This window comes from Romboutsia sp. 1001713B170131_170501_G6, assembly GCF_015668195.1.
In the GTDB taxonomy this organism is placed as follows: Bacteria; Bacillota; Clostridia; order Peptostreptococcales; family Peptostreptococcaceae; genus Romboutsia_C.
Map to the genome: position 1 here is coordinate 30,862 of NZ_JADPFC010000007.1, position 51,434 is coordinate 82,295.

43 protein-coding genes and 1 tRNA gene are annotated in these 51,434 nt (G+C 28.1%); 10 read left to right on the forward strand and 34 right to left on the reverse strand.

The features are described from left to right. From I4U89_RS12845 to I4U89_RS12870, 6 genes are all read right to left on the reverse strand, one after another. Window positions 1-951 (reverse strand): glutamate decarboxylase (locus tag I4U89_RS12845; protein WP_195940742.1); only part of this gene is annotated, 951 nt, incomplete at its 3' end. Window positions 952-1,055: 104 nt separating this feature from the next. Continuing rightward, on the reverse strand, window positions 1,056-2,477 hold the full coding sequence (gadC, locus tag I4U89_RS12850) for a glutamate:gamma-aminobutyrate antiporter (protein WP_195940743.1): 1,422 nt from the start codon (window positions 2,475-2,477) through the stop codon (window positions 1,056-1,058). A 228-nt stretch (window positions 2,478-2,705) separates the two neighbouring features. Then, window positions 2,706-5,912, reverse strand: coding sequence for a carbamoyl-phosphate synthase large subunit (gene carB, locus I4U89_RS12855; RefSeq protein WP_195940744.1), 3,207 nt, complete (start codon window positions 5,910-5,912; stop codon window positions 2,706-2,708). 34 nt (window positions 5,913-5,946) lie between these two features. Further along, window positions 5,947-6,993 (reverse strand): glutamine-hydrolyzing carbamoyl-phosphate synthase small subunit, encoded by a 1,047-nt coding sequence (gene carA, locus I4U89_RS12860; RefSeq protein WP_195940745.1) that lies wholly within the window; start codon window positions 6,991-6,993, stop codon window positions 5,947-5,949. Window positions 6,994-7,003: 10 nt separating this feature from the next. Next, the gene (pyrF, locus tag I4U89_RS12865; RefSeq protein WP_195940746.1) at window positions 7,004-7,720 is read right to left on the reverse strand and encodes an orotidine-5'-phosphate decarboxylase; all 717 of its coding nucleotides are present in this window, start codon (window positions 7,718-7,720) and stop codon (window positions 7,004-7,006) included. A 606-nt stretch (window positions 7,721-8,326) separates the two neighbouring features. Further along, the gene (locus I4U89_RS12870; protein ID WP_195940747.1) at window positions 8,327-9,172 is read right to left on the reverse strand and encodes a nitroreductase family protein; all 846 of its coding nucleotides are present in this window, start codon (window positions 9,170-9,172) and stop codon (window positions 8,327-8,329) included. 429 nt (window positions 9,173-9,601) lie between these two features. On the opposite strand from I4U89_RS12870, the gene I4U89_RS12875 reads away from it, so the two are divergent. Beyond that, the gene (locus I4U89_RS12875) at window positions 9,602-10,831 is read left to right on the forward strand and encodes an aminopeptidase (RefSeq protein ID WP_195940748.1); all 1,230 of its coding nucleotides are present in this window, start codon (window positions 9,602-9,604) and stop codon (window positions 10,829-10,831) included. Between the two features lie 77 nt (window positions 10,832-10,908). Here I4U89_RS12875 and I4U89_RS12880 read toward each other — a convergent pair whose 3' ends face one another. From I4U89_RS12880 to I4U89_RS12915, 8 genes are all read right to left on the reverse strand, one after another. Beyond that, window positions 10,909-11,130, reverse strand: coding sequence for a hypothetical protein (locus I4U89_RS12880; protein ID WP_195940749.1), 222 nt, complete (start codon window positions 11,128-11,130; stop codon window positions 10,909-10,911). 275 nt (window positions 11,131-11,405) lie between these two features. Further along, the gene (locus I4U89_RS12885; RefSeq protein WP_195940750.1) at window positions 11,406-12,365 is read right to left on the reverse strand and encodes a carbohydrate kinase family protein; all 960 of its coding nucleotides are present in this window, start codon (window positions 12,363-12,365) and stop codon (window positions 11,406-11,408) included. A 153-nt stretch (window positions 12,366-12,518) separates the two neighbouring features. Beyond that, window positions 12,519-14,909, reverse strand: coding sequence for a homocysteine S-methyltransferase family protein (locus I4U89_RS12890; RefSeq protein WP_195940751.1), 2,391 nt, complete (start codon window positions 14,907-14,909; stop codon window positions 12,519-12,521). Continuing rightward, the gene (locus I4U89_RS12895) at window positions 14,881-15,606 is read right to left on the reverse strand and encodes a vitamin B12 dependent-methionine synthase activation domain-containing protein (RefSeq protein WP_195940752.1); all 726 of its coding nucleotides are present in this window, start codon (window positions 15,604-15,606) and stop codon (window positions 14,881-14,883) included. The genes I4U89_RS12890 and I4U89_RS12895 overlap by 29 nt, the downstream gene beginning before the upstream one ends. A gap of 3 nt (window positions 15,607-15,609) precedes the next feature. Continuing rightward, window positions 15,610-16,065, reverse strand: a complete 456-nt coding sequence (locus I4U89_RS12900) for an S-ribosylhomocysteine lyase (protein WP_092921587.1) — start codon at window positions 16,063-16,065, stop codon at window positions 15,610-15,612. A gap of 126 nt (window positions 16,066-16,191) precedes the next feature. Continuing rightward, window positions 16,192-17,307 carry a sensor histidine kinase gene (locus I4U89_RS12905; RefSeq protein WP_195940753.1) on the reverse strand — a complete coding sequence of 372 codons (1,116 nt, stop codon included), beginning with the start codon at window positions 17,305-17,307 and terminating at the stop codon, window positions 16,192-16,194. After that, window positions 17,297-17,986, reverse strand: a complete 690-nt coding sequence (locus I4U89_RS12910; protein ID WP_195940754.1) for a response regulator transcription factor — start codon at window positions 17,984-17,986, stop codon at window positions 17,297-17,299. The genes I4U89_RS12905 and I4U89_RS12910 overlap by 11 nt, the downstream gene beginning before the upstream one ends. Before the next feature lie 107 nt (window positions 17,987-18,093). After that, entirely contained in the window at window positions 18,094-18,774 is a 681-nt protein-coding gene (locus I4U89_RS12915; protein ID WP_195940755.1) for a M15 family metallopeptidase, read from the reverse strand. Between the two features lie 151 nt (window positions 18,775-18,925). On the opposite strand from I4U89_RS12915, the gene I4U89_RS12920 reads away from it, so the two are divergent. Next, window positions 18,926-19,651, forward strand: a complete 726-nt coding sequence (locus I4U89_RS12920) for a tRNA 2-thiocytidine biosynthesis TtcA family protein (RefSeq protein WP_330615567.1) — start codon at window positions 18,926-18,928, stop codon at window positions 19,649-19,651. A 274-nt stretch (window positions 19,652-19,925) separates the two neighbouring features. Here the strand turns inward: I4U89_RS12920 and I4U89_RS12925 are convergent, their stop codons facing one another. Beyond that, entirely contained in the window at window positions 19,926-20,810 is an 885-nt protein-coding gene (locus tag I4U89_RS12925) for a C39 family peptidase (RefSeq protein WP_195940756.1), read from the reverse strand. A gap of 1,095 nt (window positions 20,811-21,905) precedes the next feature. Here I4U89_RS12925 and I4U89_RS12930 point away from each other — a divergent pair. Further along, window positions 21,906-22,052: a hypothetical protein gene (locus I4U89_RS12930; protein ID WP_207744189.1), complete on the forward strand. Its 147-nt coding sequence runs from the start codon at window positions 21,906-21,908 to the stop codon at window positions 22,050-22,052. Between the two features lie 223 nt (window positions 22,053-22,275). On the opposite strand, the gene I4U89_RS12935 is transcribed toward I4U89_RS12930, so the two are convergent. The 6 genes from I4U89_RS12935 to I4U89_RS12960 all read right to left on the reverse strand — a co-directional run bounded on the left by I4U89_RS12935 (window position 22,276) and on the right by I4U89_RS12960 (window position 28,930). Beyond that, complete coding sequence (locus I4U89_RS12935) at window positions 22,276-22,893, reverse strand: DUF488 domain-containing protein (protein ID WP_195940757.1); 618 nt, start codon at window positions 22,891-22,893, stop codon at window positions 22,276-22,278. 204 nt (window positions 22,894-23,097) lie between these two features. Continuing rightward, on the reverse strand, window positions 23,098-25,638 hold the full coding sequence (gene mprF / locus I4U89_RS12940) for a bifunctional lysylphosphatidylglycerol flippase/synthetase MprF (protein ID WP_330615570.1): 2,541 nt from the start codon (window positions 25,636-25,638) through the stop codon (window positions 23,098-23,100). Window positions 25,639-25,935: 297 nt separating this feature from the next. Continuing rightward, the gene (locus tag I4U89_RS12945) at window positions 25,936-26,373 is read right to left on the reverse strand and encodes a YaiI/YqxD family protein (protein WP_195940758.1); all 438 of its coding nucleotides are present in this window, start codon (window positions 26,371-26,373) and stop codon (window positions 25,936-25,938) included. A gap of 155 nt (window positions 26,374-26,528) precedes the next feature. Further along, window positions 26,529-27,197, reverse strand: a complete 669-nt coding sequence (locus I4U89_RS12950) for an ABC transporter ATP-binding protein (protein WP_195940759.1) — start codon at window positions 27,195-27,197, stop codon at window positions 26,529-26,531. Between the two features lies 1 nt (window position 27,198). Then, on the reverse strand, window positions 27,199-27,954 hold the full coding sequence (locus I4U89_RS12955) for an ABC transporter permease (protein WP_195940760.1): 756 nt from the start codon (window positions 27,952-27,954) through the stop codon (window positions 27,199-27,201). Next, on the reverse strand, window positions 27,929-28,930 hold the full coding sequence (locus tag I4U89_RS12960) for an ABC transporter substrate-binding protein (RefSeq protein ID WP_195940761.1): 1,002 nt from the start codon (window positions 28,928-28,930) through the stop codon (window positions 27,929-27,931). Before I4U89_RS12960 ends, I4U89_RS12955 begins: the two co-directional genes overlap by 26 nt. A 309-nt stretch (window positions 28,931-29,239) precedes the next feature. On the opposite strand from I4U89_RS12960, the gene rbr reads away from it, so the two are divergent. After that, complete coding sequence (rbr, locus tag I4U89_RS12965; RefSeq protein ID WP_195940762.1) at window positions 29,240-29,821, forward strand: rubrerythrin; 582 nt, start codon at window positions 29,240-29,242, stop codon at window positions 29,819-29,821. 166 nt (window positions 29,822-29,987) lie between these two features. Here rbr and I4U89_RS12970 read toward each other — a convergent pair whose 3' ends face one another. Next, the gene (locus I4U89_RS12970) at window positions 29,988-30,329 is read right to left on the reverse strand and encodes a zinc ribbon domain-containing protein YjdM (RefSeq protein ID WP_195581689.1); all 342 of its coding nucleotides are present in this window, start codon (window positions 30,327-30,329) and stop codon (window positions 29,988-29,990) included. A gap of 379 nt (window positions 30,330-30,708) precedes the next feature. On the opposite strand from I4U89_RS12970, the gene I4U89_RS12975 reads away from it, so the two are divergent. After that, window positions 30,709-31,800 carry a PQQ-dependent sugar dehydrogenase gene (locus tag I4U89_RS12975; RefSeq protein WP_330615571.1) on the forward strand — a complete coding sequence of 364 codons (1,092 nt, stop codon included), beginning with the start codon at window positions 30,709-30,711 and terminating at the stop codon, window positions 31,798-31,800. A 221-nt stretch (window positions 31,801-32,021) separates the two neighbouring features. On the opposite strand, the gene I4U89_RS12980 is transcribed toward I4U89_RS12975, so the two are convergent. Beyond that, on the reverse strand, window positions 32,022-32,540 hold the full coding sequence (locus tag I4U89_RS12980; protein WP_330615568.1) for a YmaF family protein: 519 nt from the start codon (window positions 32,538-32,540) through the stop codon (window positions 32,022-32,024). Between the two features lie 437 nt (window positions 32,541-32,977). Here I4U89_RS12980 and I4U89_RS12985 point away from each other — a divergent pair, with 437 nt between their 5' ends. Further along, on the forward strand, window positions 32,978-33,682 hold the full coding sequence (locus I4U89_RS12985; protein WP_195940764.1) for a DUF421 domain-containing protein: 705 nt from the start codon (window positions 32,978-32,980) through the stop codon (window positions 33,680-33,682). Window positions 33,683-34,069: 387 nt separating this feature from the next. Here I4U89_RS12985 and I4U89_RS12990 read toward each other — a convergent pair whose 3' ends face one another. The 4 genes from I4U89_RS12990 to I4U89_RS13005 form a co-directional block, all read right to left on the reverse strand. Beyond that, a complete protein-coding gene (locus I4U89_RS12990; protein ID WP_195940765.1) occupies window positions 34,070-34,438 on the reverse strand; it encodes a phage holin family protein in 369 nt (122 codons plus the stop codon). Between the two features lie 771 nt (window positions 34,439-35,209). Continuing rightward, window positions 35,210-37,132, reverse strand: coding sequence for a bilirubin reductase, long form (bilR, locus tag I4U89_RS12995; protein WP_195940766.1), 1,923 nt, complete (start codon window positions 37,130-37,132; stop codon window positions 35,210-35,212). Between the two features lie 17 nt (window positions 37,133-37,149). Continuing rightward, complete coding sequence (locus I4U89_RS13000) at window positions 37,150-37,911, reverse strand: alpha/beta hydrolase (protein WP_195940767.1); 762 nt, start codon at window positions 37,909-37,911, stop codon at window positions 37,150-37,152. A gap of 26 nt (window positions 37,912-37,937) precedes the next feature. Next, entirely contained in the window at window positions 37,938-39,302 is a 1,365-nt protein-coding gene (locus I4U89_RS13005) for an MFS transporter (RefSeq protein WP_195940768.1), read from the reverse strand. Window positions 39,303-39,478: 176 nt separating this feature from the next. Here I4U89_RS13005 and I4U89_RS13010 point away from each other — a divergent pair, with 176 nt between their 5' ends. Then, window positions 39,479-40,312 (forward strand): helix-turn-helix transcriptional regulator, encoded by an 834-nt coding sequence (locus tag I4U89_RS13010; protein WP_195940769.1) that lies wholly within the window; start codon window positions 39,479-39,481, stop codon window positions 40,310-40,312. A 332-nt stretch (window positions 40,313-40,644) separates the two neighbouring features. Here I4U89_RS13010 and I4U89_RS13015 read toward each other — a convergent pair whose 3' ends face one another. From I4U89_RS13015 to I4U89_RS13025, 3 genes are all read right to left on the reverse strand, one after another. Next, window positions 40,645-41,793, reverse strand: a complete 1,149-nt coding sequence (locus I4U89_RS13015; RefSeq protein WP_195940770.1) for a toxic anion resistance protein — start codon at window positions 41,791-41,793, stop codon at window positions 40,645-40,647. 27 nt (window positions 41,794-41,820) lie between these two features. Then, a complete protein-coding gene (locus I4U89_RS13020) occupies window positions 41,821-42,963 on the reverse strand; it encodes a 5-bromo-4-chloroindolyl phosphate hydrolysis family protein (protein ID WP_195940771.1) in 1,143 nt (380 codons plus the stop codon). A gap of 388 nt (window positions 42,964-43,351) precedes the next feature. Beyond that, window positions 43,352-44,128, reverse strand: coding sequence for a sporulation protein (locus I4U89_RS13025; RefSeq protein ID WP_195940772.1), 777 nt, complete (start codon window positions 44,126-44,128; stop codon window positions 43,352-43,354). 489 nt (window positions 44,129-44,617) lie between these two features. Here I4U89_RS13025 and I4U89_RS13030 point away from each other — a divergent pair, with 489 nt between their 5' ends. After that, a complete protein-coding gene (locus I4U89_RS13030) occupies window positions 44,618-45,997 on the forward strand; it encodes a GntP family permease (RefSeq protein ID WP_195940773.1) in 1,380 nt (459 codons plus the stop codon). A 192-nt stretch (window positions 45,998-46,189) separates the two neighbouring features. Here the strand turns inward: I4U89_RS13030 and rlmH are convergent, their stop codons facing one another. The 3 genes from rlmH to I4U89_RS13045 all read right to left on the reverse strand — a co-directional run bounded on the left by rlmH (window position 46,190) and on the right by I4U89_RS13045 (window position 49,070). Next, on the reverse strand, window positions 46,190-46,669 hold the full coding sequence (gene rlmH, locus I4U89_RS13035; RefSeq protein WP_195940774.1) for a 23S rRNA (pseudouridine(1915)-N(3))-methyltransferase RlmH: 480 nt from the start codon (window positions 46,667-46,669) through the stop codon (window positions 46,190-46,192). Window positions 46,670-46,715: 46 nt separating this feature from the next. Then, complete coding sequence (locus tag I4U89_RS13040) at window positions 46,716-47,510, reverse strand: MBL fold metallo-hydrolase (RefSeq protein WP_195940775.1); 795 nt, start codon at window positions 47,508-47,510, stop codon at window positions 46,716-46,718. A gap of 87 nt (window positions 47,511-47,597) precedes the next feature. After that, window positions 47,598-49,070, reverse strand: coding sequence for a M1 family metallopeptidase (locus tag I4U89_RS13045; RefSeq protein ID WP_195940776.1), 1,473 nt, complete (start codon window positions 49,068-49,070; stop codon window positions 47,598-47,600). Window positions 49,071-49,220: 150 nt separating this feature from the next. Here I4U89_RS13045 and I4U89_RS13050 point away from each other — a divergent pair, with 150 nt between their 5' ends. Both I4U89_RS13050 and I4U89_RS13055 read left to right on the forward strand, forming a co-directional pair. Then, a complete protein-coding gene (locus tag I4U89_RS13050) occupies window positions 49,221-50,273 on the forward strand; it encodes a DnaD domain protein (RefSeq protein WP_195940777.1) in 1,053 nt (350 codons plus the stop codon). A gap of 8 nt (window positions 50,274-50,281) precedes the next feature. Beyond that, window positions 50,282-51,274, forward strand: a complete 993-nt coding sequence (locus I4U89_RS13055; protein WP_166506162.1) for an ATP-binding protein — start codon at window positions 50,282-50,284, stop codon at window positions 51,272-51,274. 83 nt (window positions 51,275-51,357) lie between these two features. On the opposite strand, the gene I4U89_RS13060 is transcribed toward I4U89_RS13055, so the two are convergent. After that, a tRNA-Thr gene (locus tag I4U89_RS13060) sits at window positions 51,358-51,432 on the reverse strand. Window positions 51,433-51,434: the final 2 nt, after the last annotated feature.

Below are 51,434 nucleotides of genomic sequence, written 5' to 3' on the forward strand. Positions count from 1 at the left end.
TCTTGAGAAGTTTATAGCCATAGTTGGCATTGATCCACCTAGATAACTTACTTCAAATATTAATTCTTTTGGTAAGTACTCTTCATCTTTCCATATTACCCATCCTATACCTGGGTATACTAATCCGTATTTATGTCCTGATGTACTTATTGAAACTACATTTTTTAATCTAAAGTCCCATTCAAGTTCTGGATTTATAAATGGAGTAAACATACCACCTGATGCAGCATCTACGTGTATAGGTAATGATACTTTAGCTGTTTTATTATACTCTTCTACTACTGCATCTAATGCTTTTATATCATCAAATTTACCTGTATATGTTATTCCTAATAAAGCTGCTATACCTATTGTATAATCATCTACATAATCTAACACCTTATCAATGTCTAAACTCATATGTTCTTCATCCATTGGTACTGTACGCATTTCTATATCCCAATATACACAGAATTTTTCCCAACAAACTTGATATCCTGAAGATACTACTAAATTTGGTTTTTTAGCATTTACATCTATCCCTGCTTTTTCTGCTCTATTTCTCCATCTGAATTTCATAGCCATACCACCAAGCATACATGCTTCAGATGATCCTACTGTTGATGTTCCTATATAGTTCATCTCTTTTGGTGCATTCCATAGGTTAGCTATCATATCAACACATCTATTTTCCATCTCTGTTGTTTGTGGATATTCAGATTTATCTATAGCATTTTTTTCTAATGTTTCTGCCATAAGTTTTGTTGCTTCTGGCTCCATATAAGTTTGACAGAATGTAGCTAAGTTAAGTCTTGCATTACCTTCATTCATTAACTCATCTTTTATTAATCTATAGGCTATGTTTGGAGCAATAGAATCTTTCCCTATTACATCTTTTGGAATATTAGAGCCAGACTCTATTGTCCCAAACACTGGTGTGCTGTACGTATCTTCTTTTTTACTACATAACATTTTAAAAATCCTCCTAGAACTTCATGCTTTGATTTAAATTTTTAATGATTTTTTCTAGTGTCTATTTTGCGACTTTTATACACTTTCTTTAGAGTTAATACTATTTAATTAGCCTTTCTCTTTTTATCAGTTATTGCATAAATTACAAAAGGTATTAAAACAGTTATTACAAAACTAACACTTAATATTGTTAAATACTCTGTGACACTCTTACCACTTAATTGGCTAGGTGGAACAAATGATATTACTAGAGCAAATATAGATGTTATAAATCCACATGCTGCTACTATTAATTTAAATGTTTTTCCTCCTGGAACTTGGTAAGAACGTTTTAAATCTTTATGTTTAAGTACTAAAGTAAAGTATCCTATGAAGAATAGTAAGTATCCTACTAGATATATTACAACTGTTAGTGATATTGCTGTAAGGAAAGATACGTTATTTCCTCCTCCACCAAAAGTAAGAACAGCTGCCCATATTGTAACTACTATTCCTTGAATTAATACTAAACGTACTGGAACATCATGTTCATTTGTTTTTGTTAATGATTTAGGTAAAATTCCTTTTTGTGCTGCTGAGTACATTCCTCTTGAAGGTCCTACAACCCAAGCACTAACTTCTCCCATTACTCCTAAAGCTAATAATAAAGCTATTAATTTTACAAGCCATGTAGCATTAGAACTAAAATGAAGTATTAAAACCTTAAATGTTTCAACAACACCTGAACTTAAGCTTAATTGAGACTTAGGTATTACAGATGCTACTGTTAAACCACCTATAGTATTTAGTATTATAGCTAGTACTACTAATATTATCATTGCTAATGGATAATTCTTCTTAGCATTATCTAATTCATTTACATGAGATGCTGATGCTTCAACCCCCATATACGCTAATATAAATGAAACGAATACAACTAATGTATTTACTTTTGTAAAATCTGGTACGAAATATTTCATTCCAATTTTTACATCTACTGGGTTACCTTGTACTATGTACGCTATTGATAAACCAAATAAAATTATAGCGGGTATAACTATACCAAATATAAATCCTGCTTTAGCTATCTTAGCTGTATTTTTTGTCCCACCTAATTGAGAGGCTGTTAATCCCCAGAATATAACTAAAACTCCTATAAATTTTATAGCTGGAACATTGTTTAACGCATTCCAGTTAAATATGTATGAAACACATCCTAAAATAAAATAAATCATAGTTACAAATCCAACTGTGATTTGGAACCATTGGAAGAATATAGCTGCAAAGCCGTATCTTTCACCTAGAGTATTACCTACCCAAGCAAATATTCCCCCTTCTTGCCAACCTTCTACGGTAGCCATTTCTGCTGCACATAAAGCAACTGGTAAAAACCATAAAATTCCTCCTAATAAAAGGAAAAATACTAGATTAAATCCTGATGTTGCGAATGTTGGATATTCATAAACAGTCATTACCATTGATGCTGTCATTGCAAAGAATGCAAACAATGTAAGTGTTCCCTTTTTACCTACTTGTGCATCTTTCATTTGAATCATCTCCTAGGTATTAATTTTTTTAACATATACTAAATTATCTTAGGCCTAAAGTAACTTATCGTTGTTATATGACATAAATACCCACATTTCAACATACATAACCATTTGGTTTGAAATTTATTTAGTTTTCTTATTTTATAATTTTCTAACTTTTTCCATGTGTTAAATTTAATAAACACCACTTCAGAATTATCTCTAAAGTGGTGTTTATTGATTATATTATTCAGCTATATTGTATACTTCTAAACCTTCATTCATTATATGCTTCTTTTTCACTTCAACTAAAGCCTTTAATGTATCAAGTGATGTCATTACTTCCGTAGAGAACTCTGTTGCAGTTCTTCTTATTTTAAATCCATCTCTTGTCGAGTCATTCCCTTTAGTAGGGGTATTTATTACTATATCTACTTGCTTGTTTCTTATAACATCAAGTATGTTTGGTCTAGCTTCTTCTACTCTCTTAACTACATCAGCATTTATTCCATTTTCTTGTAATGTCTTAGCTGTTCCTTCTGTAGCTACGAATGTATATCCTAATTCATTCATATCTTTTGCTATTTCTATAAACTCTTCTTTGTCATGATTATTTATAGTTGCAAGCACTACACCTTTTTTATCAGACATAGTCTTTCCTGCTCCTAAGAATCCTTTGTATAAAGCTTCTTCTAACGTTTCACCTACACCTAGTACTTCTCCTGTAGATTTCATCTCAGGTCCAAGACTTACGTCAACGCTAGCAAGTTTTGACATTGAGAATACTGGCACCTTTACAGATATTAACTTAGGCTCTTTATATACACCTGTTCCATATCCTAAATCTACTAATTTTTCTCCTAACATACATCTAGTAGCCAAGTCTACTATAGGTACATTACTTACCTTACTTATATATGGTACAGTTCTACTTGCTCTTGGGTTAACTTCTATTACATATAATTCATTTTTGAATTCTATAAACTGTATGTTTACCATTCCAAGTACGTTTAGTTCTAAGGCAATTTTTTTCGTGTAGTCTAATATTTTAACTTTTATTTCATCACTTATATTTTGGCTTGGATACATTGTTATACTATCTCCAGAATGAACCCCAGCTCTTTCTAAGTGTTCCATTATTCCTGGTATTAGTATATTTTCTCCATCACATATAGCATCTACTTCTATTTCTCTACCTGTTAAATACTTATCTATAAGTACTGGATTTTTCTTATCTCTCTTGAAGGCATCTTCTAAGTATCTAGATAACTTAGTTTCATCATAAGTTATTTCCATACCCTGACCACCAAGTACATAAGACGGTCTAACTAATACTGGGTATTCTAATCTTTTTGCTTCCTCTATTCCTTCTTCAACTGACCATATAGCTTTTCCTTTTGGTCTGTTTATATTTAATTTTTCTAGTAGTTCTTCAAACTTTTCTCTATCTTCTGCTGCATCTATGTCTGTAAAGTCAGTTCCTAATATTTTTATATTTTTTTCATGTAAGAATTTAGCTAATTTTATAGCTGTTTGACCACCAAATTGAAGTATTACTCCATCTGGATTTTCTTTTTCTATTATGTTTAATACTTCTTCTTCTGTTAATGGTTCGAAGTATAATTTATCTGATGTATCAAAGTCTGTACTTACTGTTTCTGGGTTATTGTTTACTATTATAGTTTCTATTCCCATTTTTCTTAATGATTTTACACAGTGTACTGAACAGTAATCAAACTCTATACCTTGACCTATTCTTATTGGTCCAGAACCTAATACTACAACCTTTTTCTTTTCACTTACCTCTACTTCATCAAATTGTTCGTAAGTTGAGTAGTAGTATGGAGATAATGCATCAAATTCTCCTCCGCAAGTATCAACCATCTTATATGCTGGTTGTATGTTGTATAGCTTTCTTAACTCACATAATCTCTCTGGACTTATCTTCATTAGGTCAGCTATACCTTTATCTGAGAATCCTTTTTTCTTTAGTTCTAATAGGTAATCTTTATTTAAGTCTTCTATTTTCATGCCTCTTAACTTTTCTTCTTGCTCTACTATCCACTTAAACTTGTGTATAAACCACTTATCTACACCTGTTATTTGCTCTATCATATCAACTTTATAGCCTCTTCTTATCATTTCAGCTAAATCAAATAGTCTTTCGTCATCTGGTACTACTACACTCTTCTTTAATTCTTCTAAGCTCTTTTCTTCTGAAGGAGCATGAACTAACGAATATTTTCCTATTTCAAGAGATCTTATACCTTTTAACATTGCAGATTCAAAATTACTTCCTATACTCATTATTTCTCCAGTTGCCATCATCTTTGTTCCTAGCTTTCTGTTAGCTTGCTTAAACTTATCAAATGGCCACTTTGGTATTTTAACTACTACATAATCAAGAGTTGGCTCGAAACATGCGTATGTTTTCTTTGTAACTGCATTTTCTATTTCGTCTAGAGTATATCCTAAAGCTATTTTCGCAGCAACCTTAGCTATTGGGTATCCTGTCGCCTTAGATGCTAATGCTGAAGATCTACTAACTCTTGGATTTATTTCTATTATCGCATATTCTAGACTATGTGGATTAAGTGCTATCTGTACATTACATCCACCTTTAACTTCTATTGCATTTATTATATCTATAGATGCTTTTCTAAGCATTTGGTATTCTCTATCACTTAAAGTTTGACTCGGAGCTACAACTATACTATCTCCTGTATGAACCCCAACAGGGTCTATGTTTTCCATGTTACATACAGTTATACAGTTTCCGTTCCCATCTCTTATTACTTCATATTCTATTTCTTTCCAACCTTTTATACTTTTTTCAAGTAATACTTGATTAACTGGACTTAATTGTAAGCCTTGAGTAAGTATTTCTGTAAGTTCTTCAACATTTTCAGCTATACCTCCTCCAGTTCCACCTAGTGTGTATGCAGGTCTAACAACTACTGGATATCCTATTTTTCCTGCAAACTCTAATCCACTTTCTAAGTCAGTTACTATATCACTAACTACAACTGGTTGGTCGATTTGCTTCATTACTTCTCTGAAAGTATCTCTATCTTCACCTTTTTTAATAGATTCAACAGATGTACCTATTATTTCAACATTATATTTTTCAAGTATTCCAGCTTCATGTAATTCAACAGCTAGGTTAAGAGCAGTTTGACCACCCATCCCAGCCAATAAGCTGTCTGGTCTTTCTTTTTCTATTATTTTTTCTATAAATTCTATTGTTAATGGTTCTATATATATTTTATCTGCTACTTCTTTGTCCGTCATTATAGTAGCTGGGTTACTGTTTATTAATACAACCTCTATTCCTTCTTCTTTTAATGCTTGACAAGCTTGTGTTCCAGAGTAATCAAACTCTGCCGCTTGCCCTATGATTATAGGTCCTGAACCTAATACTAATGTCTTTTTTATTCTATCTATTTTAGGCATAATTTTTTCTCCTTATCTAATTAAATTTAACAATCTATACTAATGCTAAGAATTTATCAAATATATAATCGTTGTCTTTTGGCCCTGGACAAGCCTCTGGGTGATACTGAACACTGTATATAGGTAATTTTGTATGTCTCATTCCTTCTACAGTATTATCATTTAAGTTTATGTGCGTTACTTCCATATCTTGTGGTAATTCACATACGTAGTAACCGTGATTTTGAGATGTTATAAATACTTTATTTTCCTCTAAATCTTTAACTGGATGATTTCCACCTCTATGTCCAAATTTTAGCTTCCCTGTCTTTCCACCTAAAGTTAATGCTAGTAATTGGTGTCCTAAGCATATTCCTGCTATTGGCTTTTTACCAACTAATTCTTTTATATTTTCTATAACATCTTCTAAATCTTCTGGATCTCCAGGTCCATTAGATAAGAATATTAAATCTGGATTTATTCCTAATACTTCCTCTGGCTTTGTTGTTGCAGGAAATACTGTTATGTCACATCCACGATTAGCAAATGATCTTAGTATATTTTCCTTAACTCCAAAGTCCATTACAGCAACCTTTGTTCCTTTTCCAGCTATATGCTCTACTTCTTTTCTTGTTACTGTTTTTACTGCTTGAGTATTTGAAAATGCATCTAATTTAGCTTGAACTTGCTCTAATGATGTACCTTCTAAAGTTATTATGCCTTTCATAGTTCCATTGTTTCTTAATATCTTTGTAAGAGCTCTTGTGTCTATTCCTTCAAGTCCTATAACTTTATTTTGCTTTAGATATGTGTCTAAATCCATTTCGCATCTAAAGTTATTTGGCATATCACTTTTTTCTCTTACTATAAATCCCTTTACATGAACTCCCTTAGATTCTACGTCTTCTAAGTTTATTCCATAGTTTCCTATAAGAGGATATGTCATTGTTACTATCTGTCCATAGTACGAAGGATCTGTTAACACTTCTCCGTATCCTGTCATAGAAGTATTGAATACTACTTCTCCTACACTGTCATTTAAATATCCAAAGGCCTTACCTTCAAATATAGTTCCATCTTGTAATATTAATTTCCCCTTCATTTTAACCCTCCTAAGCATTTTCTATTTCATTTACTATATTTTTAGCTGACTGAGCTGGATTTTCAGCTTTAGTTATAGGTCTTCCAACTACTAAGTAGTGTGCTCCTTTGTTGATTGCATCAGCCGGAGTTACTACTCTCTTTTGATCTCCTTTGTCCGCACCTGATGGTCTTACACCTGGGCATACTGTTATAAAATCTTTTCCACAAGCTTCAACTATCTTATCTACTTCTTGTGCTGAACAAACTATTCCATCAATTCCTGCTTCCTTAGCTAATTTAGCTCTTTTTATAGCTAATTCTTCTGTAGTCATATTGCATCCTATATCTTGTAAATCTTTATTGCTTAGTGATGTTAATACTGTAACACCTACTATTATAGGTTTTTCTATATTCAACTTCTCAGCCTCTTCCTTAGCAGCTAATGCACATTGTCTCATACCTTCCATATCAGAAACATGTATTGTCATTAACCAAACATTATCTCTAACTGCTGCTCTTACTGCACTTTGCATAGTATTTGGTATATCATGGAACTTAAGGTCTAAGAATATTTTTTTACCTTTTTCTTTTAAGTAATCTACTGTTTTACCTCTTGTTGATACATATTGCTCTAACCCTACTTTAAATATATCCACTTCATTTTCTAATGTATCTATTAATTCTTTAGCTTTATCAAATTCGTTAGTGTCTATCGCCACTATTAGTTTGTCTTTTCCATTTATCATAATTTTACTCCCCTTTTTAATAAAGCCTTAATAAAAAATTCGCTTCGCTCATGTCGCCAACGACTTCGTCCATTGCTCAAAATGTCTTTTTTACGCTCTGCAAGCTGATTGATGTTACTTAACTTCAATAATTATCCACATTCTTTAAAGTATCATAGTTTCCTTAAGCGTAAAAAAATCCTTATACCACAGGGTATAAGGATTCTATCTATACATAACAATACATTTATAAGCTATGAGATATCTTTCCCAGCCTCTCTGGACTAGTTTAAAAGACTTTATTATTTTTATTATTAAAATTCACTTCGTTCATATCGCCAACGATATGATTTCGTATTCACTCAATCACATCCGTTGCTAAAAAAACCTCTAGCCAATCCAGCTAGAGGTTATATATACAAAATTAATTATTATAGTTAACCTTTTTAGCCTCTCTGGACTAGTTTCAAGGAATTTCTATTTTATTTTAATTACATACTACACTTCATATCCTCTCGGGATATTTTAAAGCTTCATCTTGTATACAATTATTACATCTTTTCCTTTTAATGTCAACTCTTCTTTTATTTTTCTCTTTTTGTAAATCGATATAATATATAATATTTTCTATTCTTCTATTATAGCACTAATATAATACTCTTTCCCCAATCTTTTTTTAGCCTTTGTTTTTTCATATCTTACTTTTATATCATATTTTTTACAAGCTATATCAAAATTTCTAAGACAAATTCCCATGCTTACTTTGCTCATTCTCTCTATAGACTTTTTTTGTTTTTCTTCATATATATCAATAGATGTTTTTGCGTTATAAAATCTCCAAGGTTGTACATTTTTTATAGATGCCGACATTCTTGCAGCACTTAATATTTTAGTCCACTTTCTATCCATCTTTTTTGATATTTCTTTTATTCTTTTTCTTCTTGGCTCTGCATTTATGTTTCTAAAAATATGCTCTCCTTCTTTTGGGTATCCAAAAGCTATTACAATATATGGCTGTTCTTCACATTCATCTATACTTTCTTCTAGGTCTATATCTTCTTCTTCCTTAACTTGTTCTTTTGAATATATTTCTATACTCTCTGTATCAATATCTATAATCTCCTTTACATCTGTTTGAGATAAATTACACTCGATCCAACAAGTACCTAAACCTAGAGTTGTTAATTGTAACACTACATTTTCTATTGCAAAACCAATATTTTGTAAATAATCTTCCCCTTTATTCGATGTTACTAATATATAGTGAGGCGCCTTTATATTACAGTCCTTTTTCATTAAAAACTGTATCAAGTGACCTCTATCTATTAAATGTGCTTTTATATCCAATTCTTCATTTAAATAATCAATATTCTTACATATTTCTTTAATTTCTTTCATTAATTCTGGTTTTACAGCTCTATTTGAATATTCTTTTATAGTTCTTCTATAAAATATAGCATCATATAAGTCCATTTATTTCCTCCTAAAATATTTCCAATAGCTATATAAATCAAAATGATATATTATACATCTTTTATTAATAGTTATATTTTTCTGGTCATTTCTACAAATTCATATATTATATTATAAATTTTTTTATTCTTTTTGTACATTTAAATACATATTATTTATAATTTATAGTTAAATATTTTTTATATATTTACTTATATTTTTTTGGGTATAAAATATAGTATTATAGTTTATTTAGTGCTTATTTTTGTCGATAATTTATTTTATAAGAAAACTGTTTCCAATTTTCTGTTTTTGTAAATATATTATAAATATTTTTTTATAGTAAAATTATGTAATTCCCTTATTTTTTTAGTATTATTAAGTTAGCAGTGAATAAACTATAATTATCTTAGTAAGATAATTTCATTAAAATTTTAGGAGGTTCAAATTATGGAATTTGAAAGAAATTTAGATAAGTATGCTGAGTTAGCTGTTAAAGTTGGAGTTAATATACAAACTGACCAAACTTTACTTGTTAGATCGCCTATCGAATGTGCTCCTTTTGTTAGAAAAGTTGTTGAGCATGCTTATAAGGCTGGTGCTAAAAATGTACATATAGAGTGGTCTGATGAAGAATGTACTTTAATAAAATACTTAAATGCGCCAGAAGAAGCATTTAACGAATTCCCTAAGTGGACTTCAGAACAATATGTTGATATAGCAAAAGAAGGTGGAGCTTTCTTAACTATATATGCTCAAAACCCTGATTTATTAAAAAATGTAGATCCTCAAAGAGTTGCTAACTTCCAAAAGGCATCTGCACAAGCTTTAAAAGAATGGAGATCTTACACTCTATCTGACAAATGTAAGTGGAGTATAGTTTCTGTACCAACTGAATCTTGGGCAGCTAAGATATTCCCTGATGTTTCTAAAGAAGAAGCTGTTGAAAAATTATGGGAAGCAATATTTAAGTGTTCAAGAGTTTCTGGTCAAGACCCAATAGAAGCTTGGAATAATCACAATAATGACTTAAAAACAAGAATGAATTTCTTAAATGATAAAAACTTCAAAACATTAAAATTCAAGTCAGCAAAAACTGATTTAACTATGGAATTACCTGAAGGACATATTTGGTTAAGTGGTGCATCTCAAGACCCTAATGGAATTAACTTCAACCCAAATATACCAACAGAAGAGGTTTTCTCTATGCCTCACAAATTTAAAGTTAATGGTGTAGTTCATAGTACAAAACCACTTGTTTATGGCGGAAATGTTATAGATAAATTCTCTTTAACATTTAAGGACGGAAAAATAATAGATTTTACAGCTGAAAAGGGTGCTGAAACATTAGGAAAATTAATAGATACAGATGAAGGTTCTCATTACTTAGGAGAGGTTGCATTAGTTCCTTTTAAATCTCCTATATCAGACACTAATATAGTATTCTTCAATACTTTATACGATGAAAATGCATCTTGTCACTTTGCTTTAGGATCTGCATACAAGACTTGTATAAAAGATGGGGATTCTATAAAAGAAGAAGAAATGGACGAATATGGTGTTAATACAAGTTTAACTCATGTTGACTTCATGATAGGTTCAGCTGATATGGATATCGTTGGTATAACTAACGATGGTGAAGAAATTCAAGTATTCAAAGATGGAAACTGGGCTTTCTAATATTTATATATTAAACTTTTAATATACAAATAAAAGAGATATAGGTAATTTTATCTATATCTCTTTTTATCTATATATTATTTAATTAATGTTAGTATTACCTGTTGTATAGGCGCACTACCTATGTACATATTCCATTCTTTAAATTTATATTTATAATCATCAATAATAATAGTTCCATAATATAATATCTTGCATGTATGACCTTTATCATTAAAATGTTTCACTGTAGCTTCCATTAAATCATTTTTATTGAAGTAACGCTCGTCTAGTTCTAGAATCATTTTCTTTTTCATCATAGTTTAGCACCCAACCCCAATTTTATATAGAAATTTTTTGAAACTAAATAATACAATTATAATTTTAGTAATAAAACTTACTTTATTTAATATTATAGCATATTTTCTTTTGTATAACTATTTTATAAAAAGTAAAAAAGAGTATCTAGAATTATGAAATAATTCTAGATACTCTTTTTTGTTGTCGACGATAAATATTTTATATCAATTAATCTTACATTTTGCAGATTAACTTATAACTTAATTATACATAATTTTTTTAATATAGTAAATTTCTATTTACTATATTTTACTTCTGTCCATTCTATATTATTAATATATTTTTCAACTAACTCGTGGCTCATATCTGGATGAATAGTTTCTTCTGTTGCTATAGTTATAGATGACATAGCTATTGCATATTTTACAGTATCAACTATATTAATATTATTCATATAACCATTTGCTATACCTGCTACAAAAGAATCTCCTGCACCAGTAACGTTGATTACTTTTACATCATTAGCCTTAATTTTACCTTCTTCTTGCCCATTATTGTAGTATATACCATCTTCATCTAATGTTATAAATACATTTTGGATGCCTAAATCTGTAAAATATTTCCCAGCTTTTCTTAAATCTTCATCATTGTGTATTTTAAATCCACACATTATTTCAGCTTCATATCTATTTGGCTTTATAGTATGGAACCCTTTTATTAAGTGTTTAACTGTTTTAGCCTTTGCTGCTGAAACTGGATCTAATATAAGTTTTGTATCTTTACTAAAGTTTTGTATTATATATTCTACTATATCAGGTCTATCTGAGTCTAGTATCATATACTCAGCATTTCTTATTATTTCCGCTTTTGAGTCTATAAATTCTGTAGTAAACATATCTATTATGTTCATATCAACTACAGCAGAAACCATCTCACCTTGTTCATCTAAGATAGCCATATATGTAGGAGTGTGCCCTCCTTCTATTATTAGAGACTCGCTCATATCATAGTTCATCTTTTTAGAATGATCTAACATTCTTTTTCCTGTTTCATCATCTCCTAATATAGAGATAAATCTTGTGTTTACACCTACTCTAGCCATACATTCAGCTATATTTCTACAAACTCCTCCGAAAGAAGTCTTAACTTTACCTGGATTAGAATCATTGCATCTATAATTATTATTTGTAAACCCGCAGATATCAAAAACTGATACTCCGAAAACTAACGCATAAGGTTGCCTATTGTCTATCATTTTTGTTTAAACCTCCCTAAGAATCACCTTCCTATTTTATCACATTCTTATGAGTTTTTTCTATAAATTTTAAGTTTTAATGTCAATTATGCAAATTTTTACACTTTTTTTGTCGTATTTAATAAAATAGGAGGCTAGAATACCCCCTATATTTTATCTTAAATTTATCTTTGCTATTTCTATAGATGATTTCGCATCTTTAGAATAATAGTCTGCCCCAATCTCTTTTGCGTACTCATTAGTAAGTACTGCACCACCAACAAATACTTTCGCATCTAGTCCTTCTTTTCTTATAGCTTCTATTGTTTCTTTCATACTTTTAACTGTAGTTGTCATTAAAGCACTTAATCCTATAAGTTTTATATTTCTATTTTTAGCCTCTTTAACAATTACATCAATATCAACATCTTTCCCTAAATCTAGGACATCATACCCATAATTTTCAAGCATTATCTTTACAATATTTTTACCTATATCGTGTATATCTCCTTTTACAGTTGCTACTATAATTTTTCCTTTTTGCTCTATACTTCCATTTTTATTTTGTAAACTTTCTTTTATAATATTTAGTGCTACCTTCACAGTTTCTGCTGATTGTATTAACTGTGGTAAGAAAATTTCACCATTTTCATATTTTTTACCTATTTTATCTAGTGTAGGTATTAGTATTTCTTCTATTACTTCATTTTCTGATTGACTTTTTAAAATATTTGATATTACTTCTTTTATCTCTTCTTTAAGCCCTCTTTCTATTATTTGTTCTACTGATAATTCTTCTTTGTTATTTTGTCTTGTATTTATATCTTTATTATTTACAACATTTGCATATTTACTTATGTAATTTATACAATTTTTATCTATATTTTTTATTACTTTAAAAGAATTTATAACTTCCATCATGCTATATTCATTTGGGTTTATAATTGGTAAATCTAATCCATTCGCTAATGCCATAGTTAAGTAAGTACTATTTAAAGCTTTCCTATTTGGTACGCCAAAAGATACATTTGATACTCCTAATATAGTTTTAACTCCTAATTCTTCTTTTATCATTTTTATACATTCTATAGTTGCCATAGCCTCTGATTGTTGTGCTGAAACTGTAAGTGATAAGCAATCTATAAATATATCTTCTTTATTTATTCCATAAGATGTCGCTTTGTCTACTATTTTTTTAGCAATATTAAATCTTCCTTTTGCTGTTTTTGGTATTCCATTTTCGTCTAAAGTAAGTCCAACCACACATGCTCCGTATTTTTTTACTATTGGAAGTATTTTACTTAGGGATTCTTCTTTTCCATTCACAGAATTTACTATAGTTTTTCCGTTATAATATCTAAGACCTTGTTCTAAAGCATCTATATTTGACGAATCCACTTGCAGAGGAGTGTCTGTAACAGATTGAATTTCTTTTATAACCATAGGCATAAATTTTTCTTCTTCTATATTAGGTATTCCTACATTTACATTTAATATTTCAGCTCCACCATTTATCTGTTCTAAGCCTAAGTTTATAATATAATCAAAGTTTCTATTTTTGATTGCATCTTGAAGACTTTTTCTTCCTGTTGGGTTTAATCTTTCTCCCATGACAGTCGGTGCTTTTATTTCTACAACCTTTGATGGTGAGCATATAAAGCATTTATTTACTTTATCTACATTTACCTTTTTTAATTCATCTAAATTATTAGATATTTCTTTTATAAAAGATGGATCTGTTCCACAACATCCTCCTACTATTGAGGCACCTACTTTTATAAAATTTTTAACACCTTTATAAAATTCCTCTGCATCTACATCATATGTAGCTTGTCCATCCACTATATTTGGTAGCCCTGCATTAGCTTGAACCACTACTGGTACCTTTGCCATCTTAGCTATTCTCTCTACTATTGGTAAAAGCTGCTTTGGCCCTAAAGAACAATTTACACCTACAGCATCTACTCCTAATCCTTCTATAGTTAAAACCATACTTTCTGGAAGGCATCCAGTAAAACTCCTACCATTCTCATCAAAAGTCATAGTACAAAATACAGGTAAGTTAGTATTTTCCTTAGCTGCTAATACTGCTGCCTTAGCCTCATATAAATCCATCATAGTTTCTATTATTATTAAATCTGCACCAGACTTTTCACCTTGTACTGCCTGTCTTTTAAATATTTCATATGCCCTATCAAAACTTAGTGTCCCCATAGGCTCTAACATTTCTCCTATAGGTCCTATATCTAGTGCTACAAATTTATTATTAATATTTTGTGATTCATTAATAGCTTTTTTAGCGATTTTTACTGCATTATCTACTATTTTTTCTACAGTATACCCTAGTTTTTCTAGTTTTAGCTCATTAGCACCAAAAGTATTCGTAGTTATTACGTTAGCCCCTGAATCTAAATATAATTTATGTATTTCTAAAAGTTTCTCTGGATTTTCAAATCCAAAGATTTCTGGATTTTCCCCTATTTTTAACCCTTTTTGTTGAAGCATTGTTCCCATAGCTCCATCAAATATTAATATATTATCTTTTATAAAATCTCTTACATTCATCTCTGTTATCCCCTTTTTTATATTTACAATTTTTATTATTTTGGCATTTTGAACATGATTTAAAGCTTTGAGTTGCTTTATCTTCTGATATTCCTATTATTGCTATAACAGATTTTCTTGGAATCATTATTCCACTTTCAGTTATAGTCAAGCCGATTTCTTTTTGACAGTTTAATAGATTTATTATTTCTCTATTTTTTTCTATTGGTAAGTCCCCATATCCTGGGCTATATCTTGATGTTATGAATTTATTAGTATTAATTAATTTTTCTTGGATTTCCAATTGTAGTCTATCGCACAGTTCTTCTATAGCTGTGGTAGCACAAGCATCTAATATTATGCTTTTACTTAATTCATTATAAGAGCGCTTTTTTATTTCTTTTTCTATTTCTATTCCTAGTGTTGTAGCCATTATTATACATTCACTACAACTATCTAATAAATTATACAAATCTCTACTTTTTAATGTTAAATTACTTCCCTTTATATATACCTTATCTCCATATGGTCTGTTATCTTCTCTTAATATAGGATAAACCCTCAAAATATATCGAGGGTTTATCGTTGATTTAGTTATTTTTATGCATTCATCAATTATATTATGAAGATTTTCATTTATTTCTTGACCTTTGTACTCTAGATATCTTAATACTTCATTTTTATCTATATCTATAGATTGTGAAAAGTCAATTCTCATTTATTACTCTCCGTATATATTTAGTGAGAATCCTTTTTCTAAAGCTTCTCTAGCATATTCTTGTGCTCCAAATAGAGATAAATCTTTGTAATTTCCACACTCTACAGCAGTAGCTGCTGGTATTTCTTTAGCATCTAAGACCATTTTTAATGCTTTTTCTAATCCTTCTTTTATAACTGCTGGTTCTACATCTCCCCATACTATTAAGTAGAATCCTGTTCTACATCCCATTGGAGATAAGTCTATTATGTTATCTATTGTTTCTCTTAAATAAGTAGCTAATAAATGCTCTAAACCATGCATAGCAGCTGTTCCAAATGTTTCTGCGTTTGGTTGTAAGAATCTTATATCAAACTTACTTACCATATCTCCTTTTTCTCCATTTAATAAACAACACTTTCTAACATAAGGCGCTTTTACTTTTGTATGATCTAATTTAAAACTTTCTACTTTTTGCATATTAATTCCCTCCGATACTTAAATTTTTTATATGATAATATTATACTTCATAATAAGGGTATATTATCAAGTTTTACATGATATTTTTATTTATTAACTTAATTTTTTATTAAATTTCTAAGTATTTTATATTAATTTAAACCTTACTTCAAAAATAGTTCTGCTACTATTACTTTCAACTTTGATGTTTCCCCCATGTAACTCTACTATATTTTTAGCTATAGCTAGTCCTAGTCCTGATCCACCCTCATTTCTATTTCTAGATTTCTCTACTCTATAAAATCGTTCGAATATATGAGGTAAGTCTGAAGAAGGTATTTGTTCTCCATAATTTATAATTTGGACTATAGCCATATTGTCTTGCTTTCTTGTTACTACATCTATATATCCACCGTCTTTACCATATTTTATACCATTGCTTATTAAATTTTCAAATACCCTTACTAACTTGTTAGCATCTGCATTTATTATTAGTTTATCTTCAGAAAAATCTGTTCTTCCTTTTATATCATTTTGCTTAAATTCATATTTAAACTGTTCCGTTATTTGTCCTAATAATTCTACTAAATTTATATTGATTTTATCTAAGCTTATAGTATTATTTTGCATCTTTGTAAGTTCAAACAAATCATTTATAAGAATGCTCAAGCTTTTAGATTTTTCGTATGCAATCGTCGTATAGTATCTAAGTTCAACTTCATCTTTGTATCTATCATCTTCTATTAAACCTAAATATCCTATTATAGATGTTAAAGGTGTCCTTAAGTCATGTGAGACATTTGTTATTAAATCTGTCTTAGTTTGTTGTGCTCTTCTCTCTTCTATTGTTATATTTCTCAACTGTGAAACTATACTATTAATATTACTTCCTAATTGTCCAACTTCATCTTTTGACACGACTTGTATAGTTTGATTTAAATCTCCATTGGCCATAATATTAGTTGTATTTATAATTTCACTTATACTATCAATCTTTTTTTTCATAAATATAATATATATAGGTATTGTTATTAGGAGAATTAGTATTATATAAATTAAATCTCCTATATAATTATTTTTTGCATATAAAAATTCGTTTACTACATTTATAATTACTTGTGGAATTTTTGCATAACTATTTATATACATATCTACTAATGTAAAATAAGTAACACCTACTATGCTACCACCTATAACTAAACTAATTATAAAATATATTATAGGCTTAAAAGCATATTCAAATAAAATTTTTTTATTTTTCAACCTTATATCCTACCCCCCACACAGTGTGTATTATTTTATCATCTATATGATTTTCTATTTTTTCCCTTATCCTACTTATATGAACCATCACAGTGTTATTAGATTGGTAATATTGTTCTTTCCATACCTTTTCAAAGATTTCTTCTGTACTAAAAACACGCCCTTTATTACTAGCTAATAGATATAAAATATCAAATTCTCTAGATGTTAAAGATATTTCACTTTCTCCAACAGTAACCTTATGTTTACTTTTATCTATATTTAAATTTTCTATTGTTATTATATCCTTATTGTTTTTTGATTTATTATTAAAATAATATGCTCTTCTAAGCAATGACTTCACTCTAACTGTGAGCTCTAATGGATTAAAGGGTTTTGTCATATAGTCATCTGCCCCTGTCATTATACCTTGAATTTTATCCATATCTTCAGATTTAGCACTTAGCATTAATATAGGAATATCTAATTTTTCTCTTATCTTTCTACAAACTTCTATTCCATCTATACCAGGCATCATTATATCTAGTATCATTAATTGTATATCTTCTCTGTCTAATATATTTAAAGCTTCTATTCCATTTTCAGCTTTTATTACATCATATCCTTCATTTAATAGATATATTTCAAGAAGGTCTCTAATTTCCTTTTCATCATCTACAACAAGTACTTTATTTTTCAAATTTCATCATTCCCATCCATATAATATGTTTTTGTGTAATATTTTTACGTTATTAGTTAATGTTTCACATAAAACAATTATAATATACTTTTATTGATTTAATTTAATTAATTTTTACTAGCTATATACTCTTCTAATGTAGAATCATTTTCATATATTTTTTTAGCTATATCTTTTCCTACGTATCTTATATGCCATGGTTCATATGACTTACCTGTTATATCTTCTTTTCCTAATGGGTATCTTATTATAAATCCAAATTCATGGGCATTTTCTGCTAACCATATAGCTTCCTTCGTACTACCTACAAACCATCTATCTTTATTAGTTACATCTATGCATAATCCAGTTTGATGTTCACTATGACCTGGCTTAGCCACATATTCATTAGCCTTTTTTAATCCATCTGAAATAACCTTTTTAGTGTATATTTCTTTTTGTGTTTCATAAGATCTATACGCTGATGTGCCTAAAAAATCTATTCCTTCTTCTTTTGCTTCTTTAAATAATTTCTCTACTGCTTTTGAAGCTACCTCTTCCATTTGTTTTTCTTCATCTGTTGCATTATCAATAAAAGGAATATTTGGCACATCACTTTTATGTGGTTTATAATTTTCATCTAACTTATTATCATTGTTTACTAATAGCGTGTTTGTTATAATATTTGAGTTACTTTTATTTAGTATTTTTTCTTGTATTGATGTTTTTCCTGGCATTAATATTTTTACTAAAATAATTGTAACTGCTACTATTATTATAATAGGTACTATAACCCTAAATTTTTTCATAATCTATCTTCTCCTTTTAACCTTAACTACTACATTTTGAATGTAATTGTAGTGAATTTTTATAGGTTTATTTTAAAAGATAGATTTTAAATAACTTATAAGTAATTCTTAAGAAATCTTAAGTTTATTAATTTTGATGGAGGACACAAATATGACTATGCAAAAACTTCTTAGTAAAGCTCGTCAAGCTATACAAGATTTTGATATGATACAAGACAACGATAAAATAGCAGTAGGACTTTCTGGAGGAAAAGATAGTTTAACATTACTTCACATACTGAAAAACTATCAAAGATTCTCACCTCAAAAGTTTGAATTGATTGCAATAACGCTAAATCCTGGTGGTGTAGACAATTCACCATTATACAAACTTTGTGAAGATCTAGATGTAGAATTTCACGAAGTTCAAACTAATATAAAAGAAATTGTATTTGATATAAGAAAAGAGAAAAATCCATGTTCATTATGTGCTAATTTAAGACGTGGTGCATTAAATGGTACTGCTAAAGAATTAGGATGTACTAAAGTTGCACTTGGACATCATAAAGATGATGCAATAGAGACATTTTTAATGTCTATGCTATATGAAGGTAGAGTTAACTGTTTTTCTCCAAAGACGGTTATGGATAAACAAGAGTTAACAATTATAAGACCTATGATTTATATAGAAGAGTATATGACAAAAAAGGCTACAAGAGAATATAACTATCCAGTTATAAAGAATCCTTGCCCTGCCGATGGTCATACTAATAGACAAAACATAAAAGAACTTGTCCAAAGATTAAATAAAGATATGCCAGGTTCAAAAAAGAATATATTTGGAGCTTTAAACAACCCTGAAAAATTATTTATATGGGATAAAGAAAAAATAAAATAGATATAAAAGCTTAAAAATATTATATATCTTAGATATCAATCTATGAATTAATGTAATATTATTTAATTCATAGAAAATATGTCAAAATGACGTAAATTTCATTTTGGCGTATTTTTTATTTATAATAATTGTAACACTACCTTATTGAAATTTTTATAATAACTGAATTGTATAATTGAATCAGACAAATATATAAATAAAAAATGAGTTGTTTTGAAAATTATTAAATCAACTTCAAAACAACTCATTTATATTTTATAAATTTTTATTAGTCTTAAGCCACACTAAACTTCCATAAATTCTTAGTTTCCTTCATGAAAATATCTATATCCCAAGTTTTATTACTTCTTTCTTTGCTATCAGGGTCATTCACTATTATATTACCATCTTTATCTATGCCAGTTAAGACTATATAATGTCCTTTGGTTGTAAATGTTCCGGGACCCATAGCTGCTATTATTGGCTCTCCTTTTTTAAGAGTAGATATAATTACTTCTTTACTTAAAGGTATTTCTTTACCCTTTAGTCCAAATTTACTTGCTCCATCAGTCATTAGACTCCACTTAGAACCTACGCCTTCTACATAGTATCCGTTGTTATAAGCAAAATCTGAAACTACCTTTGGATTTATACTTGTATTTCCTGTAAGACCTACCGCAACCATTGCTAAAGAAGTTGGTCCACATCCATCAATTGCAATAAATTCTGAACCATATTTATCGTATCCCCATCTTTCATCCCATTGAAGGAAAAGTGGTATTTCACCTTTTTTGTAATCATCTTTTACAGATATTTTTTTATTCGTTTTTGATTCATTATAAATATAATCTGAAACAAAGTCTATAGCTTCAGGCTTTTTAGCTGCTAAATCTAATAACTCCTTAGGATACAAATCTATATTATTTAATATCTTTTTTGCTTTTGGGTATTCATTTGATTCTTCTACTAAACTAATTATAGTTGAATCTTTCGAGTTTAAAATTTCTTTAGATATTAATTCATTCTCTTTATTAGATATTAATTCATCCCTTGTATTTCCAGAGATTATATGTGTCCCTAATATAGCTACTAAACTTATACCTAATATAGACGCTAAGCCTATAATATAATATTTAACATTCTTCTTCAGCACTCTTTTTTTATTAATTTTGCAAGTCATTATGTCATTCTCCTCTTGATGAATACTAAAACACCTAGAAGCTACTTTATTTGGATTTATTATATACTTCATAGTTTACAAGTGTTTTATTTTTATTTAATCTTAAGTTATTCAGCTATTTCTCAATTGTAGTAAACCTTTTGAACATCATCATCTCCTAATATGTCAACTAGCTTATTCATGTTCTTTAATTGAGTTTTACAAGCTAATTCTGTAATAATTTAAAATATTAACTTAACAGTAGATGATATAAACTCATATCATTTAACTTAAGGTTCATCTCTTATTCTATATAACTAAATTACAACATATATCATAACCTACATTATCATATTCCACAAGACTGTAAGAAAGCTTACTATTTAGATTTAAAATATACTCGTTAACTGACTCGAATCAACAAAATGAGTGCCAAAAATGTATTTTGGCCATACTAACATAAAGCAGGTAACAGATCTAGAGGTAAATTATTACTTGGATGTGAAAATCTGAAGGAAATAAATAATATCGCGTATAAATAAAGTTCTATTCCTAAAAATCATAATTTACAAAACACCAAATAAGGTTATGAAAAAACCAACTAATTTTGAAAGAGCTTACTTCCATTTGCTTAGTGATTCATAGATAATTTGCCTGATTTAAATTGACAATTCAGGATATAAAAAATTCTTTATCAGTTAATCTTATAATTTAAGAAAATATAATTTTTATAACAAAAAAGACTGTTTCCGTTACAGTCTTTTTAAAGGGCTATTAAAATTTTTATCAAATACTATTTAAGGGGGGTTAGTATTTTTATAGTTATAATTCTATATTTAGGAGGAGCATTAAGTATAACTCCTCCTTTTATGTCAAGTTCTTAAATGTCAATTTTTTATGTCCGTTCCTAATGCATATATCATCTTATGTCATTTCTTGTTGCCTATGTATACAATGTACTATATTTTTGTATAGCTGTCCATAATACAAAATATTTTTTATATAAAATTTGCCTTTTATAACAAATTTAGCTTTTTATATAAATATTATATAAATTTATATTTTAAAAATCCTTGTAATAAATAAGTTCATAGAAATGCATTTAATATAACCGCTATGAACTTTGATCCTGAAGAAATTGGGTCTGGGATTCAGAAACATATACCAGAATTTGAGCTTAGCTATAATGTAGACCCTATACGTCAATCTATTGCAGAATCTTGGCCTAATTCTATAGATTCATCTTGTGCAGTAGAAGAATAGGGATTTAAGTTCGAATATGATTTAAGTAAGATGACATCAGATATGATTAGTAAATTATCATCAAAATAGCATATAATACATTTATATAAAATATATGTAATTATTTATATTCTATAGATTTTATCAATAGGAATTTAAGGTGTTTAAAGATTATTCCTATTGATAAAATCAATTTTTTACTCTTTAAAAAACAATTCTATATACATTATTATGATTTTATTGTTTATTTAGATATACCTTCGGTTCTATATCCAATTTCTTTATTTGCTAGCCTATATGCGTCATTTATCATGTCCTCTTTAGACATACTATTACCAATTAAACTATCTATAGTTATCTGGTTTCTGTCACTAAAATATTTATCTAAAAGTTGATTTTCTATATATTCTTGTTCAGCCAGACCACCTTCATGTAGTATATACTTAACATTTATTCCATTTTCATTTAATCTTCTTCCAACTAATATACTCCTATGACATCTGATTGGATCTTGCATTGCTCCTAAAAGAGCAATTTTATATCCTTTTTTACACCCATCTTTTATTCTCTCTATTCCTTTTTTAAATATGTCTTCTTTGCTCACTTTCTCAAAATCAGCAAATCCTTCTCTATTATAAGATTCTTTTGATTCTCTTCTAGCTCCAAATTCTTTTCCCATGTATATGTATATAAATCCTTTTTCTCTTAAAGTTTTACAAAAATCTTCTCTATTATATTGAACATTATACCTAGAGTATGGAGTTTCTCTAATATCTACAACGCAATTTATATTGTATTGATTTAACATATCTATAAGCTTTTCAATGGGATAATTAGAATGACCTATCGCAAATACTTCCATGACCTCACCACCTTTTTAATGTATTTATACTTATATTTATATCCAAAATGAGTTTATATAAATTCCATTATTTTAAATTAAATATTTAAATAATTAGTGTTTTTTATTATTATGTCTTATAAACAAAAATGATAGTCTATTGATGATTGATTTGCTCTCATAGACTATCATTTTATTACTATATTTGCTTCTATTTTTTTAAATTTATTCTACCTTCTCTATAGGTTTCGAAACTAACAATATAACTTGAATCATTGTAGTTATTAATGATGTTTTTCTTTTATAAGCCATATATCTTCCATCCCAAGAATCACAATATTTTTCCTTAAATTTCTTTAGTCCTTGGAATGAGTAGAATTTATGCCCGTGTGAGTATACCTTAGCAGCTATCTTTTCACCTAAAAATGCATACTTTGATGTACCTACATTTGATAATGGAGCCATACCCATATTAAATCTTGAGTATCCATTTTCTTTTCCCCACTCAAATAGGTTAACAAACATAAAGTCCATTATTCCATTACAAGTTTCATGTGAAAAACGCATTAAGTCTATTGATAAAGTTTTGTGATCATCATACATTGGCATAAAGTTAGCAAATCCCTTTATTTCACCATCTTTATTTTTAACTACAGATATTGGATTTTTACTTAAATACTCTATATCGAAAAATCCTATTGAGAATCCTTTTTCTTGTCTTCCACATAACCATTCATCAGATACAGCTTTTATACTATCCATAAATTCATCACTGAAAGGAGGCTTTACCACTTCAAATGTGTACTCTTCTTTGCTAACCCTTGATATAGCATTTCTTACACTCTTCATTTTTCTTCCTTCTAATGTGAATTTATTTAAATTTACAGCTGCTTCTTCTCCTAATTTAAAGAACTCATATCCTGTTTCATGAAGGTATGGAATTAATTTATCATCTATAGCACAGAATGTTGGTATATATCCATATTTATCAGCTAACTCATAGAATTCCTGAATAGTGTCAAATATATTTTCATTATTCCCTACTGGATTTCCTAATATAAATATCTTGTTAGCATAAGTTTGATATTGTATTAAAACATCCTTATCTTTATTTATATAAACATACTTATCATTTAGATATATAAAATGTATTATAGATGTTCCACCAAATTTATTTAGTATATTTTCTACATCATCTTTACATTCTTCTAAGCTCATCTTAGGGAATTCATTTTTACCATTCTTATAATATATAATACATAAGAATAATATTGCTATTATAAATCCTGCTATACTTAAGAACATTACATTTGATGAAGCATTTGAAAATTGTATTTGATACTGAGTAAAAGGTATCTTTCCTACTTTACCATGAACACTTGCATAGAAAGTATATAAATATAATATTAAGAAAGATAGCAATATTATTACGTCTTGTATAAATATTCCCCAACGCATTACAAAGCTTTCTCTATAAAATTGCTTTTTACCAAGCCAAATTATAAGGCCTACTACTATTAAATACAATCCTCTACTATAATCTGTTCCTTGTGCAAAAGTTACTCCAATACATAAAGCAACTATTATTAAAGTTAGTTTATAAATATTTTTTGATTTATAAATCAATAATCTAGACATAGCTATAAGTAAAAATCCTAATACTATAGCAAATCTATCTGGTATATATATTATTGATAGATGTGAAACTCTACTTATTAAATTTATTTTGTTTACAACTTCAGGAATAGCTTCTGATATTAACAAGAAACTTCCTGTTAGTAGTACAATAAGCACTATACCTATATGAGCGATTTTAGATAGTATAGTCATTACTATATCTCTTATGTCATCATCTATAGTCTCCCACATTACATTTCCATATAATATTAGTCCTATAATTAATGGAACTATATAATACGAAATTCTATATAAGAATATGGCTAATAAAACTTTCTCTGATGGAACATTTAAAGCTTGTAATCCTAATATCATTGTTAAGTCAAAAGAACCAAGTCCTCCTGGTGATAAACTTACAATGGCCACTATAATTGCTAGTACAAATACCGGGAATAATTTCATAAATGATATATTTGCATCTAATACTAACATGATAGAGTATATTAAGACTATAGTTGTCAACCATTCTAATGCTGATATTCCCATTATAATTACCGCATCTTTAATATCTTTTCTATCTTCATCATTTCCCTTAGTAAACTTATATATGAAGTATATTGATATTGCCGGGAAATATACACTTATTATTAAAGTTAATATGCTTGTCCAATCATTTAACTTTAATGACTCAAAATTAGTGATGGCATATATGAAACTCACCATAGAGAAACCAGTTAAGTTTAAAGCTACTATTTTTGATATCTCTTTTACAAGCAACTTTTTGTCCTTAACATAATTACCATAAAAATTGCTCTTTAATGCTATAGCTGTGCTTCCTCCAAAACCAGCTATACTAGCAATCGAACTAGCTATCCATGAAAATTTATATAACTTCCTGTTATCTAAGTTTATATTCACCCTTCTTTTTAGTACAAAATCGTAAAGGCTCAAAGGAAGATATGAAATGATTCCTAAAAGTATTATTGTTATTGAGTTTGTAAATGTTAACTTATCTGCATATAGCTTAAACGTATTCATATCGAATGAAGAAACTACATTAATAAACTCTTTCATAACTACAACAAATATTACTAATGCTATTACATATTTTAATATATTTTTAAATTTAACTTTATTTATAATTATAATCTCCTCCTTTTATATTTATAATAATAAGGCTATTTTACCATACTTTGACACAACTTATCCTTACATTCTACTATATCTTATATAACAGATTTGTAAGAATTTGATTTTATTGTAATAAGTTTTGACTGGTAGTATATATTATTCTACAAAAATAAATAGATATTTAAAATCTATCTCTTTTTATTTTTTTGATAAAGTTCTTAGTACTATTGCTCTATATTATTAATAATGTTAAATGTTAATACTATTTGCTAATAATATAATTTTTAATGATAAATGCTTTATAGTTAACAATCTTTATAATAATTCCTTGCATAATTCTTGTAAATACTTTTCAAATCTTATATTATCTTCTTTTTTCCTTTTGGATGGACCTTTTACTCGAGCACCGGAGCTTCTTAATTTTTTTGATACGTGTCTTGTAAATAGTAATTGGTCTATATTTTCATTTGTATATACTCTTCCATTTTGATTTATTGGGTACCCTCCCTTTGAAAGTGCCATCGCAGCTAAACCATAATCTTGAGTTACTATTATATCTCCCTTATTTACTTTATTGACCAAAGAAAAATCTACTGAATCTCTTCCTTTCGATAAAATTATAGTTTCTACATTATATTTATCAAAGTTATGTGATGTATCACACATTATTAATACTTCTATATTAAACTTTTTAGCTACTTTTATTGTTATATCTACAACTGGGCATCCATCACCATCTATTAATATTTTCATAACTGTCCTCTTCTCTTTTATATCTAATACTACCCTATAGTATTTTACTCCATAACATTTATTATTTACAAAAAAATATGAACTAATTTTTAAATTAGTTCATATTTAAGCTAAAATATTTGTATGTACATCATAAATACTAAAAAAATTATTAATTATATTAAATTTATTATCTGTTTTTTATCTTCTATCTGCTTTGAGTTAAATATTGCTTTTATACTTACTGGATTCCCTCCTAATATATATATTTGCCCCATAAAATATATAGCTTCATCTATATCATGTGTTACAAATAAAACTGTTCTAGTTTCTTCTTTAAAAACATTTTCGAAAGCTTTCATAATGTCATTTTTATTTTTTATATCTATAGATTTAAAAGGTTCATCCATTATTATAAGCTTTGATGGCTTTGCAAATGCTCTAGCAATATTTACCCTTTGTCTGATTCCACCGCTTAAACTTTGAGGATAATAGTTTTCAAAATCTTGTACCCCCACCAAGTTTAAATATTTTTTGCAAATACCGTCTAACTCCTCTTTTCTATAGTCATTTTTTAGTATTAACTTCAGATTCTCCTTTACTGTTAACCACTCTACAAGCCTATCCTCTTGAAATATGTAACTTATACTATTTATATTTACACCTTCTATTTTTCCGCTATCTTTTTCTTCTATATTACTAATTATTTTTAGTAATGTAGTTTTTCCACATCCTGATTTCCCTACTATAGTATTTACTTTATTTTCCTTAAATGTGATATTAAAATCTTTAAATATAATTTTATCATCATATTTCTTATATAAATTTTTAACCTTTATATCCATATTACACTCTCCATTTAAAGGACTTCTTAGTTATAAACTTATTTAGTATATCTAAAACAAATGAAATTATTGCTATTATTATTATCCATGCAAATATAGCTTCTGTATTAAAGTTCATTTTTTCATATTGAATTACTGTTCCTATTCCGTACTTTGGTTGCCCGTGAACCTCTCCTGCTATAACCACTTTAAAAGCCAAAGAGAATGTAGACACTAATAAATTAGTAACTTGAAACTTTATTAATGGAAAGTAGATATATCTAAGTTTATCTATTTTTTTTACTTTATAAATGTCTGTCATTTCTATTATATTTTTATCAACTCCTAAAATAGAACTTAATACACCTTCATATAATATGGGGAAAACTATAAATATTCCAACTATAAAAGGTGCTTTGTCCTTATCAAACCATATAAGAGATAGTACTACTAAAACCATAGTTGGAATAGATGTAGATAAAGCATTTACAGGCTTTAATATGTTTTTAAATAAACTGCTTCCTGAAGAAACTATACCTAAAAATATTGCACTTATCAAAGCTAATAAAAAACTTACTATTGTCCTGTAAGCAGAGCTAAGCACATTTATAAAAAAATCTTCACTTTTAAATATGCTTATTATATTAGCTAGAACTACTTCTACAGTAGGTAAATATATCGGATTATCTATAAATATCGCTAATACTTCCCAAATTATAATTAGTAATATACAAGATGCAAGTATCTGTAATTTATCTTTCCATAAAAATTCCTTCATCTGGTATATTGCCTCCTAGCGACTTTGGATTTGAGTCGAATAGCTTTTTATAATAGTTTTTGTATATATCTTTGCTCTCTTCTATAGGTACAAATTTAAGATTTGCTCTTTCAATAGATTTTTCAATTATAGGCTTCTCTGTTGAAACTTCTATTTCTTCACAGTATGTTGCAAGTTCTGATGGATTATCATTTGCCCATTCTATCCCTTCTTTAACATTATCTAAAAATATGTTTGTAAAATCTTTATTTTCTTCTAAAAAACTCTTCTTAACTATAATAGTTGCTTGAGGATATCCATGTTCTGAATCTGCTATTTCTTTATATTCATCATTTAATCCTTTAAATATTTTTACATTTTCTTTTTTAGCCATAAGGGCACTAAGAGCTGGTTCTGGCACTATGGCTGTATTTTTTTTACCAGACACTATCATGGGTACTAATTCACTTGGTGAATTTACATAGCTAAAATTAACATCACCTTCAGTATTTAATCCCTTTTCAGATATTATATATTGTGCTGTTATATCCGGCGTTAGACCTTTTCCTATGTTCATAATAGTTTTTCCTTTTAAGTCTTCGTAATTATTTATATCTTCTGTTGAAACTATGTAAGATGAACCAAACCCTGTTGTTCCTGCTATTTGGTAATTCTTTGTTTTGTTATAGACTATAGATGCCATATTCGATGGTACTATAGCTATATCTGGTTCTTCTTTCATAACTGTTGTTGAAAGAGTTTCTGCCGTCTTTTCTATTGTATATTCAATTTCATAATTTACCTTTATTTCTGGTTTCTCTTTTATTAATTTAGCTATTGCTATTGTTGGTAGTCCATCTGGAGTTACTACTTTAACAACTTTCTTAGATATTTCTTCTTTACCTCCTTCTGATTTTTCTTGATCAATAGATGAACACCCTGACAATACCCCCATTGCTATTATTCCTGTTGATAAAATACTTATAAACTTTCTCATATCTAATCCCCCTTTTTATAAATTCTCTATAATACTTATTTATTCAAATAAATTATGTAAATTTTATTTAGTATTTAAAATTTTCTGTCTTTATATATTTTCTATCTTTATAATTAATTTACCTTTTATCATATTCTTTAGTTTATTAATTATTTACTAAGTAGTTTAGCAACTGTTAATTATTGTTTTTATTATTCTCAAAATTACGAAAATATAAGATTTCTAATTATTTTGTTTAGATTAATTTTAAAGTGGTATTTATATTAGAGTAGTTAAGATTTAATATATACTTAGGGAGATGAATTAAAGATGAAATCTTTAAAAGGAACTAAAACAGCACAAAATTTAATGAACGCATTTGCAGGAGAGTCAATGGCTAAGAACAAATATCAATTCTATGCTAAAATAGCTAGAAAAGAAGGATTTGCTCAAATAGGAGATATATTTGATGAAACTGCTCAAAATGAAGAAATGCATGGTAAAATATTCTTTAGATACTTATTAAATGATTTCACTGGAGAAGATGTTCAAGTAACAGGTTCTTACGGAATGGGTATGTCTAGTACTTTAGAAAACTTAAAAACAGCAGCAGCAGGAGAAAATGAAGAAGATACTCTTTACTTAAAATTCGCTGCAGATGCTAGAGAAGAAGGATTTGAAGAAATAGCTGCTTCTTTCACTCATATTCACACAATAGAAGCTCATCATAGAGATAGATTCTTAAGATTAGCTAAAAATATAGAAGAAAATAAAGTTTTCGAGAAACCAGAAGTTAAAGAATGGATATGTACAGTATGTGGATATGTTCACTCAGGAACAGAAGCTCCTCAAGTTTGTCCTGCTTGTAAACATCCACAAGGATATTATGAAATAAAAGCAGATAACTTCTAAATCTAAGTATATAAAAAAGGTTAAACACACATTTTCTATCAATAATGTGTATTTAACCTTTTTTATATTTCATAAATATTCACTTTCTATACTACTTTATATCGTTTATTCTAACACAAAAAAGCTAGGTAAAATACCTAGCTTTTTTGTGTTTAAAATCTATATACTATGCTTTTTTAACAACGCTAGACTTTAATTTCATAGCTCCAAAACCGTCTATTTTACACTCTATATCGTGTCCATCAGCTGCATCTGGAACTAAACGTATGCTCTTTACTTTTGTTCCTATTTTTATAGAAGATGAACTTCCCTTAACTTTAAGGTCTTTAACTACTGTTACAGCATCTCCATCCTTTAATACATTTCCATTTACGTCTTTTATTACAACTTCTTCTTCAACTGATTCTGCTGGATTCCATTCGTATGCACACTCTGGGCACACTAAAAGACTTCCATCTTCATATACATATTCTGAATTACATTTTGGGCAATTTGGTAAAGTTTCCATAATATTATTTCCTCCGTTCAATATAGTTAATATTTTTTCTCATAGGCTATATAATATCATAGTCTTCTCATATTGACAAATCTTCATACTAAATAGGTTCAAGGTTAGCATTTATCCTTGATAATGCAATTATTTATTAGACACTTAATACCGTCTATTTTAATATTTTCTTATAAACATTAAATGATTAATACTTTAAATCTCAAACTAATATAATTAAACATAGAATTGCTTAACTAATAAAAATATATTAATAATATGACTTAGCTTTACTAATTATCCTATTATATTTTTATTTATTAAAATTGTAATTTTTCTACCCTTGAAATAACAATTTGATAGTTAGGTAAATAATTTGGAGGATAGCAGTATGAAAAATATGATTTTTAATGTTTTATATAATACAATATTTCGTAATCATAATAAAGACAATATAAAAACAAAGTCAATAACATCAAGGCAAATTCCTTATGAAATTGAAGTTATCGCTGAAAATTTATATGTCCCTTGGGCTATAGATATAAGCAATGAAGGTAACATATATTTTACAGAAAGATCTGGCGCTATTAGAATTATTGAAGATGGGAAACTTAATTCGAAGCCACTCATCACATTTAGTTCTCCCTTTGTAAGTCAAGGAGAAGGAGGATTAATGGGTATTGCTCTAGACCCAAACTTTTCAAATAACCATTATATTTATGTTATGCATTCATATTTAGAAGCTAATCAAATCTATAATCGTGTTGTAAGATTAGTAGTAAACAATAATATAGCCTCTATTGACAAGGTTATTCTAGATAAAATCCCTGGAGGAAGTATTCATAATGGAGGAAGAATAAAAATAGGCCCAGATCAGAAATTATATATAACAACAGGAGATGCAGGCAATCCTGCATTGGCACAAGACCCTACAAGTACTGCTGGAAAAATACTTCGAATAGAGTTAAATGGAAGTATTCCTAAGGATAATCCAATTATTAACTCGCCTATTTTTAGCTTAGGTCATAGAAATCCTCAAGGCTTAGCATGGAATTCAAAAAATGTGTTGTATTCATCAGAGCATGGACAATCAGCGCACGACGAGATAAATATAATAAACCCAGGTGGCAATTATGGGTGGCCTATCGTTCAAGGAAATGAAGAATCTTCAGAAGTTATAACACAAAAACCTCTGATACATAGTGGAGAAGATACATGGGCACCCTCTGGTATTACATTCATAAATCAAGGACCATGGGAAGGAAAATTGCTCGTTGCTACTTTGCGTGGACAACAGCTGCTTGGTATCTCAATGAATGGAAAAGGAACAGTAGTTAAGAATGTAGAATCATGGTTGAAAAATGAGTATGGACGTTTGCGTGAAGTTGTCCAAGGAAAAGATGGTTCAATTTACCTTACAACAAGTAATAAAGATGGTAGAGGTAATCCTGATGTAAATGATGATAAAATTATCCGTCTCACTCCAAAATAAAGAACTAGTTTCTAAGTATACTGACTTATGGCATAATCAAATGATTTTCTAAATAATTAAAGTAATTAAAATATAAGAGCTTACTTTTAATTTATAAAAAATATAGAATAAATATAAAAAGGTCTATAAAATTTATTTTATAGACCTTTTTATATTTAATTTTCATTTTCTATATAATTATATTTTTAATCGCAATAAATTTTTATCTATTTCGGTAGAATTTATACTAAAGGTGCTTGAATTTGAGTAGTGAAAAGGAACCTATGAAAATGGTCATCAACAACAGTAGTTCTTCCAGATACCAAATGAATATGCTTATTAGTTCCTGGTATTGGAATTGCTGGCCCAGTTGTAACACATATTTGATGAAAATGATCAAAGAAGTCTGTATTGTCATTCTTAATTCTATGAACATGGTTTGTTCCACCATTTATTGGTATAGCCTCTCCTGTAACACCTGCAACTCTATGGTTATGTCTATCATCGCCTTCTTCAGCTAATTTAACACTTTCTGAGTATTCATGAACATGTGTCTGCATTTCATCTTCATTATGACAGTTGCAGCAGTTACAATTATGACAGTTCATATGTCTACATTCATCTTCATTATGACAGTTACAGCGATTATCTCTATGACAATTCATTCGTCTACCTTCATCTTCATTGTGACATCTCATACATTTAAAGCAGTTACCTCTATTACAATTATCTCTTCTACATCTATGATTTTGAAAACTCATTCTTTATCTCTCCTATTGTCTTATATTAAAAGATTCTTATAATAAATCTCTTAATATAAGATATAAATATTTGTCAATTTTGTTCCTATTTCTTGTAAAATTTACATAATCTACGTTTTTACGCACCATTATAATTTTTTATTTTTTAGTTAACAATTTCCCCTTCTCTCTTTATACTTCTTACTTTTTGATTAGATTTCATCAATATGTATTAATAGTTAATGCTTTAATAGTTAGATTATTATTAATCATAATGTTTAAGTCAAAACAAAAATTCTATTTAAAAATATTATCATCTTATATATTAAAGCATCATCATTCAACTTTATTTTTTAGAAGAATGATTTGCGAATTACTCTATCTATTCTAATTTTTTCATAAGTTATTGGTTAAAATAACATAAATATTAAATCTTTTAGCTAAAGGAGATATTTTATATGGACTTTTTTAGTGGTCAAGAAACACTTAGCACCATTGACTGGATACTTCGAGCTATTATTGCTTTTTTCTTTTTGATAGCTGTTGCAAAACTATTAGGGCAACGTTCTATTTCTCAATTAAGACTACTTGATTTTGCTATTACTTTAGTAATTGGTAATATTATTGCCCATCCATTATCTGATGAAAAACTTGGATTAGAGGGTTCCATCATTACAACACTTGTATTAGTTGTCCTATATATTGCTGGAATATTCGTCGTTCTTAGATTTCCATTTATCGGAAGAATTATTAATAGTTCGCCAATTACAATTGTTAAAAATGGTGAAATCCTTTATAGTGGATTAAAAAAAGCAAGAATATCAATTGATATATTATTAGAAGAGTTACGTGAAAAAAAAGTAGAAGATGTGAAAAAGGTAGCATTAGCAATTTGGGAGCCTAATGGTAAAATCTCTGTTTTTTTACGCCCAGAATACGAACCAATTACGCCTTCACATTTGTCTATGGAAATGGAGCCTTTTAATCTTCCAAAAACAATTATTAAAGAAGGTAAAATTAACTTCAATCAGCTAGAAGGACTTCATAAAGATGAAGGCTGGCTTGTATCTAAATTAGAAGATTTATATCAAGTTGAGGTGAAAAATGTTTTACTTGCTACACTCGATAATAAAGGTAACTTAAAAGTTTTTTTATATAAGTAATCTATTGAGGCATAAACATATCCATCTATATACAGATTAGTTTAAGCCTCTTTTATTATAAAAACTTCATTTATTTATGCTAACTGTACGGGTCTTATTTTTAGTATAAATGTACTTAATATCTTATAATCATTGTTTCAAAAATCTCCATGATTGTCCCTCAACCCAATTATACTAAGTAAAAGTTAATATATTAATTTTGAATCTTATTCTTAACTATCTAAATAAATTTTTTTTACTTAATAACTTAATAAAATCCTATATTGTTTTATATTTGTTATATATAAAAAACCGTATCATTTTTTGTGATACGGTTATCTATAATAATTTAAATGATATTATTTGCTTAAATTACTACTTTGATAAAATTTTTAGATGTATTTTAAGTTACATAGCTCTAGCAGGGAATATTGCATCTAAAATTCCAATAACTATAGCTGCCAATATTGCTCCGATAATAGTTACACCCATATCAGGAACTAAAAATTGTGCTAAATATATTATTATTGCTGCAATTATAAATCCTTTTATTCCTTTTCCAAAAGGAGATGCGTCAACTCCCATAAGCATTTCTGCTAAATAATCTAATCCAGATATTACAACTGCGGCTATTAAAAATGACCATATTCCATTGATTGAAAATCCTGGAGTTACAAATGATGTTATCATTAGAATAACTGCAACTAATATAAATCTTCCTATCCATCTTAATAAACTATTATCATTTCCTCTTTTTTCATTATTATCATGTGCCATATAAGCCACTCCTTTAATAAAATTTTATAATTACTTTTTGCTATTAAATCTTTACAAATAAATCTTCAGTATTTATTAAATAGTTCAATTTTAAATAATAAATATTTATTATTTTTACATTATAGTTATATATTTACCACTATATTAAATATTATTCCTTATAATATTGAAAAAACTTACAATTATGTTTTTATTATTATCTAAAACAATAAGCTTGTAGTTTTATGTTATACCTCCAAAGAAGGTTGTTTTTTATATTATTTACATATGGTGTTCTTCTGTCATTTTCTACCTCCATATTTATATTTAATATAAAAACAGTATAATTTTATACTAAATATATCAAAAAACCTTAGTTCACATGCATGCTACACTTCATATCATTTGTAATATACTTATAATATTTTCTAATCATATGAATATATTTGATTTATTTTTTCCTCTAATCAATTTATTATTAGTCTTGAAATAAAAATTTTTAAACAAAGAAAAAGCACCTCCTCTTATAAAGATTAGTGCTTTTTTACAATGGATTTTATTAATCCTACATATATATCTGATTTATAGTTAAATCTATCTATAGAATTTAATATATATTCTTTAGTTAATTGTTAATTGTAGTTATCTATCAAAATTACAAAAGTAACAAAAACAAAATCCACTTTTCCATCAGACGTATCTCTGCTAAAAATTCTTTATTTAGTAAGTCAAGATATAATGATAAAGTGGACTATAAGATATAGAAATTGGTTCTTTTATATTATATATAATTTATATTTCGTTAGCAGCATCATAAGCAGTTTTAATTGCATTTTCAATATCAGAGGCTTTATCTTTGCAATCACCTATTTTAACAACTTTAATATTATTTTCTAAAAGTTTATCAACATCAAAACTATTAGGTCTAGCACCAACTGCCATGACTACGTAATCACAAGGTATTTTAATTTCATTATTATTATTTTCACAAATTATATGTTCTTTATCTATTTTATTAACTTTATGATTAGTATAGATTTTAACGTTATTTTTATTGAAATTTTCCATTAGAGTTGGAAGTATCGTATTGCTTTCACCCTTAGCTATACTATTATCCATTTCAATTATAGAAACTTTATTTCCTCCTTGAAGACATAAGTGCTCAGCTACTTCACAGCCTACCATACCTCCACCAATTACAGCAATTCTACCAAATACTTGTTGTTCACCATTTAGGATTTTCCATGAATCACATACCATTTGCTTATTATAGCCATCTATACTTGGGATAACATTACTTGCTCCTACTGCAACTAATACAACATCTGGCTTTAAAGTTAATATATCTTCCTGAGTTACTTTTTTTCCAAGTCGTAATTCTACATTTTGAGAAATTACAGAATGTGTTAAAAATCTAATAGCTCTACGGATCTCATTTTTTCTAGGAGGAATACAAGCTAAATTTAATTGACCTCCTAAAGATGTATTTTCATCAAATAAAATAACATTATGACCTTTTAAACTTGCTACACGTGCAGCTTCAAGTCCTGCAGGTCCTCCTCCTACTATTATAACTTTTTTCTTAGTTATAGCTTCAGTGATTTTTCGAGTTCCTTCATATCCATTTTCAGCATTCAATACACAGCTTAAAAACTTACGGTTTTGAATATTATCGGTACACCCTTTATTACAACATATACATTCACGAATATCTTCTAATTTATTCTCTTTTACTTTATTGACCCAATCAGGATCTGCAAGTAGAATTCTACCAAGTCCAATTATATCTACCTTATTAGCTTCTAAAATACTTTCTGCCATTTTAGGATTAAATATTCGCCCAACAGTACTAACTGGAATGTTTACTGATTTTTTTATTTGATCAGCAATATCAACAAAGAATCCATAAGGCTGTACTCCCATTGGAGGAATAGTATCCGCCATATCACCAGTATGGTTGGCTTGAGCTACATGAAGCATATCAACTCCGGCTTCTTCTAACCATTTAGCAAATATAGGGGCTTCATCTAGATTTATTCCACCTTTACCTCTGTCAGGTGTAACAACTGAAAATTTATAATCAATAGGCATATTAGGAACCGCTTCTTTTAATGCCTTTACGAGTTGCAGGGCAAATCTTGTTCTGTTTTCTAGAGTTCCACCAAATTTATCATTTCTTTTATTTAATATAGTACTGCATAATGAACCTACTAATCTATCTCCATGTATTTGAATAATATCAACACCAGCTTTTTGAGCACGGATTGCACAATTACACATTTTATCTATAATATCTTTTAAGCCTTCCTCACTAACCTCATTAACAAAGTGTTTCATATCATGATGTAGTTTTTCTCTTACAGCTTTCATATCGCCACTAGCAACCATCTTATTTATAGCATCACAGTCATACTCTGGATAAAATATTTGAGCAGAAACTTTAGCTCCATATTTATGTATCGAATCACATAATTTTCTAAAACCATCTATTTGACTATCGTCATATAATTTAGGTGTAGGAGAGAATCCATTAATTGGAGAAACATCACCTACTACTATGTATGAAACACCACCTTTTGCTAATCTTTCATAAAATTCAATGCTTTGTGTAGTTATGCTACCATCTCTACCTTCATAACCTGTAGTCAATGGAGGAAACATAATTCTGTTTTTTAGTGTAATATTCCCTATATTAATAGTTTCTAAAAGTTTCATATAAATTCCCCCTAAATTTATTTATTATTAATTAGTTTACAGAAATTAATAATTGCATCTTCGCATTCGCTTTTAGCTTTTATATTTGCAAAATTATGGTCTCCACCCTCAATTTCTATGTATGTTGACTTATCACTGTTATAACAATTTAAATAAGCTTGACAAGTACGATTATCAACTAATTTATCTTCAGTACCTCTTATAATTAGGACGTCTTTGTCGTAACCCATAGCACTAGAGAATGGTTCATAGTTATATAAATCATAATTGAAATCAATATTAAATTTTAAACCTTCCATATTAGCATATTGTATAGATTTTGCTTTTAATTCATCAGCACGTTCTTTACAGCCATACCACATACCACCACCAGGACACATAAGAATTAGAGCTGTAGGTTGTAGTATTGGAGCGGCACAAGAAGCTACATATCCACCCATGCTATGACCAGATAATATGATTCTATCAGAAGTTGTTATTTTAGAATCAATTAGATAGTTATATATATCTATAGTGTCTTCTATAAGCCCAGTAAAAGTCATTTCTTCAAATTCCCCATCACTTTCACCACAACCATAAAAATCAAATCTAGCACAACCAAATCCATTAGAATCAAGTACTCTTGATAAATGAGTATGGGCATATTTATATCCTGATAAACTTCCTCCAAATCCATGAAGATTTAATACTATAAAAGGATTTTCTATATTATCAGGAAGAGTAAGTACTCCTCTTAATGTTTTACTTTTTCTATTTTTTATTTCTATTAATTTAATCATTGTTAATCTCCTGATACAGTTATATTTTAAGTATTTTTTATATTTTTTCTCTTTATTGATAATTCTTCTAACATTTCTTGAGTTTTCTTCTTACTTAAAGGATATATAAAGAATAATGCTAAGATTGCTATTATGTATCCTAATGAATAAATCCCTGTATACGCTTTCCAAAGATTTGAAGCAACTTCTGCAGTTTGAGTAGAAGCATGTACGTTGTATCCTATAAATGCAAGTATAAAACTACTTAAGCTTGCACTTAAAGCAGCAGCAAGTTTTCTAAAGAATGAATATGTAGAGTAAATTATACTTTCATTACGAGTACCAGTTTGTAACTCTTGATAATCTATTGAGTCATTTACCATAGCCCAAATTAGTATCTGGAAACCAGAAGCACCTATATAACAAATTCCATTGATTATTATAAAAGTTATAGGGTTATCTATTGGGAAGAAGTATAATACTCCATATACTATTGCAGCAAAACCAGCACCATACATACACCATTCTTTTTTACCAAATTTATTTGCAACAAATTTAGTACCAACAAATGTAATTATTGAATAAACTGTACTCAGCATTCCTGACACAGCCATGATTTTTACATTACCAAAATAATCTTTAAATAAATAAGTATTTAATCCATTAACGACACTAGCTGATATCATACCAACTAAACTAGCAATTATAACCCCTAATAAAGCTTTATTTTTTAAAATATTTTTTAATATTTCAAAGTAATTAAATTTTTCCTTTTCTATATGAGGTAACTCAATACGTTCTTTGCACCAGATAGATGTAACTTGTAAACAGAAAACGCTTACACAAGCACAAATAATAGCTAATAGTAAAAAGTTTGAAGGAACAGGTGCATTATCTTTATATAAAAATAGTGGACCAACGATAACTATGATAGTCATAAAAATAGTTCCGCCTAAACTTCTATATCTTGATAAATCTGTACGATGATTAATATCGTCTGTCATAACACTTGATAATGATCCAAATGGAACATTTACACAAGTATACATAGCTTCATATAGAACATAAGTAATTAAAATATAAGCTAGCTTTAAACCATAATTTAAATTAGAAACGTTTAAAAATCCAATACACATTAAGATTGCACATGGTATTGAGAATGTACGAATCCAAGGTATAAATTTTTTACCAGGCTTTGCTTTTCGAGAATCTATAATTGCTCCAATTATAGGGTCATTAATAGCATCCCAGAATTTTGTTATTAACATTATTGTACCTACATGAATAGGATTAACCTTTAGAACTAATGTATAAAATACTGTTAAAAACATAGCTCTAAATTGTTCTGTGCAGCAACACCCTAAGTCCCCAAGAGTATAACCGATCTTATCTTTCATTGAAAAATTTTGCATAAACTACCCCCCTGATATTGATAAGAAATAAATTATAAGTAGGTCCATAAAAAACCACCATATTTATTTGTATTTTTATTATCTCATATTGTAAAATAAAATTATATTCATATATTGATGTAATATTAACAAAAATTGATATATTGAATAAAACTTTCTGAAAAAGAGGGGTATTAATGATTGATAAAAAAGATTATTTTGTAAATGAAATTAAATTTAATAATATAAGAACTAAAAAAATTAAATCGAATAAATATTATAAAATATTATTTGTATTTTCAGGCGATTGTTATGTAAATCTAAAAAATAAATCTCAAGGATGTGGTGCTGATAATATTATCTTAATGAGCCCTAATAATAATATTGATATAGAACCTAGGTCAAAGCAATCTCTTATAATATATGAACTAGCAATTACAATAGGATTACTGGATAAATTATCAGATGAAGAAGTCGATTTAGTCAAAAGTTTTAATACTGTGCCTTTTGAATGTGCAGTAATAGATGCAAATACAGAAACTAATATGTTAATAAAAAATATATTAAGAAAGCTTGTTTACTTAAAAGAAGAAAATTATGAATTTGCTGATAATCTATATATTAAAAGTATGTTATCAATAGCTCTAGTTCTAATACTAAGATCATGTATATACGCAGAACCAAAACAAAAAATAAAAAAAAATAAAACATTTTTAATTGATGATATTTTTTCATATATTAATAACCACATTACAGAAGAAATTTCTCTTGATCGTCTTGAAAAAGAATTCTATGTTAGTAAATTTCATATATCAAGAGAATTCAAAAAAACTACAGGATTGACATTACACCGTTATATAATAAAAGCTAAATTAGATTTATGCAAAAAACTTATAGAAGAGGGAAAGGCTATAGTAGACATTGCACACATTTGTAAAATAGGAAGTTATAATAATTTATTCCGTGCTTTTAAAAAGGAATTTGGGATTACGCCGAAGGAATATTATAATGAAATAAAAAAATATAAATGATCTAGTTATTTAAAGTATTTTATAATAAGAAAGAGTGTGAGTAAGCGCTCTAAGATTAAATATATAAATAATAGTATTGGTAAAAGTAATATACTAGTATAGTTTGTAATGTGAATAAGTTTATAACAGAATCATTTTTATTCTGTCTATTATACTACAATAAATAATTTTTTTGGACAAAGGAAAAGAGTAGACTTAACTCTACTCTTCTAAAAACTTTATTAATGAATCTCCTAGAATCTTCGATATTTTAACAGGAACTACAATTTTAAAAACTATATTCCTTACTTATGATACGGTTCACCGTATCATAAGTAAGTGAGGTATATATACTAATATTTAAAATCTAAAAGTTTATTTTTCAATTGATTTTCAATATTTCTTAATTCTAATTCAGCTTCCCTACGTTTTTGACGTCCTTCTGTTTGTATATTAAGTATTTCATCAAGAGTTGAAATTAATGACTCATTTGTAGCTCTAAGGGTTTCAATATCAACAATTCCTCTTTCAGACTCTTTTGCAGTTTCTATAGTTGAAGTTTTTAAAATTTCTGCATTTTTACGTAAAAGTTCATTTGTCATATCTGTTACTTCTCTTTGAACCCTTGCAGCATTAGCAGCGTGAGCAACCCCAAGTGCTAAAACCATTTGATTTTTCCAAAGCGGAATAGTATTTATAATTGTAGATTGTATTTTTTCAGACATTAATGCATCATTATTTTGAATTAAACGAATTTGAGGAGCCATTTGTAAAGAAATCATTTTAGTTAATTCTAAATCGTGAATTTTCTTTTCAAATCTATTGCAAAGAGCCACAAAATCATTTAATTCTTGAGCATCCTGAGGATTACCACTATTTCTTGCTTTTTCTTGTAATTTAGGAAGTTCTTCCTTTTCTAGCTTTTGAAGTTTCTTTTTCCCAGCTAAGATATACATAGAAAGCTCTTTAAAATATACTTTATTTATTTCATACATCTTATCTAACATAGCAATATCTTTTAAAAGCTGTATTTGATGCGATTCAAGAACATTACACATTTTACCAATGTTTTTATCTACATTTTCATATTTTATTTTCATTTGGGAAATCTTATCCTTACCTTTTTTAAAGAAACCTAAAATTCCTTTTTTCTCTTCGGATTCTTCAAAGTTCTTTAATTCATGAACTACACTAGATAGTATTTCTCCAATTTCACCTAAATCTTTAGTTTTTACATTATTCAATGCTGACTGTGAAAAATCAGAAATTTTCTTTTGAGCACCTACCCCATATTGTAAAATAGAATTTGAATTATTTATATCTATTTTATCTACAAATTGATCAACCATTTTTTTTTCTTCTTCTGTAAGTTGGATTTCATCAATTCTTTCTTCTTCTATTTTTTCTTCTTTTACTTTTACATCAAGAACTTCATCTTGGAATGGTTGAAAAGTTAATTCTGGTTTTATATCAATAAACTCTTCTTTGAACTCATCACTCATTTTTAATGCCTCCCTTTTATTTAAAACTTACTTTTTAAAATCGTCTTCTGCTAATCCCTCTTGTTTAAATAATGTTTTAAGAACAGAAATATCTGTAGAAATATCTAAAACAACATCTTCAAATAAATCATCTAATAAATTTTCAAAAGCGTTATTAATAAGATCGATACTCTTTTCAATTTCCCTTTTAGCATTTTCTATATTGTCGCCTTGAACTAGTTGATTATTTATCTCTTTATATGAATTAATTAATTTTATAGTAATAGGAAGATAATGATTTATAAATTTATTAACTTCTTGTATCTTTTTAGGATTTTTTTCAACCTGATTAAGGATTTGGTTTGAAATGTTTCCTAATTTATCTAACTTTATAGCTATTTCTTCTTTATAAAGATCATTTCTTATATTTTTTATTTGTTCAATATAATTTCTTCCTATTTTAATTGTAGATTCTATTTCTTCTTTTTCTGAATCATATATTTCTTCATTTAATTTTTCATTATTACTTTCTTTAGCTATTTGTTGCTTTTTTAAATTTAAATAGTCAGTATAGACTTCATCATTTAACATAAAATAAGTTTTTTCTTCATCTATATGCCCTTGTAAGAACATACCTAAATCAATCATTTTACTTAGGTCTTTAAGAACAAAACTCTCTTTCTCTTTTGCAAATTTTGCTAAGTCTTTAATTAAGAAATAGCTATTATTGTCAATAAATCTTACATACTTCTTAAAACGTTTTACTCTTTTTCTTAAATTTATTCCTCTTACTAATAAGGCTACACTTACTGCAAGGAATAAGAATAGAACTCCCAAAATAATGTTGCTACCTAAGATAATCCCGCTGAAAAATGTATTAAATATTAAGAATGTCAACACTGAAGAACCAAAAACAAAACTTCCACAAGCTCCCAATAATATATAAAGTATTCCCGATATACTTCCAGCTGGTTTTTTATTGATATATCTTGATATATCATTTTTAGCTTTTTTATTTAAGCCTATATATTTTTCACTGTATCCATTAAGCTTTGATTTAAATTGATTTAAGGTATCCTCAGTTTTATCATTAATATCCTTTTTCAAATTAGCAAAATCTATTGCTTTAAGTGCATTGCTAACTGTAGACATAATTTGGTCTTCTAAATTAGAAAAATCCTTTTTATCCATTATTTTGCCTCCAGATTATTTTTTATTATAATTAACATAATTCTGGATATATACTATACCGTTATGTTAATATTTTAAGTTTATTATATCTTATAATTTAGCTAATTGTAACTGCTAACTTAAAAGGAATATAATAAACATATTTTATAAATACATTATTAATTATGATACAATACCTTTGCTAATAAAAATAGCCTCAGGTATTGATATGACTTACCTGAGGCTATGAACCTCACTTATTTGTGATACGGTTATACGTACCTTACTCTACGGAGCTTACTTTTATTTAATATTAAATGTACTTTTTGCATTTGCTATGTATATATTTTTAGGTTTATATAGTCCACTTATGGTGCATACCATAAAATACTTCTTCATGTAATATGTTTTATGAGTATATTTTCAATAATTGTTCTATTTCATTTTTAATTTCATCAAAACTATATTTTCTAGAATTCTCTAACCTAATTCTTAATTTAGTTTCATCTAGTCCCATAGACTCACTTATAAAGCTCATAAAACCTCTAACTTTTCTATCAACTTCTAAAAGTATATCCACATGAGTATTTGTAGGTATAAAAACTAGTTCTAATTCGTCTAGTCTACCTCTAAAATTACCTCTAGTTGGTATAAATTCAAATTCTTGAACAAAATTAAACCCATTTAATTTAGCTGGACAATATTCATTTTCAACCTCTCTAAGAGAAAAACCTAACTCTAATATAGCGTCTATAACATTTTGCATATAATCGTTAAATCCTACATTTATATAATCTCTATCTGATGTATCTTTCCCACTTTTTATATCTAAATAAGTTGATATCCATACTTGTGATTTATGTATAGTAACAGGTACTCTCTTATATAAAATAAAGCTAAATTTAACTTCATATGTTTCATCAGGAAGTATACTTTTATCTATTTTTATAATATGCTCTTGAATACGTTGTACTTGATTTATAATTTTATCATCGACTTCTTGTTTATAGCTAGTGTAAACACCTATAGAAATATCATTTATATGTTGCTCAATATTACCACCTTTTATTTTACAAATACCTTCAATTCTTTTTCCTGGCATTATATTTTTAGTGTAAATTATTGTATCTATTCTTGCACCACCTAAACCAAATGCTGATGCCATAACTTTGTTGAATATTCCCATGTCATACCTCCATATTTTTTATATTTTGACATCTTTATTTTATAGTAAATTATTTTAATTTTCAAATAATATAAATAGCAAAATATGGTTAATCACTTTAGAAATTCCTAAGTTTTATTATAAAACTGTACTTATTATATTTGTTATTTGTCTAATTGATTGTTTCTCTTAGAATATTTAATAATTGCTTGAGTTATAGTCTTACTTAACGTAAAAATACTAAAAAAGAAACCGTATCTCTTATTTGTGATACGGTTCTCCGTTACACCCCCAAAGGATGTCGCTTTTTATTCTATTATATTAGCATATTTATTAATTCCTCTATATCTGTATATGGAAAGAAACTCAAGAATAGATGAAATCACAAATATAATATTTTTTATCATAAGTTGTCTAGTAAGAGCAACTTACCTTGTTTTTAATTTAATAATTTTGGGTATCATAAGATAAGCTATTTTAAAATTTTAAATTGAAAGAGGACATTTTAATATGATAAGCATAATCGGATTAATTTTATCATTATCTTTGATAATATTCTTAGCCTACAAAGGGTATTCAACTATTATTACAGCTCCCTTAGTTGCCTTACTTACAGTATTATTAATAGGTGGAGATTCTAATACACAGTTAATGGTTCATTATACTGAAGTATATATGGGTGGGTTTGCAAATTTCGTAAAGAACTACTTCCCTATTTTCTTAACAGGTGCAATCTTTGCTAAATTAATGGAAGAAGCTCTTTATGCGAAATCCATAGCAAATTTCATTACTAAAAATTTAGGTAAAAATAAAACTATATTAGCAGTAGTACTTGCTGGTGCACTTCTTACATATGGAGGGGTTTCTTTATTTACAGTTGCCTTCGTATTATATCCTATTGCCAATGTTTTGTTTAAGGAATCTGATATTCCAAAGAGATTAATTCCAGGAACTATTGCTCTAGGGTCATTTACCTTTACAATGACAGCTCTTCCAGGTACTCCTGAAATACAAAATGTTATTCCTATGAGATACTTTGGGACAGATACTTTTGCTGCACCTCTTATAGGAATTATAGCTAGTGTATTAATGCTAGTACTTGGCATGGCTTGGCTTACATATCGCGTTAGAAAAGCACATGAGAATCTAGAAGGGTATGGAAATCATTATATTGAGGATAACTTTAATGAAGATAAGAATATTCCAAATATATTTTTAGCAGTAACACCTATATTAATTATATTTTTAAGTAATTTATTCTTTTCAAAAATATTTTACCAATTAATCGATGGCTCTTATTTGAGTAAATATAACTTAGCACTAGATAATGTGTCTGGCACATGGAGTGTAATTATCTCTATAGTTATATCCACATTATTTATAATAATAACTAACTTTAGGAAAATTTCTAACTTAAATAAAGTTCTTAATGAAGGTATATCAAATTCCTTTTTACCACTGCTTAGTTCTAGTGCTATTGTTGGGTATGGAAGTGTTATAAAATCATTGCCTGTATTTATTGCTTTGCAATCAATGATATTAAATGTATCTTCTAATCCAATAATTTCAGAAGCTTTATCAGTGAACATAATTTGTGGTATTACAGCATCTGCCTCTGGAGGACTTACTATAACACTAGATGCTCTATCATCTACCTTTATAGCAATGAGTCAAGCCCTTAATATTTCTCCTGAAATAATGCATAGAATAGCTGCTTTAGCTTCTGGTGGACTTGATACCTTACCTCATAATGGAGCAGTAATAACAACACTTGCTATTTGTAGCCTTACTCATAAGGATTCCTATAAAGATATTTTTATTACCTCTGTTGTTATACCTATATTAGTAACCACATTGGTCGTTATTACTACATCTATATTATATACTTAAGATTAATGGTATAAAAATAACCACACTTTAGAATTTTCAATATATTAAATCCTTAGGTGTGGTTATATATTTAGCATGTTTTCTAGAAAAATTATCCATTGTGTAAATTCACGCATTCCTTCACGTCTTTTTTCTTATGGATAATAATATTATCACTAGAATCTTTTCAGTATATCACAAGAGAGTTATACTTTACTTGTGATATGGTTCATTATTATTTATTCTAAACGCTCTATAAACTTGCTCTAAAAGTATAAGTCTCATCAGTTGATGTGGAAAAGTCATCTTAGAAAAAGATAACTTATAATCAGCTCTGTTTAACACCTCATCACAAAGCCCTAGAGAACCTCCTATAACAAAAGTTATATGACTATTACCTCTAACAGCTAGCTTACTCATAGTATCTGCTAATTCTTCAGAAGATAAATTCTTTCCATCAATAGCAAGAGCGATAACATAGCTATTGCTCTTTATTTTACCTAGAATTTTTTTACCTTCCTTTTCTTTGACTATTAACATATCCTTTGGGCTTAAGTTTTCTGGACACTTTTCATCATCCAATTCTATTAAATCTAATTTACAATACTTAGATAATCTCTTTGAAAATTCTTCTATTCCTAATTTTAAATACTTTTCTTTTAATTTACCTACACTAATAACTGTTATATTCATAAGATTTCTCCTTTATCCGGTCTATTTATGTCTTAATAAATCCTCTTTATTTAACTTTATATATATCTGAAACTTCTTCTCTTAATAAAACATCTAGCTTAACATCTTGTCCAACTATTATATCATTTTGAGTAAGTATGCTCTTAGATGTTTCATATGCTAGTTCTGGGAAGTTATTTTCTTTACTTAAATGAGCTAATAATATTCTTTCCGTTCCGTTATTTATAAGCTCAACACAGAATTTAGCTGCATCTTCATTTGATAAATGCCCTTCTTCTGACATCACCCTCTTTTTTAATGAGTATGGGTAAGAACCCATCATAAGCATATTAGGGTCATAATTTGATTCTAATACTACTAATTTTGATTTATACAGATGTCTTCTTATATTGTCATCTATATATCCTATATCTGTAGCTATAGACATCTTATCGTTCCCTGTGTAGAAGTTATATCCTACTGCGTCCGATGCATCGTGTGGTATTGAAAATGGTCTTATTACCACATCTCCTAAAGAGTAAGTTTTATCATTTTCAAATACCTTCATATTGTTACTTTCTATATTTCCTAATTTATCTTTCATAGCACACCATGTTTTTACATTTGCAAATATAGGTATATTATATTTTCTAGACATTATCCCTGCACCTTTTATATGGTCTGAATGTTCATGTGTTATGAATATTCCTTTCACCTTTTCCATATTTATTCCTATATCATCAAGTCCTGTTGTTATTCTCTTTCCACTAAGACCTGCATCTACTAGTATTCCTGTATCCTTATATTCTATATAATGGCAATTTCCGCTACTTCCACTTCCTATTGAACAGTATTTTAGCATTTATTCACCTCGTCTTCTCATTGTCATAGATTATATTATACCAAAAAACTCAAGCATTAAATAATTATTTAATGCTTGAGTTAAAATTTACTTGTATTCTTTTATAATCTTATCTATATCTACACCCTTATCATTCCATAACTTTACAAATTCTGCACTACTTACGTTTTTGTGCATATATGTAGAGTAATATTCCTTTAAAGTATCAAAGAATACCTTATCTCCCACTTCTTTTCTTACTTCATGGAAAGCTAAAGCCCCTTTAGTATAGACATTTAAACTATATTCTATTGAATTTGAATACTCTGTTACTGGCTTAAATATATCTTCACTACGATAACTTCTAGCTTGTAGCTCCATATTATCTATTAATTTCTTAGCTACTTCATTTCCATATTTTTTTTCAAAGTATAGTATTGTAGAATATTCTGTTAGCGCTTCATCTATCCATGGTTCACTTATTTCATTATTTCCAACTACTGAATACCACCATTGGTGTGCTGTCTCGTGTGCGATTACATATTCTAATAAAAATTTATCTCTATTATTATACAAGCTTTGATCTATCATTATTAAAGTTGGGTATTCCATACCTCCTATAAAAAAGTCACTTGCTATTACAGAGTATGTATCATATGGATATTTCCCAAATAACTCACTAAATATCTCCATAGAGCTCTTTGCAATATATGTAGCATCCTTAGATAATTCTTCATTTAAATTATATGTACTAATATTGACTTCATTATATTTATCGCTATCAACATGAAACTTATCACTTAAAATAAAAGCGAAATCTCTCACTTGCTTTGCTTCTACTTCATAAAGAGTCTTGTCACTATCAGATGTCTCCTTTACTACCTTACCTGTACATCCAATTTTATACTTTTTAGGTAAAAGTATCTTTACATAGAAGTCGCTTGTATCACTATAAAATGGATCCCCTACTGTTTCATAGCTATTTAAATCCCATCCTTTGTCATCATTAACACTAGCTATTGGAAACCAATTGGCCACGTTTACTGTATTTTCCCCATATCCAAATCTACCTTGCGAATTAGGTATTTTAACATTGTATTTCATATCTATAGATACTTTATTTCCTGGCTTAATTGGGTTTTTTAATTCAATCTCTAGTATATCATTTTTTTCACCACTTACCTTATAGGCCAATTTTTTTCCATTATTTAATATGTTTTTTAAATCTATATATCCTTCATTAAATCCATTTGGATATGCTTGTTTCATTTCAGATTTTTCAAAAGGCGCAAATTCACTCTTTGAGAAAGCATTTGGATATATATGAAAATATAGCTTGTCTAAAGTGATTTTTGTATTATTTACATACTCTATATTTTGGTTACACATTAAACGTTTACTTTCATCATCAAAAACTACATCTATTGTATATCTATTAATATCTTTTTCATTTGTTAAGTTGGCTGAAGGTATTTCTTTTTTATCATTGTAAAAATATATTCCTCCACCGGCTACTAAAACTAATGCTATTATTCCTACTGATAATAGCTTTCTTACTCTTTTAGTAAAGTTTATTATCAAATCTTCTCCCCCCTGTTTTACATGAATAATTTAAAAGTTTTTTTGCAAGATAAATTTATATAGCTTTTTATGATATAATTCTTCTTGATAATTATGTAGGCTACATTTAGTATTACATTTTTATGATATAATTTAAAGCGAGGTGATAAAATGTTTTTTAAAGAACCTAATGAGGTTGACTTAGGTGATACATCCATTCCAAATATCTTTATAGATATATTTATGCCTATGGCGGACGGGTTATACGTTAAAGTTTATCTCCTTGGATATAAAAATGCTTGTGACCCAAGTGCTAATCCTAAGTTTAACAATAACTCTATTGCAAAAGACTTAAATATCCCTCTTTCAGATGTATTATCAGCATGGAAGTTTTGGGAAAGTAAGAATATAATTAAAATGCACAAAAACGAAGGCCTTGATGAATTCGATTATTCTGTTGAGTTTTTAGATTTAAAGAAACAGTATATAGAAAATACTACTGTTAATACTAAATCTATTAAATCAAATACAGACTCTATTGTTTCTGTTGCTGAAAACCCAAGCATTAGAAAGATGTTTAACGCTATAAATCAAATTGTAGGAAGACATCTTGACCCAGGTGAAAAAATTAGTATTTTAGATATAATGAATAAATACAATATGAATCCAGATATGATTGTTTATGCTTATGAAAATGTAAAAGAAAGAACTGGTTCTTCCAAGCCTGTTAAGTATATTGAGAGTATAATTAGAAACTGGTATGATAGCAACTTATATACTCCTGATGATGTTAAAGTTAGTTTTAATGCTAGGAGTGAGAGATATACGATATACAAAACTATATTTAATGAATTAGGATTCTTCAGACAACCTTCTAGGTCTGAAAAGGAAACTATGGATATATGGTTAGATCAATTTAATATGGATATTGAATTAATTCTTGAAGCTTGTTCTAAGTCTAAAAATATTTCTAATCCTTCTATAACATACATTGATGGTGTTATTAAAAGTTGGAATAATAAAAGCATAAAAAATCTTCAAGACTTAAAAATACAAAAAGAATCAAGAAAATTAAAAGAAAATGTTAATAAATTTTCCTCTAATAAAACTTCCGAAAATTATAAAAAGACTAAGTTCCATAACTTTAATGAGACATTCACTCAATATAGTCCAGAGGAACTAGACAGAATTATCGAGAAAAGTCAGAAGGAAAAATTTAGGTAGGTGATTAGATGAACGAAAGTAAGATAAGAGAGATCCTGCTAAAGTACGAGCAAAAAAGAGATGCAGATGAACTTGACTTAGAAAACAGAAAAAAAGAACTTTATACTCGAATACCAGAAATTCAGCATATAGAAGATGAGATTAGTAAAATTGGCCTTAAACTAGCTAAGGCTGTTTTACTTGATCCTAATTCAAGAGAAAAGATAGTAAAGGAATCTAAAGAACAGATGGATACTCTAAAAGCTAGAAAATCTCTTCTTCTAAAAACTCATGGTATACCTGAAAATTATTTAGAGATGAAGTATGATTGTAATTACTGTAAAGATACTGGGTTTACGCCAAATGGTGAAAAATGTAGTTGTTTTAAGCAGGAAATAATCAATGAAGCTTACAAAATGTCTAATTTAGATAGAGTTTTAAGTAAAGAGAATTTTGCCAATTTCAATTTTGATATATTTTCACCTGTAAGACCTGAAGGTGCTGGTATATCACCTAGAGAAAATATGCTTGATATATTCTCTATTTGTGAAAAATTCGTATTAGATTTCGATAAAGATAATGGTGAAAATCTACTTTTCTATGGTTCTACTGGACTAGGAAAAACTTATATGTCTAACTGTATTGCTAAAGATTTATTAGATAGAGGATATGTAGTTATATATCAAACATCTTTTAAAATCCTAGAAATTATTGAGGACTATAAGTTTAGAAGAGATCCTAATAATAAAATGGCTAATGAAAATTATAAAAATCTATTCGATTGCGATTTATTAATAATAGATGATCTTGGAACTGAGCTAAATAATTCATTTACGAGTGGTGAAATTTTTAATATAGTTAATACTCGATTGGTATCTGGTAAAAAGATAATAATCTCTACAAACTTATCTCCTAATCAAATAGGAAAAACTTATACTCAAAGAACTTTATCTAGAATATTAGATAAGTTTAGGCTTATAAAGTTTGTTGGTAATGATTTAAGATGGGAAAGATATAAATAGGAGAAAAATATTATAATATTTTTCTCCTATTTTTTATTTTTGTAAACAACAAAAAACTCTTAGATAAAATCTAAGAGTTTGATTGGAGCTGGTGATAGGAATCGAACCTACAACCTGCTGATTACAAGTCAGCTGCTCTACCGTTGAGCCACACCAGCAT

What these genes read in the sequence shown, in the direction of transcription:
- I4U89_RS12935 (WP_195940757.1), bottom strand. Translation starts at nt 22,893, where the DNA reads ATGGAAGTATTTGCGATAGGTCATTCTAATTATCCCATTGAAAAGCTT.
- I4U89_RS12915 (WP_195940755.1), bottom strand. Translation starts at nt 18,774, where the DNA reads ATGAAAAAATTTAGGGTTATAGTACCTATTATAATAATAGTAGCAGTT.
- I4U89_RS12950 (WP_195940759.1), bottom strand. Translation starts at nt 27,197, where the DNA reads ATGGATATAAAGGTTAAAAATTTATATAAGAAATATGATGATAAAATT.
- I4U89_RS13025 (WP_195940772.1), bottom strand. Translation starts at nt 44,128, where the DNA reads ATGGGAATATTCAACAAAGTTATGGCATCAGCATTTGGTTTAGGTGGT.
- I4U89_RS12885 (WP_195940750.1), bottom strand. Translation starts at nt 12,365, where the DNA reads ATGATAGACAATAGGCAACCTTATGCGTTAGTTTTCGGAGTATCAGTT.
- I4U89_RS12970 (WP_195581689.1), bottom strand. Translation starts at nt 30,329, where the DNA reads ATGGAAACTTTACCAAATTGCCCAAAATGTAATTCAGAATATGTATAT.
- I4U89_RS12890 (WP_195940751.1), bottom strand. Translation starts at nt 14,909, where the DNA reads ATGAATGTAAGAGATTTTATAAAAGATAATATATTAATATTTGATGGA.
- carB (WP_195940744.1), bottom strand. Translation starts at nt 5,912, where the DNA reads ATGCCTAAAATAGATAGAATAAAAAAGACATTAGTATTAGGTTCAGGA.
- I4U89_RS13005 (WP_195940768.1), bottom strand. Translation starts at nt 39,302, where the DNA reads ATGCAAAATTTTTCAATGAAAGATAAGATCGGTTATACTCTTGGGGAC.
- I4U89_RS12990 (WP_195940765.1), bottom strand. Translation starts at nt 34,438, where the DNA reads ATGGCACATGATAATAATGAAAAAAGAGGAAATGATAATAGTTTATTA.
- pyrF (WP_195940746.1), bottom strand. Translation starts at nt 7,720, where the DNA reads ATGATAAATGGAAAAGACAAACTAATAGTGGCGATAGACACTAACGAA.
- I4U89_RS13050 (WP_195940777.1), top strand. Translation starts at nt 49,221, where the DNA reads ATGTTTTTTAAAGAACCTAATGAGGTTGACTTAGGTGATACATCCATT.
- carA (WP_195940745.1), bottom strand. Translation starts at nt 6,993, where the DNA reads ATGAAGGGGAAATTAATATTACAAGATGGAACTATATTTGAAGGTAAG.
- I4U89_RS13020 (WP_195940771.1), bottom strand. Translation starts at nt 42,963, where the DNA reads ATGGATAAAAAGGATTTTTCTAATTTAGAAGACCAAATTATGTCTACA.
- I4U89_RS12870 (WP_195940747.1), bottom strand. Translation starts at nt 9,172, where the DNA reads ATGGACTTATATGATGCTATATTTTATAGAAGAACTATAAAAGAATAT.
- I4U89_RS12920 (WP_330615567.1), top strand. Translation starts at nt 18,926, where the DNA reads ATGACTATGCAAAAACTTCTTAGTAAAGCTCGTCAAGCTATACAAGAT.
- I4U89_RS13040 (WP_195940775.1), bottom strand. Translation starts at nt 47,510, where the DNA reads ATGCTAAAATACTGTTCAATAGGAAGTGGAAGTAGCGGAAATTGCCAT.
- gadC (WP_195940743.1), bottom strand. Translation starts at nt 2,477, where the DNA reads ATGAAAGATGCACAAGTAGGTAAAAAGGGAACACTTACATTGTTTGCA.
- I4U89_RS13010 (WP_195940769.1), top strand. Translation starts at nt 39,479, where the DNA reads ATGATTGATAAAAAAGATTATTTTGTAAATGAAATTAAATTTAATAAT.
- I4U89_RS13030 (WP_195940773.1), top strand. Translation starts at nt 44,618, where the DNA reads ATGATAAGCATAATCGGATTAATTTTATCATTATCTTTGATAATATTC.
- rbr (WP_195940762.1), top strand. Translation starts at nt 29,240, where the DNA reads ATGAAATCTTTAAAAGGAACTAAAACAGCACAAAATTTAATGAACGCA.
- bilR (WP_195940766.1), bottom strand. Translation starts at nt 37,132, where the DNA reads ATGAAACTTTTAGAAACTATTAATATAGGGAATATTACACTAAAAAAC.
- I4U89_RS12975 (WP_330615571.1), top strand. Translation starts at nt 30,709, where the DNA reads ATGATTTTTAATGTTTTATATAATACAATATTTCGTAATCATAATAAA.
- I4U89_RS12945 (WP_195940758.1), bottom strand. Translation starts at nt 26,373, where the DNA reads ATGAAAATATTAATAGATGGTGATGGATGCCCAGTTGTAGATATAACA.
- I4U89_RS12985 (WP_195940764.1), top strand. Translation starts at nt 32,978, where the DNA reads ATGGACTTTTTTAGTGGTCAAGAAACACTTAGCACCATTGACTGGATA.
- I4U89_RS12900 (WP_092921587.1), bottom strand. Translation starts at nt 16,065, where the DNA reads ATGCAAAAAGTAGAAAGTTTTAAATTAGATCATACAAAAGTAAAAGCG.
- I4U89_RS12875 (WP_195940748.1), top strand. Translation starts at nt 9,602, where the DNA reads ATGGAATTTGAAAGAAATTTAGATAAGTATGCTGAGTTAGCTGTTAAA.
- I4U89_RS12960 (WP_195940761.1), bottom strand. Translation starts at nt 28,930, where the DNA reads ATGAGAAAGTTTATAAGTATTTTATCAACAGGAATAATAGCAATGGGG.
- rlmH (WP_195940774.1), bottom strand. Translation starts at nt 46,669, where the DNA reads ATGAATATAACAGTTATTAGTGTAGGTAAATTAAAAGAAAAGTATTTA.
- I4U89_RS13000 (WP_195940767.1), bottom strand. Translation starts at nt 37,911, where the DNA reads ATGATTAAATTAATAGAAATAAAAAATAGAAAAAGTAAAACATTAAGA.
- I4U89_RS12925 (WP_195940756.1), bottom strand. Translation starts at nt 20,810, where the DNA reads ATGACTTGCAAAATTAATAAAAAAAGAGTGCTGAAGAAGAATGTTAAA.
- I4U89_RS12955 (WP_195940760.1), bottom strand. Translation starts at nt 27,954, where the DNA reads ATGAAGGAATTTTTATGGAAAGATAAATTACAGATACTTGCATCTTGT.
- I4U89_RS12895 (WP_195940752.1), bottom strand. Translation starts at nt 15,606, where the DNA reads ATGAGAATTGACTTTTCACAATCTATAGATATAGATAAAAATGAAGTA.
- I4U89_RS12880 (WP_195940749.1), bottom strand. Translation starts at nt 11,130, where the DNA reads ATGATGAAAAAGAAAATGATTCTAGAACTAGACGAGCGTTACTTCAAT.
- I4U89_RS13055 (WP_166506162.1), top strand. Translation starts at nt 50,282, where the DNA reads ATGAACGAAAGTAAGATAAGAGAGATCCTGCTAAAGTACGAGCAAAAA.
- I4U89_RS12930 (WP_207744189.1), top strand. Translation starts at nt 21,906, where the DNA reads ATGAACTTTGATCCTGAAGAAATTGGGTCTGGGATTCAGAAACATATA.
- I4U89_RS12980 (WP_330615568.1), bottom strand. Translation starts at nt 32,540, where the DNA reads ATGAGTTTTCAAAATCATAGATGTAGAAGAGATAATTGTAATAGAGGT.
- I4U89_RS13015 (WP_195940770.1), bottom strand. Translation starts at nt 41,793, where the DNA reads ATGAGTGATGAGTTCAAAGAAGAGTTTATTGATATAAAACCAGAATTA.